48 protein-coding genes and 1 pseudogene (2 of these 49 cut by a window edge) are annotated in these 57,671 nt (G+C 40.8%); 13 read left to right on the forward strand and 36 right to left on the reverse strand.

What is annotated here, in order from left to right:
• The 4 genes in view from BLW31_RS06975 to BLW31_RS06990 are tightly spaced (at most 23 nt apart) and all read right to left on the reverse strand, a layout consistent with a single transcriptional unit that may run on beyond the window.
• Positions 1–694 carry the start of a DUF5003 domain-containing protein gene (locus tag BLW31_RS06975; RefSeq protein ID WP_010537497.1) on the reverse strand. Its footprint begins 887 nt before the window's first position, so only the first 694 of its 1,581 coding nucleotides appear in the window; the start codon lies at positions 692–694; its stop codon lies beyond the left edge, outside the window.
• 23 nt (positions 695–717) lie between these two features.
• Positions 718–1,626, reverse strand: coding sequence for a DUF4984 domain-containing protein (locus BLW31_RS06980; protein WP_022301755.1), 909 nt, complete (start codon positions 1,624–1,626; stop codon positions 718–720).
• A gap of 18 nt (positions 1,627–1,644) precedes the next feature.
• Entirely contained in the window at positions 1,645–3,180 is a 1,536-nt protein-coding gene (locus BLW31_RS06985) for a RagB/SusD family nutrient uptake outer membrane protein (RefSeq protein WP_010537495.1), read from the reverse strand.
• Positions 3,181–3,198: 18 nt separating this feature from the next.
• Positions 3,199–6,141, reverse strand: a complete 2,943-nt coding sequence (locus BLW31_RS06990) for a SusC/RagA family TonB-linked outer membrane protein (protein ID WP_022301756.1) — start codon at positions 6,139–6,141, stop codon at positions 3,199–3,201.
• A 660-nt stretch (positions 6,142–6,801) separates the two neighbouring features.
• Here BLW31_RS06990 and BLW31_RS06995 point away from each other — a divergent pair.
• Positions 6,802–8,727 (forward strand): NAD(+) synthase, encoded by a 1,926-nt coding sequence (locus BLW31_RS06995; RefSeq protein ID WP_010537493.1) that lies wholly within the window; start codon positions 6,802–6,804, stop codon positions 8,725–8,727.
• A gap of 78 nt (positions 8,728–8,805) precedes the next feature.
• Here the strand turns inward: BLW31_RS06995 and BLW31_RS07000 are convergent, their stop codons facing one another.
• The 17 genes from BLW31_RS07000 to BLW31_RS07080 form a co-directional block, all read right to left on the reverse strand.
• Positions 8,806–9,363: a dual specificity protein phosphatase family protein gene (locus tag BLW31_RS07000; RefSeq protein ID WP_010537492.1), complete on the reverse strand. Its 558-nt coding sequence runs from the start codon at positions 9,361–9,363 to the stop codon at positions 8,806–8,808.
• 20 nt (positions 9,364–9,383) lie between these two features.
• Entirely contained in the window at positions 9,384–10,508 is a 1,125-nt protein-coding gene (hisB, locus tag BLW31_RS24010; RefSeq protein WP_010537491.1) for a bifunctional histidinol-phosphatase/imidazoleglycerol-phosphate dehydratase HisB, read from the reverse strand.
• A 3-nt stretch (positions 10,509–10,511) separates the two neighbouring features.
• The gene (hisC, locus tag BLW31_RS24015; protein WP_010537490.1) at positions 10,512–11,552 is read right to left on the reverse strand and encodes a histidinol-phosphate transaminase; all 1,041 of its coding nucleotides are present in this window, start codon (positions 11,550–11,552) and stop codon (positions 10,512–10,514) included.
• Between the two features lie 37 nt (positions 11,553–11,589).
• Positions 11,590–12,873 (reverse strand): histidinol dehydrogenase, encoded by a 1,284-nt coding sequence (hisD, locus tag BLW31_RS07010; RefSeq protein ID WP_010537489.1) that lies wholly within the window; start codon positions 12,871–12,873, stop codon positions 11,590–11,592.
• 31 nt (positions 12,874–12,904) lie between these two features.
• Positions 12,905–13,756 carry an ATP phosphoribosyltransferase gene (hisG, locus tag BLW31_RS07015; RefSeq protein WP_010537488.1) on the reverse strand — a complete coding sequence of 284 codons (852 nt, stop codon included), beginning with the start codon at positions 13,754–13,756 and terminating at the stop codon, positions 12,905–12,907.
• Between the two features lie 253 nt (positions 13,757–14,009).
• Entirely contained in the window at positions 14,010–14,501 is a 492-nt protein-coding gene (locus tag BLW31_RS07020; RefSeq protein WP_010537487.1) for a PaaI family thioesterase, read from the reverse strand.
• Positions 14,502–14,576: 75 nt separating this feature from the next.
• A complete protein-coding gene (locus BLW31_RS07025) occupies positions 14,577–16,481 on the reverse strand; it encodes a fimbrillin family protein (RefSeq protein WP_022301757.1) in 1,905 nt (634 codons plus the stop codon).
• 309 nt (positions 16,482–16,790) lie between these two features.
• Entirely contained in the window at positions 16,791–17,444 is a 654-nt protein-coding gene (locus BLW31_RS07030) for a DUF2490 domain-containing protein (RefSeq protein ID WP_022301758.1), read from the reverse strand.
• A gap of 204 nt (positions 17,445–17,648) precedes the next feature.
• The gene (locus BLW31_RS07040; RefSeq protein ID WP_010537484.1) at positions 17,649–18,995 is read right to left on the reverse strand and encodes an MFS transporter; all 1,347 of its coding nucleotides are present in this window, start codon (positions 18,993–18,995) and stop codon (positions 17,649–17,651) included.
• A gap of 12 nt (positions 18,996–19,007) precedes the next feature.
• Complete coding sequence (locus tag BLW31_RS07045; RefSeq protein WP_010537483.1) at positions 19,008–19,907, reverse strand: glycerophosphodiester phosphodiesterase family protein; 900 nt, start codon at positions 19,905–19,907, stop codon at positions 19,008–19,010.
• Positions 19,908–19,927: 20 nt separating this feature from the next.
• A complete protein-coding gene (locus BLW31_RS07050; protein WP_010537482.1) occupies positions 19,928–20,986 on the reverse strand; it encodes an MBL fold metallo-hydrolase in 1,059 nt (352 codons plus the stop codon).
• A gap of 1 nt (position 20,987) precedes the next feature.
• Positions 20,988–21,869: a sugar phosphate isomerase/epimerase family protein gene (locus BLW31_RS07055; protein WP_010537481.1), complete on the reverse strand. Its 882-nt coding sequence runs from the start codon at positions 21,867–21,869 to the stop codon at positions 20,988–20,990.
• A gap of 6 nt (positions 21,870–21,875) precedes the next feature.
• Positions 21,876–23,843 (reverse strand): outer membrane protein assembly factor BamB family protein, encoded by a 1,968-nt coding sequence (locus tag BLW31_RS07060; RefSeq protein ID WP_010537480.1) that lies wholly within the window; start codon positions 23,841–23,843, stop codon positions 21,876–21,878.
• Between the two features lie 27 nt (positions 23,844–23,870).
• Positions 23,871–25,262: a RagB/SusD family nutrient uptake outer membrane protein gene (locus BLW31_RS07065; RefSeq protein WP_008760507.1), complete on the reverse strand. Its 1,392-nt coding sequence runs from the start codon at positions 25,260–25,262 to the stop codon at positions 23,871–23,873.
• A gap of 24 nt (positions 25,263–25,286) precedes the next feature.
• Positions 25,287–28,727: a TonB-dependent receptor gene (locus BLW31_RS07070; RefSeq protein ID WP_010537479.1), complete on the reverse strand. Its 3,441-nt coding sequence runs from the start codon at positions 28,725–28,727 to the stop codon at positions 25,287–25,289.
• Positions 28,728–28,939: 212 nt separating this feature from the next.
• On the reverse strand, positions 28,940–29,926 hold the full coding sequence (locus tag BLW31_RS07075) for a FecR family protein (protein WP_010537478.1): 987 nt from the start codon (positions 29,924–29,926) through the stop codon (positions 28,940–28,942).
• Positions 29,927–30,010: 84 nt separating this feature from the next.
• The gene (locus BLW31_RS07080; protein ID WP_010537477.1) at positions 30,011–30,613 is read right to left on the reverse strand and encodes an RNA polymerase sigma-70 factor; all 603 of its coding nucleotides are present in this window, start codon (positions 30,611–30,613) and stop codon (positions 30,011–30,013) included.
• 192 nt (positions 30,614–30,805) lie between these two features.
• Between BLW31_RS07080 and BLW31_RS07085 the strand changes: the two genes are divergently transcribed.
• Entirely contained in the window at positions 30,806–31,510 is a 705-nt protein-coding gene (locus BLW31_RS07085; RefSeq protein WP_010537476.1) for a pirin family protein, read from the forward strand.
• 95 nt (positions 31,511–31,605) lie between these two features.
• On the opposite strand, the gene BLW31_RS07090 is transcribed toward BLW31_RS07085, so the two are convergent.
• Both BLW31_RS07090 and BLW31_RS07095 read right to left on the reverse strand, forming a co-directional pair.
• Positions 31,606–33,660, reverse strand: coding sequence for a protein-disulfide reductase DsbD family protein (locus BLW31_RS07090; RefSeq protein ID WP_010537475.1), 2,055 nt, complete (start codon positions 33,658–33,660; stop codon positions 31,606–31,608).
• Between the two features lie 15 nt (positions 33,661–33,675).
• Positions 33,676–33,975 (reverse strand): Dabb family protein, encoded by a 300-nt coding sequence (locus BLW31_RS07095; protein ID WP_008760502.1) that lies wholly within the window; start codon positions 33,973–33,975, stop codon positions 33,676–33,678.
• 101 nt (positions 33,976–34,076) lie between these two features.
• Between BLW31_RS07095 and udk the strand changes: the two genes are divergently transcribed.
• Both udk and BLW31_RS07105 read left to right on the forward strand, forming a co-directional pair.
• The gene (gene udk / locus BLW31_RS07100) at positions 34,077–34,694 is read left to right on the forward strand and encodes a uridine kinase (protein ID WP_008760501.1); all 618 of its coding nucleotides are present in this window, start codon (positions 34,077–34,079) and stop codon (positions 34,692–34,694) included.
• 17 nt (positions 34,695–34,711) lie between these two features.
• Positions 34,712–36,100: an MltF family protein gene (locus tag BLW31_RS07105; RefSeq protein WP_029425473.1), complete on the forward strand. Its 1,389-nt coding sequence runs from the start codon at positions 34,712–34,714 to the stop codon at positions 36,098–36,100.
• Between the two features lie 94 nt (positions 36,101–36,194).
• Here BLW31_RS07105 and BLW31_RS07110 read toward each other — a convergent pair whose 3' ends face one another.
• From BLW31_RS07110 to BLW31_RS07145, 9 genes are all read right to left on the reverse strand, one after another.
• Positions 36,195–37,745: a sodium:solute symporter family protein gene (locus BLW31_RS07110; protein WP_008760499.1), complete on the reverse strand. Its 1,551-nt coding sequence runs from the start codon at positions 37,743–37,745 to the stop codon at positions 36,195–36,197.
• Positions 37,742–37,867 (reverse strand): symporter small accessory protein, encoded by a 126-nt coding sequence (locus BLW31_RS25030; RefSeq protein WP_008766705.1) that lies wholly within the window; start codon positions 37,865–37,867, stop codon positions 37,742–37,744. Before BLW31_RS25030 ends, BLW31_RS07110 begins: the two co-directional genes overlap by 4 nt.
• A gap of 71 nt (positions 37,868–37,938) precedes the next feature.
• The gene (locus tag BLW31_RS07115; protein ID WP_008760498.1) at positions 37,939–38,538 is read right to left on the reverse strand and encodes a nitroreductase family protein; all 600 of its coding nucleotides are present in this window, start codon (positions 38,536–38,538) and stop codon (positions 37,939–37,941) included.
• A 12-nt stretch (positions 38,539–38,550) separates the two neighbouring features.
• On the reverse strand, positions 38,551–41,298 hold the full coding sequence (gene metH / locus BLW31_RS07120) for a methionine synthase (protein WP_010537472.1): 2,748 nt from the start codon (positions 41,296–41,298) through the stop codon (positions 38,551–38,553).
• 89 nt (positions 41,299–41,387) lie between these two features.
• On the reverse strand, positions 41,388–41,840 hold the full coding sequence (gene smpB / locus BLW31_RS07125; protein WP_008760495.1) for an SsrA-binding protein: 453 nt from the start codon (positions 41,838–41,840) through the stop codon (positions 41,388–41,390).
• A gap of 9 nt (positions 41,841–41,849) precedes the next feature.
• Complete coding sequence (locus tag BLW31_RS07130; RefSeq protein ID WP_029425472.1) at positions 41,850–42,395, reverse strand: Yip1 family protein; 546 nt, start codon at positions 42,393–42,395, stop codon at positions 41,850–41,852.
• 26 nt (positions 42,396–42,421) lie between these two features.
• Positions 42,422–43,210, reverse strand: coding sequence for a hypothetical protein (locus BLW31_RS07135; RefSeq protein ID WP_029425471.1), 789 nt, complete (start codon positions 43,208–43,210; stop codon positions 42,422–42,424).
• An 82-nt stretch (positions 43,211–43,292) separates the two neighbouring features.
• Entirely contained in the window at positions 43,293–43,793 is a 501-nt protein-coding gene (locus tag BLW31_RS07140; protein WP_029425470.1) for a DMP19 family protein, read from the reverse strand.
• Between the two features lie 759 nt (positions 43,794–44,552).
• Positions 44,553–44,957, reverse strand: coding sequence for an HsmA family protein (locus tag BLW31_RS07145; protein WP_008760491.1), 405 nt, complete (start codon positions 44,955–44,957; stop codon positions 44,553–44,555).
• 237 nt (positions 44,958–45,194) lie between these two features.
• Here BLW31_RS07145 and BLW31_RS07150 point away from each other — a divergent pair, with 237 nt between their 5' ends.
• The 8 genes and pseudogenes from BLW31_RS07150 (at position 45,195) to BLW31_RS07180 (ending at position 51,439) form a co-directional block, all read left to right on the forward strand.
• A complete protein-coding gene (locus tag BLW31_RS07150; RefSeq protein ID WP_005677723.1) occupies positions 45,195–45,896 on the forward strand; it encodes an iron-sulfur cluster assembly scaffold protein in 702 nt (233 codons plus the stop codon).
• A gap of 19 nt (positions 45,897–45,915) precedes the next feature.
• On the forward strand, positions 45,916–46,926 hold the full coding sequence (locus BLW31_RS07155) for a GGGtGRT protein (RefSeq protein WP_008760490.1): 1,011 nt from the start codon (positions 45,916–45,918) through the stop codon (positions 46,924–46,926).
• A gap of 321 nt (positions 46,927–47,247) precedes the next feature.
• A pseudogene (locus BLW31_RS25130) lies at positions 47,248–47,339 on the forward strand (GGGtGRT protein); the annotation flags it as partial.
• 262 nt (positions 47,340–47,601) lie between these two features.
• Complete coding sequence (locus BLW31_RS24690; RefSeq protein WP_008760489.1) at positions 47,602–47,814, forward strand: hypothetical protein; 213 nt, start codon at positions 47,602–47,604, stop codon at positions 47,812–47,814.
• A 138-nt stretch (positions 47,815–47,952) separates the two neighbouring features.
• Positions 47,953–48,348 (forward strand): hypothetical protein, encoded by a 396-nt coding sequence (locus tag BLW31_RS07165; RefSeq protein ID WP_008760488.1) that lies wholly within the window; start codon positions 47,953–47,955, stop codon positions 48,346–48,348.
• Positions 48,349–48,462: 114 nt separating this feature from the next.
• On the forward strand, positions 48,463–49,746 hold the full coding sequence (locus BLW31_RS07170) for a zinc-dependent metalloproteinase lipoprotein (protein WP_010537468.1): 1,284 nt from the start codon (positions 48,463–48,465) through the stop codon (positions 49,744–49,746).
• A 164-nt stretch (positions 49,747–49,910) separates the two neighbouring features.
• Positions 49,911–50,264 (forward strand): DUF1622 domain-containing protein, encoded by a 354-nt coding sequence (locus BLW31_RS07175; RefSeq protein ID WP_008766711.1) that lies wholly within the window; start codon positions 49,911–49,913, stop codon positions 50,262–50,264.
• Between the two features lie 119 nt (positions 50,265–50,383).
• On the forward strand, positions 50,384–51,439 hold the full coding sequence (locus BLW31_RS07180; RefSeq protein WP_010537467.1) for an endonuclease/exonuclease/phosphatase family protein: 1,056 nt from the start codon (positions 50,384–50,386) through the stop codon (positions 51,437–51,439).
• A gap of 54 nt (positions 51,440–51,493) precedes the next feature.
• Here the strand turns inward: BLW31_RS07180 and BLW31_RS07185 are convergent, their stop codons facing one another.
• The 4 genes from BLW31_RS07185 to bamJ form a co-directional block, all read right to left on the reverse strand.
• Positions 51,494–52,411, reverse strand: coding sequence for a HEPN domain-containing protein (locus BLW31_RS07185; protein ID WP_010537466.1), 918 nt, complete (start codon positions 52,409–52,411; stop codon positions 51,494–51,496).
• Positions 52,412–52,420: 9 nt separating this feature from the next.
• Positions 52,421–53,344: a HEPN domain-containing protein gene (locus tag BLW31_RS07190; RefSeq protein WP_029425469.1), complete on the reverse strand. Its 924-nt coding sequence runs from the start codon at positions 53,342–53,344 to the stop codon at positions 52,421–52,423.
• Positions 53,345–54,531: 1,187 nt separating this feature from the next.
• Positions 54,532–55,089: a TlpA family protein disulfide reductase gene (locus BLW31_RS07195; protein ID WP_010537464.1), complete on the reverse strand. Its 558-nt coding sequence runs from the start codon at positions 55,087–55,089 to the stop codon at positions 54,532–54,534.
• A 15-nt stretch (positions 55,090–55,104) separates the two neighbouring features.
• Positions 55,105–55,506: a BamJ family beta-barrel-assembly machinery protein gene (gene bamJ / locus BLW31_RS07200; protein ID WP_008766716.1), complete on the reverse strand. Its 402-nt coding sequence runs from the start codon at positions 55,504–55,506 to the stop codon at positions 55,105–55,107.
• 96 nt (positions 55,507–55,602) lie between these two features.
• Here bamJ and BLW31_RS07205 point away from each other — a divergent pair, with 96 nt between their 5' ends.
• Positions 55,603–57,671 carry the start of an alpha-2-macroglobulin family protein gene (locus tag BLW31_RS07205; protein WP_010537463.1) on the forward strand. 3,580 nt of this gene lie beyond the right edge of the window, so 2,069 of the gene's 5,649 nt are visible here — the first part of the coding sequence; the start codon lies at positions 55,603–55,605; the stop codon falls past the right edge of the window.

The raw sequence follows: 57,671 nt of genomic DNA on the forward strand, positions 1-57,671 counted from the left end.
CTTTTCCACTTTCATCTGAAAATGTAATTACATTTTGCTCACTAGCCTTAACTGGATACTTTTCTCGGTTCTCATCTTCTATAATTTTTAGACCGCCCTTTATTTCTTGATCAACTGCCCCCACAAGTGCATTTCCTTCCAGATCGACCCATCCCGGTAAATTAGTGGCAGCAAAACGGAAGTTAGCTTTTACTTTAAATGAAGCATAAGTTTGATATCCCACATTAAGTTCTTGAATCTCATTACCTTCCTCATCATATATTTTCAGTTCATATCCCACAGCCGAACGAGTCACTTCTCCAATTACAATTGTCTGAGCCCCCATTGTTAACTCCAATTTGGCCACGCTTATGTTATCCACTTTCTGATTGTCATCAGTAGCTATAATTGTTACCGTTTGTGTTCCGGCAGTTCCAGATACAATATATTCTTCTGTATCATTGGTTTGAAACTTACACCAAATAGCAGAAGATGCCAAACTCCAGTTAGTATTAGCTGTAAAAGTGAATTCTTTTTTCTCACCGGCATTACAGACGATATTCTGCTTTTCAGGGAATACCGGAGCTACCGTATCATCATCGTCATCCGAACATGCCGTCAGGCTAAAAGTCATGAGCAAGCCAATAAAGAAGCAACTCTTGCATAATACCTTCATGCCGGAATCTCCCAGTGGTTTTAAACTAAACTTTTTCATATCTATTTATATTACTTATTTTTTTAATATCCTTGTTCTTTTAATTTTTCTGCTTCCGCTTTGCTTATCCATTCAATAATATTAATGAATGTGCCCACTACACCATATAATGAACCGTCCTTATTGTTCACACTTAGCGTAGCATATTGGAAGACAAAATTCTCGTTAGTACTATAGAAAGAAGTATAAGCAGTAGGCTGACTAATCCGTAGCTTACCATCACCATGAATCGTATTGAAAGCCTCTCCCGTTGTAGCGCAAACTTGATCTTTCTCCATTTCAACCAATGGTTCCAAAACATCATCCCGATTAAAACTGATTTCCGTATCATAACCGTCAAAGTACAGGCCATGTATAGCAATCGTATTTTCTTTGCCTTCTACAATATCAGAAGTAATCAAACGCAAGTCCACTTTCTTCGGATAGTAGTCCGAAGACAAATAAGTAGAAGTGACTTTGCAAAATCCGGTAAAGTTTTTGATATCAAATGGACAAACTTTCTGCATCACCACTTTTGTCTCACTTCCATACATACTCCACTGTTCGGTTTCGGGAATCACAAGCTGCAAAGCAAAACCCAGCGAATCAGTAATGCCTATATTCTTATAAATACCTTGTACTTCTACATTAGTACTCATTTCACCAGCTTTGATGGTAACGGTATTCGATAAAATCTTGTAATGTTTACCTTCAACAGCGTTACTTTCCCGGTCTATTACCTCAACAGCAAAAGTACGGTCGTAGTCAACGGATTTAGTAGCAGAGACAGGAACTTTAAATATCTCATTCGTTTCTTGCACGGCATAAGTATAAAGCGTGTCAGAAAACATAAGATAACTGGACCCGTTGTATAACACCTTGTCCTGATCGCATCCGGAAAGAGCTATCAGAGCAGCAATGGCTGCCATACATCCTATTAATAATTTCTTCATTATCGTATGCTTTTAATCTTATTTATTACTTTCATTGGGTTGGATTTGCGAACCCGGAGCGTCCAATTCGTGCTGCGGTATAGGCCATACAAACAAAGGATCGTCAGCCTCTACTTTCAAGCTACTACCGTTTGCCAATGACTGGTCTTGTGGCTTACGCTCGAATCCCTTATGCCAACGTTTTAAATCGTGAAGACGAAAACCCTCCATATAGAGTTCTTTTACGCGTTCAGCCTCGATGACATCCATCGCATTGGAAGCCGTCAGAGATGTGGAGCCACCATAAGTTGAATACCGTGCCGTACGTAAAGCAGTAATATCTTTTCCGGCACGACCATAATCAGGTTGCGCCTGTTGTACATAAGCTTCAGCACGTATTAAATACTGTTCTGATAGACGAAGCACTTTCGGCATAGAAACATGAAGAATTTTAGTGTCATAGAATGTTTCATTACCAAAATACTTTATCAGCAAAGGCCAGGAAAGACCATGACTATAACCGGTAGTGTATGTCTGAAAGAAAGTGGACACACGTAAGTCATTATTATCATACGAATTAATAACCCAAGCTGCTGGTACATAATCGGGACGGAAAGTGCTGTAGTCATAATTAAAGAAGATCTGCCCTAAAGCACCACCATAAGAATTGACAGTGAAACCAACTTTAAAAATGACTTCAGTAGCAAGATCGTTAGTCCACATATACTTATAATAGCTGACACCACTAGAAATATTTTTTGTACAACTGGACAAAAGAAAATAATCACTGTCTATTACTTTACTAGAGTACTTAATAGCTTCATCCCACTTTCTCATATAGAGAGCTACACGTGCACGCAGAGCGTAAACAGTGTATTCATTGAAATAGATAGCACTATTAAACAATGCACCATCAGTAGACGGATTGTAGTTCTTGTCCAACGCCAACAACTCAGCAGCACGATCAAGATCTTCAAGAATAAACTGATAAGAATCTTTCAATGAAGCACGCCTCATTTCTTCATCTCCCAAATAATGTTTGGTCAAGATAACTCCCAACTGATTGGCTGCGTCCTCATCACTCTCATATGCCTTACAAAAGAGTTTTACCAATTCCGAGTAAGCAAGTGCACGGGCAAAATAAGTTTCACCACAACATTGGTCAATCTGATCCAAGTCGTCATCATCAGTAGTATTTCTTCTGACTCTGTCTACACGATCGAGCAGAAAATTACAACGATTGATAACATTATATAATGCGGCATAAACCGCCTCAATACTTGTATTGGTAGCAAGGATATCTTTCCACCGCCAGATATCTCCGTAAGTATTCGTATTTCCATTTACCCCATACACAAAATCAGTCTGTAGATCAGGCAACAACGTAAGATTTCCAGAGTATAAGGCACTACTTTTGAATGTATCATAGATACCTATCACTGCCAGATTCACATCATCTACCGTCCGGATAGACTCATCAAAAGGAATTGAGTCATCAGGCATTTTATCCAAACAAGAAACGGTGGAAAATGCCACGGCAACCAACAGGATATATAATTTAAATTTCTTAATCATCTTTCTTTAGTATACTATTTAGAATGAAACTTCAACACCTAAAGTAAATTGACGTGAAGCCGGATATTGAGCTCTATAAACATTAGTTGCAACTTCCGGGTCAAGTCCTGTAAAACCAGTCCAAGTCAGCAAATTCTGTCCTTGTAAGTAGACACGTGCTGCTGCGAAAAAATTACTTTTCTTCAGCAACGACTGCGGAAGTGAATAAGCCACTGTCAAATTTTTCAAACGAAGAAATGAAGTGTTTTCAAGAAAACGATCATCAAGTTGTGCTGGTACATCATAGCGAGGAATATCCGTAATATCACCAGGCTTTTTCCAACGATTATACAATAGTCGCTTAGACTGATTGTAAGTACTATATATTCCATTGCTTTCTTCGAAAAAGCGATCATTATTCATCACATAACGCTTAGCCATCCAACTGAACTGTGCCGACAAGGAAATACCCTTCCAAATGAAAGTAGTTCCAAAACCACCAGCCCACGGAGATTCATAAGTCTTGCCAGTCATCACTTTATCATCTTCGCGAAATTCCGTTGTCAGCTCTCCGTCAGCAGTGTACCATAGAGCATCGCCATTAGCCGGATTCACACCAGCATAACGATTCAAGAAATACTCAGTCACAGAATGCCCGACCATATACTTCAAACCTGTCGTTGAGTTTACATACTCTTCTACCCCATTGTAGAGTTCCAGCAATTTATTCTTATTATATGAGAAATTAGCGCTAAGATTCCAAGTAAAATCATTCATACGGATTATATCACCATCTATCGCTACTTCAATACCCCTATTCATCATAGCACCAATATTTTCCCAACGATTGCCTTCACCTGTTACAGCGTATGATTGGGGAACAGACATTAATATATTGGTAGTTTTCTTATGATAAAAATCGATATTTACATTAGCACGATTAAAGAGTCCTAAACTCAGGCCCACATTATTTGCCCAAGTCTGCTCCCAGCCTAAGTCTTCGTTTCCACTCTGCATAGGGTAAATACCAGCTTGATCGTAATAATTGGCATTTCCCGAAACAAGCGCAAGATGATCGTAATCAGGGATAGTTGAGTTACCAGAAGTACCGGTGCTCAATTTTATCTGTGCATTGGTCAACCATTCCACATCTTTCAGAAAAACTTCATTTTTGATATTCCACATAAACCCTAACGACCAAAAAGCACCCCAACGATGGTCTTTACCAAAACGGGAAGAAGCATCCGTACGTGCTGCAACTTCCGCATAATACAAATCCTTATAATTGTATTCTCCACGGAAGAAAAGTGATAAATAAGAATAGGCAGTACTGGCATCTTGCCACGAAGATGCCCGAGTACCAGAAGCTATATTGGTTAATCGGTCAATGGTCTGTCCTCTCGTAACCACCTGAAATCCGGCAGAACGATAATCTACACCTTCTTGTCCCAATAAAAAATTAAAAGAATGATCATCATTCAATGCCCAACGATAATTTGCCGTAAGAGTTTCAGTCAAATTAAGCATATCAGACGTGCTTCGTCCTGCACGACCTGACTTATTATTTATAAGATAGCTTGGATAAGATTGCATGAAAGATGTAGAATGCGCATAATCAACACCAAACTGCGCGTGAATCGTCAAATTTTTCAGAGGAGTAACATCTGCAAAAACAGTTGACAATAACTTGTATTTTTCATGTTTTACAGGATTATTCGCCATCCATTCAATAGGATTCTGCCCTATTCCTTTCCAAGTTCCATTATTTTCAGAAGCTAAAGAACCATCCGCATTATAAGGATTCCAGTAAGGCAACATAAAGCGTGAACCGGAAATAGGAGAAAAAAGCGCCATATCTCCTTCTTCAGCCTGCGACACTTCTTCATAAGCCATCATTGTATTAGTTCCTATCTTCAACCAGTTACTAGCTTTCACCTCCGCATTGGTGCGCATGTTATAACGGTGAAAAGTTGAACTTTGAGCAATACCATCCTGATCGTAAAATCCCCCTGAAACGTAGTAGTTCAGACGATCAGTTGCACGATTTACAGATAATTCATAGCTCTGCAACGGAGCACGATCATTGAATACTTTATCCAACCAATTGACATCAGTACGAGAAAGTAAGTTATAGTCTTTTCCTGCGTCCAAACCTATTTCTTTCTCAAATTGAATACGTTCCGGAGTATTCATCATCATCCAGTTATCATCCGACGCCAATTGTGAAAATCCCCATTGCCCACGCAAGGTCACTTTCGCCTTATCCATTGCCAATCCACGTTTAGAAGTGATAACAACTACACCATTTGCAGCACGGGCACCATAAATAGAAGTTGAAGAAGCATCCTTCAACACCGAAATAGACTCTATATCTCCCGGACTAATTGTATTAAAATCAGCACTGGAAATTGGTACGCCATCCAAAATAAATAACGGAGCCGTACCCGAATTGATAGAGTTAGTGCCTCGAATCTGGAAAACAGCCGCTTTGCTAGGTTCTCCCGAGTTGGAAATTACAGATAAGCCCGGTGTCTGTCCCTGTAATGACTGATCGAAGCCTGCTGCCGGTACATTTTCCATTTTTTCCGCTTTCACGGTAGCTACGGCACCGGCAATCGTTCCTTTTTTGCGAGTTCCATACGCCACTACCACTACTTCATCTATTAATGCGGCGTCCGAAACTAAACGAACATTCAGTGTGCCTGTTCGGGCATTGACTTCATGTTGCTGAGATTGCATACCGATGTAAGAAAACGACAAGGTAGTACTTGCTGTCCCCTTAATCTCAAGAGTGTAATTACCATTAATATCGGTAATCACACCATTTGTAGTACCCTTCTGCAATATAGACACACCAATCATCGGCTCGTTATCTTCCGCCGAAACGACATGTCCTGTTACCTTATATCCACCTTGTGCAAATAGCATAAGAGGAATATTCAGTAGAGCAAAGAGTACAAACAAGAGAATTGATTTTCTCATCTTTGATACTTGAATTTAAATTAATGAAATTGATTTATTTTTATAGAATGATCTACAAACAAGAATTCGGTACATTATCTTCACGCATGAAGTAATAATACACCCGTCCCTCGAGATGATTTGAAGGCATACCTTTTCCACCACCTCAGAATAGGCTATTTTATTAATCTCTAATAAATTAGGATAGGATAAGTTAACTCGGCTGGTTCTTAATATTACGCCAAATGTCTAAATAGATTTTTTGTGTTGTTGCTGCGTCAATGCTAAATAAGTGTCTATCCATCTCTCTTATGTTATAAAATATTAGTGCTTATCGTTTGTTTAGGTGTTATTAACCTATAAAATTGCTTTATATCGGTTACAAATATAATTATAAAAGTTAAATGAAAGAAACTAAAAGTCGCATTTTTTATACTAAATTTCCTCTATATATCCTTTTATCGTTTATTTAACCAAATATTATCGAAAATTCACGTGTAACAAAGAATATATATCAAAATAGGCATAAAATAGATTTCAAATTGTCAGATCAATTAATTGTCTAAACAACAGTTAGCAAAACTATCTATAAAAGTGATTTTTAAGGATTCACTACTGAAAAGACAAAATTCCAATTATATTTCCTATTTTTGCACCCACTATATATAAATAAGGTACAAGATGAATTACGGATTCGTAAAAGTAGCTGCGGCTGTGCCACACGTTAAAGTGGCTGACTGCAAATTCAATGTAGAGAAAATAGAGAGTCTGATTGCAATAGCCGAAGGCAAAGGAGTGCAAGTCATTGTATTTCCGGAAATGAGCATTACCGGATATACCTGTGGAGACCTGTTCGGACAGCAAATTTTGCTTGAAGAAGCAGAAATGGGATTAATGCAGATTTTAAACAACACCCGTCAATTAGATATTATTTCTATCGTCGGTATGCCTGTTATCGCAAACTCAACAGTGATAAATGCTGCTGTCGTAATTCAAAGAGGAAAAGTGTTAGGTGTTGCAGCTAAAACTTATCTGCCTAATTACAAAGAGTTTTACGAACAACGATGGTTTACTTCCGCACTTCAGTTGACAGAAAATACCGTACGTCTATGCGGACAAATAATTCCAATAGGAGCCAATTTAATTTTCGAGACTTCAGATACAACTTTTGGAGTTGAAATCTGTGAAGACCTGTGGGCGACCATTCCCCCCAGTTCCTCACTAGCCCTGCAAGGAGCTGAAATTATCTTTAACATGTCTGCTGACAATGAAGGTATTGGAAAGAATCATTATCTCTGTTCACTGATCAGCCAGCAATCTGCCCGCTGCATAGCAGGTTATGTTTTTTCATCCTGTGGATTCGGGGAGTCTACTACAGACGTCGTTTTTGCAGGAAACGGATTAATCTATGAGAATGGTACACTCTTGGCACGTAGCGAACGTTTCAGCATGCAGGAGCAGTTGATTATCAGTGAGATCGATGTGGAACGTATACGAGCTGAGCGTAGAATTAATACGACCTTTGCTGCTAATCAGGGAAATCTTGGAGATAAAAAGAAAATTTCTATTGCAACAGAATTTGTTAATAGCAAAGAGCTGGTTTTAACGCGTAAATTCAATCCACATCCTTTTGTACCACAAGGGAAAGAGCTAAATGAACGTTGTGAAGAGGTATTCTCTATTCAGATAGCCGGTCTGGCACAACGCCTGGTACACACCGGAGCAAAAACAGCTGTAGTCGGAATTTCCGGAGGACTAGACTCTACGCTGGCATTATTAGTTTGCGTCAAGACCTTTGATAAACTAGGATTATCCCGAAAAGATATTTTAGGAATTACCATGCCTGGCTTCGGCACTACCGACCGTACCTATAATAATGCATTGGACTTAATGAAATCTTTAGGTATCTCCATTCGTGAAATCAGTATTAAAGAAGCATGTATCCAGCATTTCAAGGACATTAACCATGATATAAATGTACACGATGTCACCTACGAAAATTCTCAGGCACGCGAACGTACACAAATACTGATGGATATTGCCAACCAGACATGGGGTATGGTCGTAGGCACCGGCGATTTATCGGAACTGGCATTGGGATGGGCTACATACAATGGTGACCATATGTCAATGTATGGCGTCAATGCAAGCATTCCTAAAACATTAGTGAAATACCTCGTACAATGGGTGGCAGAAAATGGAGTGGATGATACTTCCAAAGCGACTTTACTGGACATTGTGGATACGCCAATCAGTCCGGAACTGATTCCTGCGGATGAAAACGGCGAGATCAAGCAAAAGACTGAAGACTTGGTAGGCCCCTATGAATTGCATGATTTTTTCCTTTATTATTTTATGCGGTTTGGATTCCGTCCTTCGAAAATTTTCTATTTAGCTAATGTTGCTTTCAAAGGAGTATATGATGAAGAAACGATCAAGAAATGGTTGTCCACTTTCTTCCGACGCTTCTTCAATCAGCAGTTCAAGCGTTCTTGTCTGCCCGACGGTCCCAAAGTGGGTAGTATTTCTATAAGTCCGAGAGGCGACTGGCGGATGCCAAGTGACGCAAGTTCAGCGATTTGGCTCAAAGAAATTGAGAATTTATAATCACTCATATTCTTTCTTCTGTGACATTTTTGTATTTATTCTAAGTATTATACGGGGAAAATCAAAAATGTCACAAGATTATAATACTTCTCTTTTGATACGTTCTATATCAGCCTTCTCAATGGTACGAATGATATTCTTATAAATGCGATGAAAACCGAAGCCTCCTTCGGTCATTTCCTGAATAGCCTTTTGCTTGGATACTCCTTGAAATACGATACGATACATAGCGCACACCGCCCCTGTCCTATCGGAACCGTGATGACAATGAAAAACGATCGGGCCTTTGCGGTTCCTGATAATGCGCAACGCTTTTATCAGTTGTTCTTCATTGACTGAATGCGCTTTCATTTTTAGCCGATGAAGTTTTATCTTTGTTTCTGCCGCCTCATCATCGTCACTATGCCGGTTGCGGAGATTCAGCACTTCACGAATACCATATTTCTCCAAAGCCTTAAAGTCTGTATCCGACGGTTGTTCCGAACGATATACGCCCGAGTCTATCTTATATAAATTATCCAGTTTACTACCGGGAACAGCTATCTTTTCAGCAGTCATATTCTGACCAAAAGCCGAAAAAGAAACCACTATCCCGATAAATAAACTAAGCCAGATTCGTTTATTATTGACTATCATACAGCAATCTCATAAGATAGTTATAATACTCCTTTACTCGACGGGAGCTCAAAATGATAAATATCTCTTTTCAATGCCATTTTCAAGGCACGTGCAAGCGCTTTAAAGATTCCTTCTATCTTATGATGCTCATTCTGTCCTTCTGCTTTGATATTCAGATTCATTTTTGCAGCATCACTAAGCGATTTAAAGAAATGAAGAAACATCTCCGTGGGCATCTCCCCTATTTTCTCACGTTTAAATTCCGCATCCCATACCAGCCAAGGGCGACCTCCAAAGTCCAGACATACCTGACACAGACAATCATCCATAGGTAATGCGTAACCATAGCGTTCTATTCCACGCTTACTTCCCAAAGCCTGATAGATACAATCCCCCAAAGCAATAGCAGTATCTTCAATGGTATGATGTTCGTCTACTTCCAAATCTCCTTTTACCTGAATAGTCAGATCCATACCAGAATGCTTGCCTATCTGTTCAAGCATATGATCAAAGAAACCAAGTCCGGTAGCAATGTTGCAATTTCCATTTCCGTCCAGATTCAGAGCCACGTAAATATCTGTTTCTTTAGTAGTACGACGAACTTCCGCTTTCCGTTCTCCCGCAAAGAGGAATTCAGCAATCCGATCCCAGTCCGTAGTAGCAAGTGTGCATACCTCTTCCAATCCTTTTTCTTGCAAACCAGCCACTGAATCTTGCAAATAGATAGCACGACAACCTAAATTTTTCGCTAATTCGACATCGGTAGGGCGGTCACCAATTACAAAACTTCCTGCCAAATCATATTCCGGATTATCGATGTACTTCGTCAACATTCCGGTACGCGGTTTACGAGTCGGTGCATGATCTTCCGGAAAACTGCGGTCGATCAGAATATCATCAAAGGTAATCCCTTCTCCTGCTAATGTTTTCAACATTAAATTGTGAGCAGACCAGAAGGTCTCTTCCGGAAAAGAAGAGGTTCCCAATCCATCCTGATTAGTCACCATCACAAACTCAAAATCCAATTTGCTACGGACAAATCCCAGATTACGAAAAACCTTCGGATAAAACTCTAATTTCTCCAACGAATCGAGTTGATAGTCTACAGGCGGTTCTATGACTAAGGTACCATCTCTATCTATAAATAAGACTTTCTTCTTCATAAGTTATACTTGGTATTTCTTGAGAGTAGCGATAAGATTATAATTCTCGACGCGTGTACCTACCGTTACACGCAGGCAATTACAGCAAAGGGAAATAGAATGGCGATTTCTCACAATAATTCCTTCCCCAACCAAATAATTGTAGATTTTCACAGCATCTGTCACTTTCACCAAAAAGAAATTTGCATCGGAAGGGAACATTTTGACAGTGCAAGGCAACTTTGAAAATTCTTCTTCCAAATAATCACGCTCTTCTTTCAATGTTTTTACCCAACGTTCTATCTCATAATATTTATGCAGCATGGCTATTGCTTGCTGTTGCGTGAGCTGATTGACATTATAAGGATATTTGATCTTACTCAGAATACCGATAATATCTACAGACGCAAATGCCATTCCCAGACGGATAGCAGCACATCCCCAAGCTTTAGAGAAGGTTTGAAATACAATCAGGTTCGGATATTTATCCAACTCTTCCAAGAAAGACGGTGCTTCCGAAAAATCATTATAAGCCTCATCCAAAATAACCAGCCCCTCAAATTCTTTCAGAAGCTTTTCTATTTCAGACCGGAGCAAATCATTGCCTGTCGGATTATTAGGCGAACAAAGGAAAATCATTTTAGTATGATCATCTGCAGCTGCCAATAACTGATCTGCCGAAAACTGAAAGTTATCATCCAATAAGACTTTCCTATATTCCACATTATTCACATCCGCACAAACCTGATACATACCATAAGTAGGATCAATAGCAACGACATTATCTATTCCCGGCTCACAAAAAGCACGAAAAACCAGATCAATGGCTTCATCACTTCCATTGCCTAGAAAGATATGTTCGGGTGCCACTTTCTTTATTTTTGCCAACAGTTTTTTCAGATCCCATTGCATAGGATCAGGGTAACGATTGTGAGGCATATTATATGGATTTTCGTTTGCATCCAGAAAAATAGAGGCTGTCACTCCTTTATATTCATCGCGTGCCGAAGAGTAAGGCTTTAACTTCCAGATATTCGGACGAGTCAGTTCTTGTAATGTTTTCATATATGATTTCTTTTATTACGGTCACTACTTGATCATTTTATTTCAAGGAACTCAGACGAACAGTAACGGCATTCTTATGTGCATCCAACAACTCGTTTGCCGCCATCTCTTCAATAGCCGGTCCAATCGCCTTCATTCCTTCCGGAAGAATCTCCTGGAAAGTGATTTTTCGAATGAAGCTATCCAGACTTACTCCGCTATATGCTTTTGCATAGCCATTTGTCGGCAGAGTATGGTTGGTTCCGGACGCATAATCACCGGCACTTTCAGGAGTCAAGGAACCTAAGAAAACAGAACCGGCATTCGTTACTCTCTCAGCAACTTCCATATAATTTTCGGTCTCTACAATCAAATGTTCGGGAGCATATGCATTTGTCAGCTCCAATGCCTCGTCCATGTCTTTTACAAGAATCAGCTTACTATTTTCCAAAGACTTCGCTGCAATTTCCCGACGGGGCAATTTTGCCAGTTGCCGCTCTACTTCTTCCATCACTTCCATCTGAAGTTTCTCAGAAGTAGTTATCAGCATAGCCTGGCTGTCAATTCCGTGCTCAGCCTGCGAAAGCAAATCTGCAGCGACAAAAACAGGACTGGCAGATGCATCGGCCAGTACTTCAACTTCAGAAGGACCGGCAGGCATATCGATCGCTACATCACGCAAACTTACCAACTGCTTGGCAGCCGTCACATATTGATTTCCCGGACCAAAGATTTTATAGACTTTGGGAACACTTTCCGTTCCATATGCCATTGCAGCAATGGCTTGCACACCTCCTGCTTTGAAGATTTTACTAACTCCCGCCAACTGTGCAGCGAAAAGAATAGCCGGATGGATATTTCCATTCTTATCCGGAGGAGTGCAAAGTACAATTTCCTTGCATCCTGCAATTTTAGCGGGAACAGCTAACATCAGTACTGTTGAAAAGAGCGGTGCTGTTCCTCCCGGAATGTAAAGACCTACCTTTTCAATACCCACTGCTTTTTGCCAGCAGGTCACTCCATTCATTGTTTCTACCTTTTTACCTACAAAACGCTGGGAAGAGTGAAAAGTTTCAATATTTCTTTTAGCCAGAGATATAGCAGCCTTCAGTTCGTCACTCACCAGTTCGTCAGCTTTCTTTATTTCTTCGGTAGTCACTGCGAGAGAAGATAAAGTCACTTTATCAAAAGCAGCTTCATATTCCAGAACAGCCTTATCCCCTTCTGCCCTCACCTTATTTATAATGGCACGAACCGTATCAAACAGATTCTCGGTATTCAATGCCGGACGTTTCAGGAGTTCTGCCCACTGTTCTTTGGATGGATATTTAATTAATTTCATCGGTCAAATTAGAATTCAGAGTTCATAATAATTAAACGATCATTTTTTCAATGGGCAATACCAAAATACCTTCTGCTCCAAGCCCTTTCAATTTTCCTATAATTTCCCAGAAACGTTTCTCGTCCAATACCGTATGAACAGAGCACCAGCCTTCCTGTGCCAACGGCATAACGGTAGGACTCTTCATACCCGGTAATACAGCGATAATCTCTTCCAGTTTGTCTTTCGGTGCATTCATCAATACATATTTCTTATCTTCAGCAGTCTTCACAGCATCCATACGGAACAGAAGTTCTTCTAACACCGCTTTCTTCTCATCAGTCATGTTCTTGTTACCAATCAACAGCGCCTCAGATTTCATCACGACTTCCACCTCTTTCAGACGATTGCTGACCAATGTAGAACCGGAACTTACAATATCAAAAATAGCATCAGCCAGTCCGATGCCCGGAGATACTTCTACCGAACCTGTTATAACATGTATTTCCGCATTTACACCGTTCTTTTTCAGAAAGTTTTTCAGAATAACCGGATAAGACGTTGCTATTTTCTTACCATTGAACCAAGACAATCCCGGATACTCAATGTCTTTGGGCATAGCCAGTGACAAACGACACTTACTGAATCCCAATCGCTTTATGATTGCTGCATCCTCTTCTTTCTCCATAAACTCATTCTCACCGACAATTCCCAAATCAGCTACACCGGTAGCTACTGTTTGCGGGATATCATCGTCACGAAGAAATAAAACTTCGATAGGAAAATTAGAAGACTGCACCAACAAGGTGCGCTTCGTTGTACTGATTTTAATATCCGACTCTCCTAAAAGTGCCATAGTCTCTTCGAAGAGACGTCCTTTGGCTTGTACTGCGATTCTTAACATGATTTTATTTATTATTTTATGATTTACAATTCGAACAATTCAGAAATAAAAAAAGGCTTACCGTATTCGGTAAGCCTTCGTTATCTTTATAGAGTTATACACACTATCAATCACGCCCACCGAGTTATTCGTTAGGAAAATGATGATGATGATGTGCAACTGTATATTTCATATTTCTTTTATTTAATGCGACAAAAGTAAAGCATTCGTTTGATACTTCCAAACATTTATCACAAAAAGTTCAGTTTTTATTTCAAATTAAAGATAATATCTCTTCCGGCTCTACATCACACTTATCAAAGTGCATTTCATCTTTCGACTTTTCGTGCGAAAACGTAAAGTACGTACAAACCGCTTCGGTACATACTTCGCCATCCTTATTATATAACTTAGCTTCAATAATCACAATATTCCGCTTGACTTCCTTAATAGAAGCACGCAACACAATATGGGAATCAGTAGTACTGACCGACTTGCGGTAACGAGTCTCCATTTTTGAAGTTACTCCCGTTGTCTGCAATTTACGAAGTATCACCCAAGCGCAGATTTCATCCATGAGAACAGCCTGAATACCACCATGCAAGGTATTGATCCATCCCTGATACTCAGGACGGGGTTTCCAGATACTTACCACTTCGTCGCCATCTTCATAAAACTCCATCTTTATTCCGGCTTCATTATTAGGGGCGCAACCAAAGCAATTGTACCCTTCCAGCCCTTTCCAGGGATTTATTATTTTCTTCATAATCTATGACTTCTATTTAAGTTTCACTTCCCAAATATAAGCAAAATATAAAAAAGAAGAACAATTTTCCACGATTTACTTTCGGATACAACGGATGGCGTAAGCTTTATCCAACCCGGTGTTTCCCTCTGCTATTTCGTTTTTATCACTTCTCAACAAGAATATTTTCTCATCCGCATCTGTCCCTGCTTCATTCAAAGTCCAATAAGAAAGATATTTTCCTTCATAGGCAGACTGAAACTTGCCGGCATACATTCCTACCGGATATCCATCAAAACCCGTGAGATTGGTAGCAGTTCCTACTATTGCACCGGCACCGGTGCTTATTGCTTTCCATGTCCCGGTTTTCAACAAAGAGGCATCATTGCTCAAATAAGTTTTCAGCATATTCCAATCATTCCAATCAGGCATATTCCACCCCACAGGAAGCAGCTTATTACTGACAATTGTTCCAAAACTATAAAAATAATAACTCTTATCTGTTTGAGACAATAGATAACCTGTCGCTCCGGCATTCATAATCTCCAGTTTCGGAATTTCTTCTCCATCTATATATAATGATGTTTTCAGATTACTTCCCATCCAATACTGCGTACCAATTTTCACTATCGGGTAATTGTGAATACTACTCCCACGCACATCACGCATTATATCTTTCATGGCCAATACGGGCAACATTTCTTCAGGCATAGACAATGCAATTTGTCCGTCAGGCAAAATATACACCTTACTTCGAGCAGCCTGATTTCCAGGAGTATATTTCAATGAATGTTCTTTCAAATCCCACGCTACAGTTCCGCCGTGCACTTTATCTGCATGTCCGACCAATTGTACTACCGTTCCCTTGGATAAGTCAACCGCATGGTTATCTTTCATCGGATAAACGACAATTGCCTGTGAAGAAAAATCAGGGGTCACCAGATATTCTTTACATATTTCTGCTACCTGCTGCCCAGCACTCAACACTTTATACACCTTCGAATCATCAAATACCAATTTTGACACATCCACATAATTATGGAAGACTTCGGACCCGGACTGCCCTGTATTTCCATCTTCCCAACTATTGATTTCTCCTTCGACTTTACTTATCAAAACATCTTCGGTCGGGATGAAGGAAATCGCCAGCTCACTCTGCTTACCACTCTGCAACTGCAATGAAGAGGGCAATGGGCTGGTATATATCTTACCTCCAACATCCAATACGATATATTGATAGCCCAAAGTGGTTTCCTGCGGAATAAGGATTACTTCTTTTCCGCTCAACCGATCTCCCTGTATCTCCCATTTTCCGGCAGGAGTAATGCTTTTCTCATTAGAAAAAGCGGAATAAGTTTCTTTTTGGAAATCATAAATCGCCTTAGTATAAAAACCACAAACAGAAAGTTTTGGGTCAGCATCCAGTATACCCTGCAATTCTTCACCTTCCTTTCCTACCAAAGCGATTTTTAATTTGAAGAATTTGTGATCATAATGCAGGGCGATGGCTCCTTTAGGAGCTGATTGCAGATTTTGAGAAGCAACCAGAAAATCAGAGCAGAAATAGCCGGCAGAAAGATTTTGATCTGTTTCTACCGCCACCGACATCGTACTTTCTCCCATATTCACTCCCTCTTCCTGATAAGGATAATAACTGATCAAACGTAATGTTACCTCATCATCAGGATAATAAATCGGCTCACTGGACTCAAAAACTTTTTCGGAAGTACGAAAGAAACGCAAATTATCCGCATAACGTTCTTCCTTCATGGTGGAGGACCCTACAAGGGCAAATACTCCCACTTCATCATTCTCTTCAAAGCCATTGCCAGCAACACGTGTATATGTCGCTTCATGAATATCAGCAGTAAATTTCAATGGAATATCTCCATTGCTGACTGCAGCTTTCTCTCCCGGAATATGACTTACACATGCTAATACAAAAAAAGAAGAAAAAAGACATACAGCGATTCCTTTTTCCATTCTAAACAAAATATTCATGTCCTCTTTATTTAAATATAAATAATAAGAAATCTTTGATTGGGCAGAAAGAAGGACATAAGAGGAAGTATTCACTTTCAGTTATGAGATTCCACACAACACGTCTGTTGCGACTGGAGAATCATCAACTCCAACATTTCATTCTGAAATGTCAAAAGCAAAAGTATAAATCATAAACCAACCAATACTTCATTTTCTTAAATAATATTTATATTCATTCATAAGTATCAAATTAGTAGCACTTTATGAATCAGGGATATTTCAAAACCAAATAGGCTTACACATTATTATATTAGTAATCTAACATTTTCAAAAAGAATAGCCTATTTCTACCCCGGCAATATGTTTACCTTTTGGAGACTCATACTGATAACAATAAAAAACATCTAACGCCCATCGTTTAGCCAAAGCTATCTCTACTCCAGGCCGATAACGCATACGATCTGCTCTCCAAAAAGGAGCATCATCCAAACTTTGATAAATTTCAATTGAGAAGTAGGGGGAAACGATTCCTTTTTCAGGTGCATAAGCTAATTTTAAGCGGGAACGAAGGCGAGCTTTTGAATCTCCACGGTCAAAAGTTTGCTGAAACCTTTCTCTCAAAGCAATTTTCAACCACTGATATTGAAAACTTGCAGTTGCTCCAAAGTTATAACGGTGTCTGAATTTCCATTCCGAATCTCCCAAATTCCGGAAATGAGTTTCATATCCGGCTTCCAGTTTCAAAAATGAATAAGCCCGATACTCGCCTCCAATGGTCAATCCCAAACGGTCCATTCTACCTACGTCATCCTTTGTCCGAAACTCCAGATTGCTTAAAAGTGAAAATCGGGGATCGATCTTATAGTTCACTTTGAATTTAGTCCATGTAGTGAAATCATCGCTTTGTGCAAATGCAGTGGAAGTCATTCCAGCCAATAGCGCAAACAGCAGTATTTTATTAATTGCAAATATTCTACTCATCGATTACCGGGTTAAAAGTACAAAGATAATAAATCTCCCGCAAAGAAAAATTATGATACTGAAATAATTCTGAAATATCAAGGCTCATTCCTTTAAAAGAAATACCCCGTTAGTTTTAAAGGAACAGGTCGTTGGTTTTAAACCAAGAGCCCGTTCCTTTAAAAGAAAAAGTACCTATTTTATACTCCACTGATAATCAATGCTTTATTTTTGCTTCGCATTCCACACCCATAAAGCGAAAAATACCGACAATATAGCCGATCCGATCCAAAACCAATTGATATAAGTAAAGTCGTAAACCTCTACCCCATTCCGGATCGTTTTATGTCCTTCAATCAAAACTCCGCTCATGACATCTTGCAGCCCGGCTCCGATATAACTGGCAATCCCAACAACTCCCAAAGCAGCTCCCGAAGCATTGCGAGGAGCAATATCAACAGCCATCAGCCCACCTAAGAAACAAATCAGTACTCCGATGCCCAGTCCAAAGAGGATCATTGCCACAGCATCGAGCCAAAAGTGTACCCCTGGCACTAATAAGAACAAACATAATGCTAAAACATTCGTCAGTCCGAAAATCAAAGCCGGAACATTACGCCGGCCACCAAACAATTTATCAGAAATTACACCGGAAAACATGGTGCCGATAATCCCACAAACAGAACTAATGGAAATAATAAAACTGGCATCCAAAGTGGAATATCCTTTCTGTGCTTCCAGATAAAAAACTCCCCAACTGTTTACCGCATATCGGCTGATATACATAAATGCGCTTGATAAAGCAAGTATCCAGATAGCAGGCATTGTCAGAACCTGCCGTTGAGCTTTATTAAAATCTGCCGTTTCAGAAGCACTCATCGTTTTCTTTTCTTTCGAAACATTGACCGGAGGAAAGCCCTTACTTTCGGGACTATCATGAAAAAAACGCCATACGATTAATGCCCCCAGCAATCCTACCATACCTGCCCCAAAGAAACCATAACGCCAGCCACAAACACTAACAATAGATGCTACAATTATAAATGTCAGTGCTTCACCAATATTATGACTGGCGGACCAAAAGCCATAATAAGAGCCACGTTCTTTATCCGTGAACCAACGGGAAAGTCCGACTACACACGAAGCAGCCCCCATAGACTGAAACCAGCCGCTGACTCCCCAAAGAACAGCAAACAAAATAAATGAATGGGTGAAACCGAGACAAAGATTAATCAATGCGGTAACAAGCAGGCCGGTAGTCATAAAACGATTTATATTACTTCGATCTGCCAGAAATCCATTCGTAAATTTACCCACCGCATACGTAAAGAACAGCACCGAACCGATTATTCCGAGTTCCGTTTCAGAAAAGATTCCCTCGTCTACAATCGGTTTCTTTACTACATTCAAGCTCAACCGGCAAACATAATACATACCGTATCCGAAAGTTGCCGAAAGAAAGGTAGACCATTGCAGATATTTCAACCGACGCTTGCCGGATGAAGACATAACGTCTTCGTTACAAGGTCCCAGTGAAGAGACCTTGTAAAAATTTATAAGATGTTTCAACATGAAGGAATATCTTTAGTCGTGCAGTTTCTTTTTACGCAAATATTCGAGTAATAATGCCGGGCGGTCTGTTTGAATCAGCTTAGCCCCCTGATTCAAAATCCATCCCCAGCTATCATCCGGTTGGTGTAGTTCTACCGCGCGATCGTCATCGTGACCTCCACAAAGTTCAGGCCACAAAGAATTAATGAAAAGCTTGGCACCACTATCACGTACTTTCCTGATCAAGCGAAGCATTTCTTCATTATCATCATTAAATACCAGTTCATAAGCAGTTGGTTTCATGTGCAACTGATAATCATTGATTATCTTTTCCGCTCCTTCTTTGTGCAGATTCACAATAGGCATAAAAATAACCTTATCAAGTACATCACCATTTTCTGCTTTCACTCGTTCATAGGGGAGTCCTGCTTTAATTACACAATGGTCAATTGTTCCTGTTTTTTCAAGTACAGCATAAGCTTCCTGAAAATAATCGTAACCTTTATCGATATTCACCATTATCTTCCCTTTGCAAAGTAACATAACTTCTTCGAGAGTAGGAATCTGATGTCTGGTTTTACAGCCTGCTCCATTTTTAAGTCGCATTGCTTTCAGTTCTGCCAGTGTATAATCCTCAGCGTTTCCTTTTCCCGTCATTGTACGGTTAATTGTCTTATCATGCATGACGACCAAGTGACCATCTTTGGTCTTCTTCAAATCTATTTCTACCATATCCACTCCCATATCAATGCAATTCTGTATTCCTTGCAATGAATTTTCGGGAGCATTTCGCCAGTCGGCACGATGAGAAACGACCAACACTCTATCGGAATAATTTCCTAACAGGTTTTCTCTGATTTCCGCAATCCGATTTTGGGCAACAGCCAGTTGCACCAGGCATAAAAGCAATATAAAGTTATAAATTCGTTTCATAAATTCAAATATTAAAATTATTAGTTCAGCTTACCGTTCTTCCAGACCATCTTTTCTCCCCACATAGGCACATAGGTCTGGTCACAGTTAATCTTGGACGCCCGTTCTAGTGCCATGTCCAATGACCATCTGGATGCATCAACACCTGCATGAGCCATTTCCAGAATATGAGATAACAGAACATAATCCGGCTGTACCTGTCCCGCTCCGGTACCTAAAATATTATTCTCAGTCAGCGCATTAGGAGCATAGCGGGGAATCAAGACATTGACATGTGGCGCAATGTTTGTATATTGTTCCGGTTTAAAATTGGAATCACCGACATGCATAAAGACGAAATTTCCAGCATCATCTCCACAGTCTATCTGGAAGATAGTTACGAAATTGGATAATCCGGAATTATTATGATCGGTAATACAAGTACGGATTTTAAATTTACCTATTTCATAATCTTTATCTCCCTTTGCCGTGTAGGGATAAGTGGTGTCCTTCAAATAATTGGATAATACCGGCTTACCCAAATCAAACATCGCCTGAATCAAATCTGTACTATAATGATCAGAATGCTTATGCGTCACACAAAGGAAGTCGATATAGGGTGCAAGTTCCTTCGCCCAGCGATGAGAAATATCAATAGCAAAACATCCGGAAGGAGTCTTAACTATATATCCCATGTTATAAAGCAACCAGATTTCTGCTGTGCCATTCTCTACTTTGGAGTTTTTAATTCCGTCCATCACCCGGTCAAAAGCACTCCGGTAATAGTATAAGATCGGTTCACTCTTCTCCATACTCATACTTGCCTGATCAAAACCATTCAGAAAACTGATAAAATAGTCATCCAGACATTTATCGGCATATCCCTGAATAGTGCTCAAAGCATCGGCACGTTCAGTATTTACAATTGATGGAGAAGTTCCCCATAACTGTTGGGTAGTGGCATCTACCTTTGCTGCCAGTTCCGCAAGAATTCCTTCGTACCCGGTCTTCTTATCATTATTATCATCGTCACTACAACTTGCAAGTCCTATTGCCAGCAGGCAAAACAGGAAATATTGTATTCTTCTTATATTATTCATATTATTTCAGTGTTTTATAGTCATCAATTATTTTATCGAAGGTCTCTGCAATCCGTTCAAGAGCAGGTCTCACATTATTATTTTCGTGATCCTTCGTCGCTTCATACATGAAAACGCCTTTATATCCGGTCTTCTCCAAATCGTACATCAACTTTCCCCATTTTATATTTCCCTGTGTAGGAAGCCAGTGGCATTCGTTCACCAAATCAAAATCTGAAGCATGTATAGTGCCGATACGGCTACCTACTATTGCCACAAAGTGCTCTGTCGTGCCTTTGGTATAGTGATTTGTATCAAAGCACACTTTTACGTCCGGGATATCTCCGACAATCCTCATAAGTTCCTCCGGAGTATTTCCCAAACAGGTTCTGGGCAGATTCTCTATACAAAGTTGAGCGCCAATCCTATCAGCATATTTCTTCAGATAAGCAATAGACTCCGAAGCATTGGCAATCCGTTGCGCCCGAATACTATCGGCTATCGGTTCCGAACTTGGATGCAAAACCAGGCAAGTCGGTTGAAACATGGCACACAATTCTATCATCTCTGCCATAAAATCTACATTTTCCTTCCTTAACCGATCATCCAGAACTGAGATATCCAGCGTTCGGGAGAAAGGAAGATGAATAGACCAGACTTCGATATCCGCACTGTCTATCTTCGCTTTCATTTCCTTTATACGTGGAATCACTTCATCGACAGGAACTCCCCTATAACATTGATTAAAGGCCACCTCGACATACTTCACACCAGTCGCTTTTGCATGAAGGAAGTCGGCAGCAGCAGGTGCTTTCCACACTGCTGTCGTAGTACCTACTTCATATTTCTGCGCATATCCACAAACAGACATCACCATAAATGCGATAAAAATCAATTTTCTCATCACCGTTTATTTTTGTCGGTTTGTACCTTGAATATCTCCACCCCGTATACTCCAGGAATCTGTTTCCAACGTTTTATTAATGTCAAACGCTTTTATAGAACCTATATTGCTCGCTCCAATAGTACCACAATAAAGACGCTTGTCCGGACCAATCGAAACGGACGCCATTACCTGTTGACCCACAGATTCTTCATAAACAGTACTTCCATCTGCCGTATTAAGTCCGAAAATCTTATTATTTGACTGCGTTCCGATATAAAGAACACCATCTGTACTCAACGCAGCACCACTGTAGTTCAGGTTATTATTTACCTTCTTCACCCATACTTTTGAACCGTCAGCGTCTACGGCGTAAACTGTTTGCGAGCCTTTTTCAGTAAAGTAAACAACACCTTTCTTATCTACGATAGGGAAATAAGCATCACCGCCTGTTGTCGGATAGGTCCATTTTTTGGTTCCGTTCGTGATATCAACAGCAACAAGTCCAGCCTTTGACTTCAAAGTTGCGTAAAGCGTGTTGCCATTCAAAGCAAAAGTTCCCTGCTCCGTCACATTGACACCACTGAGTTTCCAAAGTTCTTCCTTATTTGCGCTGAAAGCATAAATAGCTTCACTGGTACCTGCATAGATATTTCCGTTTCTATCAATAGCCACTGCACTGCCTGTTGTCCCATCAAGAGATTGTTGCCATTTAATCGCACCATTCGCAACATCGAGTGCATATAACGTACTTTTATTAGTCAAACAATAGAGTACACCATCAGCAGACAAAGCAGGGAACGCACCTATCGGTCCGTCTAATTGCAATGACCATTTCTGAGTACCATTCGGATTTATGGCATACACATTCTTGATAGAAGCATCTCTCACGCACTGATAGATAGTACCGTCAGACCCCACTAATGCACCGCCGCCATAAGTTATTTTATCAATGGCAAATACCCATTTGAATTCGCCGCTGACTACATCTAAGGCAAACAAATGCCCGGCAGGCGTTGAAGTCGGAATATACATCGTCTTTCCATCTGGGGAGAATACAGGATTGGACGTCTTGACATATCCTGTTAATCCGTTAAAATTCAGATTCAGACTATCCCATTTATATCCGACAACATTAATTTCCACACTTCCTGACTCCGTCGTATTATTCGTATATGTTACTGTAATAGTAACTGTATAAGTTCCAGTAGCAGCAAAAGCATGCGATGGAGTCGCTTCAGCAGAAGCAGTACCATCACCAAAATCCCAACTGACGGATTTAACATTGCCACCAGTAAAATACATATCGTTATAAGCAAAGACAGCAGACTCCCAGACAACCAATTCCGTATTGACTGCTACCGGATAAATAATTCCCGGAGTAGCCACCGCTTCCGCCGAAACAGAATTCCCCATCGGATAAATACAAACAACATCAAACTTATACTCCTGATCATTAGTCAACCCTTCAACCATATATTCTTCCAATGTTGTGTCATCCAATTTGATAACCTGATTGCCGGGACTTACGGTAATCTGATAATTCGTAAACCGTTCGCTGGCAGGCTTCTTCCATCTCAGCCGGACTTTCTTGTCTCCTGCTGACGCAGTCAGACCAGTCACCGGATATCTTGCATTCTTTGGCGTACAAGAAGCAGATCGCTTACTCGCCAGTCCTCCGGTATAGCGAGGTTGTACGGAGAATGTATAAGCAACATCATTGACAAGATCACTGACAGTTGCACCGGAAGCCTCAGCCTCCACAGTCATTTGCCCTCCTTCCGCTTCCGAAGAGCCCGAAGTCCAGCTAATAAGATATTCATCAGGACGGGCGTCCGGATATGCTTCCCAGGAAAGTGCCACATTCATATCTCCGGCCGTTGCCGTAAGCGTCTTTAATTCATATAAATCAAAACTTGCTTTTGGCAGTTCTTCGTCACAAGCTGCACAAACTGCCGTAATGACAAACAACAAGCTATATATTATTTTTTTCATCGTCTGAATTCTTTAAGTTTAACCATATTAATACCCCGGATTCTGCCACAACAACTCAGTATTGTTGATTCTTTCCAATTCCGTTTTAGGAATAGGATACAGAAACTGGAAATCCTGAATTGTATGTCCCTCCGCTTTCATAGCTTCCTTGGCACCTCCCATGCGAACAAGGTCAAACCAACGGTGTCCCTCATAAGGAAATTCCTGTTGGCGTTCCAGCATAATGGCTTTACGGAAACTATCCTGATCTGCCAGTTCCGTAATCTGAACCGGAGATAAGCCGGCACGGGTATGTACCGCATTCAAAGCAACCATTGCATCAGAAGTCTGAGAGTTGCTATAGCTGATTTCGTTCAGTGCTTCGGCATACATTAACAGTACATCGGCATAACGAAGAATAATCTGATCGTTACCGACGGTATTGTATGTCGCACTTTTCAAATCCTTGAATTTATTCATTACGCAGACTTTATCTTCTACTTTCACATAAGTGATCAGGTCTTTGCGTTTATCACCGTCTTTATAGCACTCCTTCAAAGCCTTTGTCTGGTTAGTATCATCTGTCAGGTTGATAATTGAAAACCAATAGCCATGTCCTTCACCCTCAACGTCCTTATTAAAGCGCACTGCGAAAATGATTTCATCGTTCATTTTATTATCGACATCAAATACTTTATCCGGTGTGGGCATCAAAGAATATCTGCCTATCAGTTGCGAAAGTACATTGCGTGCCTCTGTCCACTTATGGAAAGTCAGATAAATCTTTCCCAGCAATGCCATTGCAGCACCGGAGGTCGCACGTCCCGTATCAGTACCCGTATAAGAAGAAGGCAACATATTCTCATTGATAACCTGATTCAAATCGCCGGTAAGAAAATCAAAGACCTGCTGCTCTGAGCTTCTTCCGATTTTAAGAGCTTCAGCCACCGTCACCACTTTATCAGTCATCGGAATTCCACCCCACAAGCGATACATATTAAAATAAGTAAGAGCACGCACGAAAAGCGCTTCCCCTTTATATTGTTTCTTCAACGTAGCATCAAAGTCAGCTGCGTCTATTTTGTCCAATACCAAATTACAGCGATATACTCCGTTATTAAAATTCGCCCAGGCGGATTCCAATATTCCATTAGAGGCTTTATCCGCAAACTGATCTATATCATAACGGTCTTGTGTTCCGGCAGTAGGAGCACTCAACGACAGGTTGTCACTCCGATATTCGCAGCATTCCGTGAAGTAGGAAACCTGTCCCTGCAATTTAGAATAACAGCCGATCACTGCTACATTAAAATCGTCTGCTGTCTTGTATACTTTATCTGTAGGCACACTGCTACTTGGCTCCAAGTCGAAAAAGCTATCTGTACAGGCCACTGATACAAAAGCAGTTGCCAAGAATAGGATTTGTCTATATATTTTCATATACCGTATATTTTTTAAGGATGACTAAAGTGTTATATTTAATCCAAACAAGAAAGTTTTCGCCAGCGGATATGTTCCGTAATCTTCACCCGGCGAAAGTGAATTGCTCGGACGTGCATTTACTTCCGGATTGTATCCACCGTAGTTGGTAGATGTCCAAAGGTTCTGTCCGGAGACATAGACTCTCAACTTCTCCACAAAGAAACGACGTGTCAGATTCTGAGGCAAAGTATATCCTAACGTTACATTCTGCAATCTCAAATAAGAACCATCTTCCAGATGCCAGGTTGAAGTACGGCCATTATAACCTTTCGATTTGCGGTTGGCACGGTTCACCTGACCATTTCCGGGGTTATCCGCACTTTTCCAGCGATTCAGGGCAATCGTGGTACCATTGGTGTTTCCTTCCAGATTATCAATATAGCGACGATTCAGATTCAGAATCTCATTACCGTAAACTCCCTGGAAGTTAAAGTCAAGATCAATGCCTTTATACCATACTTTACCACCAAATCCATAGGTGAAGTCGGGCATATAGTTACCTACTATTGTACGGTCTTTGTCCAAGTCCATCACACCGTCTCCATCCACATCTACAAAACGGAAGTCTCCCGGCTGAGTATTGCTGAAATGAGGATATTTCTTCAATTCTTCTTCGTTGGAAAAGATACCGTCCTGCACCAGCAAATAGTAACATCCGATCGGTTCGCCTACTTTTGTGATATAATAAGCATGATCTACGCTTCCGGTAGAGATAATGGGAGCATTTCCCGGACCAAGAGCTTTTACTTCATTGGTATTCGTAGCATAGTTGGCATTAAAAGAATACCCAAAGTCTTTGGTGAAATTTTTCTGAGATGTCAAGGCTATTTCCCAACCACGGTTATTTACTTTTCCAATATTCATCAGGGCAGTGCTGTATCCGGTCAGATGAGGAACAGGAACATTCAGCAACATATTGGAGGTATTGGTATTATAGTAATCAACTGTTATCCCCAATAATCCTTTGAACATTTGCAGGTCCACACCGACATTGACCATTGCATTCTTTTCCCAGCTTAAATCATCATTCTTAATTGTATTGGGCTTATAACCTTGTACCAGTTGCCCGTTACCCGTACCCAGTATATAATTATCAAGAGCCATCAATGATAGATGATCGTAGTTGCCTATCTGAAAGTTACCTGTAACACCATAACTGGTTCTGATTTTCAAGTCATCTACAAAGGAGAGAAATTTCGCCTTCGTGAAGAAATCCTCCCCGCTAACTCTCCATGCCAATGATGCGGACGGGAAATATCCCCAGCGGTTATTTTTTCCGAAACGGGAAGAACCATCCACACGAATAGCTCCGGAAGCCATATATTTACCTTTATAACTATATTGCACACGAGCCAGATAGGAAGCAATCGACCATTGGGTCTTATCAGACGCCCCCTTTATAACTGTTCCACCGGAGATCGTCTGTATATAATCATTCGGAAAATCGGTAGCCGTCACATTATCTCCTTTATAAGTTTCTTTTTGTGCAGATTGCACCAGAACCGCATTAATCGAATGATCTTCATTAATCACTGTATTATAATTAATCTTATTCTCAATCAGCCAATTAAAATAAAAACCGGAGGAGCTGTATGCAGTAGGGTTCGACTTGATATCATAATATTTCTGGCCCAGTAAGGGTAGTTCTGACGAACGATACTGATCATTATGAGAACCATAATAATCACCACCGAAAGAAATATTATAAGTAAGTCCCTTGAAAAGTTCCAGTTCGGCAAAGACTTTCCCTACAATTGCCATACGGTCTACTACGTCCGATTGCAGATTGGCCATTGCCACAGGGTTTAATACCGCATTGTGCTGATAGTCATTGCCAATTCTCCAATAGCCATTTCCCTGATAGTTATAACTACCGTCGGAATTATATACCGGCCACACAGGAGGCATCATCAAGGCCGACTGAACAATACCATTCGATCCGGAAGCATCCACCCGATTGGAAGTCGAATAAGAAGGAGAGAAATTAAGACCGAATTTCAGTCTTTTATATTTTCCGTCCAGATTCATACGCATGCTATATTTCTTGAAATCAGAATTGATGATAATACCTTCTTTATCATAATAATTGGCAGAAATAAAATAACCAACGGTCTTTCCTCTGCCGGAGATAGAAACATTATGGCTGGTTGTAGCCGCACTACGGAAAATTGCATCCTGCCAGTCTGTGTCCGTTAATCCCTGATCGCCGTTCAGATAAGGAAAAAGTTCTGCAGGAATCCGTTCCCATGAATTCGGACGCATACCATTAGGGTCATTGGGTGAACCACCGGGATTAGCATCCAGATAAGAATTATCATGCCCGTCTTTGGCAAACTCCGCAAACTGATAAGCATTCAACATCGGAAGTTTTTTCGAAACACTCTGGATACCATAATATCCATCATATTGTACTTTCATTTTTTCCGACTGCCCTTGTTTGGTAGTGATAATAATTACCCCATTTGATCCGCGGCTACCATAAATCGCAGCAGACGAAGCATCTTTAAGTACCTCTACCGACTCGACATCATTATTATTCAGATTGGCAAAGCCACGCTCCACAGGTACACCGTCAATGATATAGAGAGGATCACTCCCCGCATTGACTGTACTGATACCACGAACACGGATACTGACACTTCCTTCCGGGTCACCGCTCGGCTGAGTCACTTGCACTCCCGGCATCTTTCCAGCTAATGCCTGACGAAAGTCGGAAGCAGAAACCTCCGCAATCTGCTCGGCTTTCACGGAAGAGATGGAAGTAGACACATCCCGTTTCCGCTGTACACCATATCCTACCACTACTACTTCATCGATCATCTTGCTGTCTTCGGTCAACGTAATCTTAGCCGTATTCTTATCTTTTGCAGAAAGGCTGACGGTCTTATAGCCAATATAGGAAATTGTCAATGTAGCCGATTCCGGTACATTCATCAACGAATATCGTCCGTCCATATCGGTAATCGTACCACTGCCCTCTCCTTTGATCTGGACACTGGCACCAATAACTGGCTCTCCCTTATCATCTACAACCACTCCCTGAACGGTACGTGTACGTTGAGCGCTTTCTTCTTTAAGCGGCTGTTTACTGACAGCAATTGTATTATCGGTCCTATTGAAATAAAGTTTTGACTGAGTAGTTATCACTCCCAGAATTTGTTTAAGCGTAGCGTTTTTTACATCAAAAGAAACATGCGGAGCGTTATTTACCGTTTCCTGATCGTAGATAAATTTAAAGTTGGTCTGTTCACTGATTTTATTGAAAACATTTTCTACCGGCTCGTTTTGTACACGGAGCGTAATGTTGTTCTCTTTCAATGTCTGAGCAGCAGTCGGAGCAACTAAAAGGAAGGTGAATAGTAAAAAAGCTAAAAACGAGCAGCTATTTCTACTTTTTCCTTTACAAATAAGAAGATTATTCATAAATTTGTGCGTTTTAGTAATTGACTAAAGTTATTAAAAACAAGCAACGTGCGATACGTTATTCATTTGGGTCGAAGCGAATGAATATCCGTCCGGGTTGCGGATAGAAGCATTCCTTAGGAGTGCTTCTATCTTTTTAGGGAGTTTCTATGAGGGTGATGCTTTCATTCTGTCCTTATTAACGGGTTAAACATTGATCTATTTTTTAATTCTCATTTTTTATAAAGAAGTATATTCCTGCCTTCTTTCTTATAATTGATATCACTGATAAATTCGATGGATTTAAGTACGGACTCCAGACTCTTATTGTCATGTTCACCGGTAATCAGATTATCAAATTCCTGTCCGGAAGCAAAGGTTATCTGACAATTATAAACACGTTCCAGTTCTTTTGCCACATCCCGGATCGGAGTACTGTTAAAACGCAGGCTTCCCTTGATCCAGACTGCTACCCCACGTTCTTCCTTCTTCTTACTATATTCACTGGAAACGGTATTTATCAGAACTTGTTCTTTTGCAGTCAATCGCATCATTGCTTCCGGCAGATCAACCTGTACTTTGCCACTCTCTACACTTACCGATACGATTTCATCCGTAGAGTAAGATTTTACATCAAACCGAGTTCCCAAAACACGAACATCCAGTCGCTTCGTCTGTACAATAAACGGCATATCTTCATTATGGGCAACCCTGAAATATCCTTCTCCTTCCAGTTCCACTTTCCGGATATCCCCTTGAAAAGAATCAGGATAACGTACTTGTGAACAAGAGTTCAACACTAATATAGTTCCGTCCGGTAATTCCACCCGTTTCTTCTCTCCAAAAGAGGTTGAGATTTCAGCGAAAGTTATCTGCTGCTCACTCATATACCGGAAATAGCTGATACTTCCTGTCACGATGGCTATTACAGCCGCCACACTGGCTGCAATCGTCATTACCCGACGGAACCAGGTACGTTTCTTATGTTCAATATGTTTCAGCAACTGGCGAGCCTCCTTTTTATACTTCTCACGCTCCAAGTCAGTAACAGGCTGCTGGCTGACGGATTCCTCCCAGACTTCGGCAGACAACTCATCCAATATATCTTTATGGTCAGCATCTCTCATACTTTCCAGTAACTGCGATGCTTCCTCCCGGATGTACATATCATCCAGATAGCGACGTAATTTGTTTTTTTCTGTCTTCGTATCTTTCATCATATATTCAAATAAGGGTGCTGATTTCTCCCCTTCGTATTAGTAATACACAAAGGCAGGAAACAGCTAGGGTATGATTAACATTTATTATAAATTCAGACAAAGTAGAATCAGCAATATGTCAGCAGAAGTACCCGAATATTTAGTCAAGTAGGCACGAATCACTTTCAACGAAACAGAAATATGCTCCTGTACGGTATTGACAGAGATTCCCAGCGCTTCGGCAATTTCTTTATGGGACATCTGCAAATCGCGGCTCATATTAAAGACTTCACGCTGACGGGGAGTCAATTGTTCCAGTGCGCGGCTAACGACATCCTTCAAATCATCGAACAATATTTTATTATTCGTTTCATTGGCCGAATCAACCGCATGAGAAAGGATATGCTCTTTCAACTTATCTTCATTCGCCATATCCCGTATCTGATTAAGAATACGATTGCGTACAATCGTATATAAATAGGAGGAGAAAGACGCATCCGGATTGATAAAACGCCTGCTTTGCCATACAACCGTAAACGCGTCCTGAAAAATATCTTCGGCAAACTCACGAGATTTGACGAACTTCATCGCAAAATACAGCAAGCGATTCTTATAGGCGGCATAGAGTTCGCAAAAGGCATCCTCATCGCCGTCTATCAGACGGAGAACTAACTCCCGTTCGTCCATAAGCGTGTCTGTTGCGTACATATTTTCTTTACTTTTGGGCACAAAGGTATTGTTATGATGTTACAAACGTATGTATTTTTTCTGAAATAAAAAAATAACCTTCTTTCTTATTGAGTTTCCGGCCGAGAACTTTGTGTACTCTTTAATTGTTGTCCTATTATAAAAGTGCGAACAAAGCACACAACAAAGTTCTATAAAAAAGAAAGGAAGATTATGAAAAAAGTAATCGACAGAGCTTCATCAAGAGGCTATTTTAATCATGGCTGGCTCAAAACCCACCACACATTCAGTTTTGCCAACTATTACAATCCGGAAAGAATCCATTTCGGAGCCTTGCGAGTGCTGAATGATGACAGTGTAGACCCGTCGATGGGATTTGATACTCATCCACATAAAAATATGGAAGTAATTTCCATTCCGTTGAAAGGGTATCTGAGACATGGCGACAGTGTACAAAATACGAAAACGATTACTCCCGGTGATATCCAAGTGATGAGTACGGGCAGTGGTATCTATCATAGTGAGTATAACGACAGCGATGAGGAACAATTGGAATTCCTGCAAATATGGGTATTCCCCCGAATCGAGAATACGAAACCCGAATATAACAATTTCGATATACGTCCGCTGCTGAAACCGAACGAGTTATCTCTGATCATTTCACCGAACGGCAAGACACCGGCCTCCATCAAACAGGATGCCTGGTTCTCTATGGGAGACTTCGATACGGAAAGAAGCATCGAATATTGTATGCATCAGGAAGGTAACGGAGCTTATCTGTTTGTGATAGAAGGAGAGATCAGCGTGGCCGATGAACATCTGGCCAAACGTGACGGCATCGGAATATGGGATACCAAAAGTTTCTCTATCCGCGCTACCAAAGGAACCAAACTTCTGGTAATGGAAGTACCCATGTAAAAAATATTATTTCTAGTTTTATTCTATTCTATTTAAATGAAGCGGTCCCACTCTACAGAGTGAGACCGTTTCTCATTGATAGTTATATCTTCGGATTATTTTTCCTTCCGATAATTCTCCAGTCCAGTTTGCAGGAATTCAATATATTTGGGAATGTCTTCATCGTAAGCATAAGACTTATTCAAAGGACTTCCCTGATTATCCAGCAATACATAGAAAGGCTGTGCATTAGCACCAAACTTCACACGTTGCAGATAGCTCCACTTATCACCGACTGTACGCAAAGTACGTTCCTTACCGTTCTCTACGATTTTCACAGGTTCGGTCAACGGAGTTTTATTATCCACATACAGAGTAATCAGCACATAATCATTATTAATCAGATCACTCACTTTCGGGTCCGTCCATACAGCGGCTTCCATCTTACGACAGTTCACGCATCCATAGCCTGTAAAGTCAAGCATCACTGGTTTGCCATTCAGACGTGCATACTCCATACCCAGATCGTAGTCATCAAATTTCGCATGTACTTCATTCTTATACAGATTAAAGTCTTGCGTATGCATAGGAGGAGCAAAAGCACTCACGGCTTTTAACGGAGCTCCCCACAAACCGGGAACCATATATACGGCAAACGCCAGAGAAATAAGTGCCATAAAGAAACGAGTCACTCCCACCTTATTGTCATCATCGTCATGCGGAAACTTGATTTTACCAAGCAAATAGAAACCCAGCAATGCAAAGATGACAATCCACAGAGCGAGGAAGGTTTCACGGTCGAGTAACCTCCAGCCATAAGCCAGATCAGCAACCGACAGGAATTTAAGCGCAAATGCCAGTTCCAGAAATCCTAACGTCACTTTGATCACATTCATCCATCCGCCCGACTTCGGCATAGATTTCAGCCATGACGGGAACAGAGCAAAGAGTGTGAACGGCAATGCCAATGCAATGGCAAAACCCAACATACCGATAGCCGGAGCCACCACACTTCCTGTAGTAGAAACCTGTACAAGCAGGAATCCGATAATCGGACCTGTACAAGAGAAAGATACCAGTGAAAGTGTAAATGCCATCAGGAAGATACTCAGCAGACCGGTAGTCGATTCCGCTTTACTATCTACCGCATTGCCCCACTTTGACGGTAATCTAATCTCAAACGCTCCAAAAAATGAAGCGGCAAAGATTACCAGCATCAGGAAGAAAAGGATATTAAAGACAGCATTCGTCGATAAAGCATTGAGCGCACTGGCACCAAATATCAGTGTGATAGCCAGTCCTAATGCCACATAAATAACGACAATGGAAGCACCATAAGTCCACGCATCACGAATACCTTTCTTCTTATCTTTGCTACGTTTCAGAAAGAAACTGACTGTCATCGGGATAATAGGCCATACACAAGGAGTGAACAGAGCCAGTAATCCACCCAGGAAACCTGTCACGAAAATATAAATCCAGGACATATCTCCCTGAGTATGTTCCTCGCCCAGTGCCTGCAATTCACTGATTACCGGACGCCAAAGGTCACCGGAAGCTACAGCAGGTTGAATATCGGCATTTGCATCCGTAGCAGAAGCAGGAACCAGTTCCATCATCGCAGCAGAGTCTTTGGACGCAGCAGAAGCAGTTACCTCTTCCGCCTCTTTTGTCTCCGGCTTATCAGCTTTGGCTACAGGAGCAGCCGTAGTTCCGGCCTTTGCTTCACCCGAAAACTTAAAAGGAACTTCTGTCGGAGGCAGACAACTCTCATCGTCGCAGGCTCCATATTCCAGATAACCTTCTATCGCATAAGCCCCACCAGTCAGCTTCACTTTCTGCACGAATTTGGCAGTATTCTCGAAATAGCGCACTTTCATTTCGAACAGTTTGTCGAAAGTAGCTATTTCCTTGCCGACAGGCTTCAATTTACCTACCAGTTCTACACCGGACTTCTTCTCCACATTAAATGTGGCAGAAATAGGTCCTCCGTCTCCAAGATCGGTAGAATAAACATGCCACCCTTTATCAATGGCAGCCGTAAACACGATCTCCGCTTCTGTATCAGAAAGAGAGTTCAGTTCTGTTTTAAACTTTACCGGATCTTTAATCTGCGCCTGCAATGTATAGGCTACAAAGCTTAAAAGCAGAAAAGAAATTAATTTTCTCATTTTCATTATTGGGGGTTATAATTCATAATCCACGCATGCACGACTGTCCTTTGCTTCAGCTATAATCTTTCCGGCTGCCACATGATCAGGGTGTGTTGCATAGAACTTCACATCCTCCAGCGTGTCAAATTCGCTATAGAGAGCTATATGCCAAGCCTCTCCCGGATTCATATTCAGTCCGACCTCAATCTTACGGATCACTGAAATCTTGGCGGGGAGCGCTTCGATAGCTTCCTTAAATTTATTCATCACTACGAGTTTCTCCGCTTCGGGAACTTCGTCTTTTAACTTAAATAATACAATGTGTTTCACCATTACGTTGTTATTTTAATGAATTGTTTCTATATTTGTCTTGTCAATGCATTACATTACTAATGCAAAATTACTCTATTTGGTTCAAATAACACTATAAAGAGATGTTAATAATAGGAATAGCAGGTGGAACGGGCTCCGGAAAAACCACCGTCGTACGAAAAATAATAGAAAGCCTCCCCGTTGGAGAAGTAGTACTATTACCTCAGGATTCATACTACAAAGACAGTAGTCACGTGCCGGTTGAAGAACGTCAGAATATCAACTTTGACCATCCGGATGCTTTTGAATGGAGCTTGCTTTCCAAACATGTGATGATGCTGAAAGAAGGAAAAAGCATCGAGCAGCCGACCTATTCTTATCTGACTTGTACCCGCCAACCGGAAACCATCCACATCGAGCCTCGTGAAGTCGTCATTATTGAAGGTATCCTTGCCTTGTGCGACAAGAAGCTACGCAATATGATGGACCTAAAGATATTTGTAGATGCCGATCCCGATGAACGCCTGATACGTGTCATCCAAAGGGATGTCATCGAAAGAGGACGGACAGCGGAAGCTGTCATGGAACGCTATACCCGCGTTCTGAAGCCGATGCACCTGCAATTCATCGAACCCTGCAAACGCTATGCGGACCTTATCGTTCCGGAAGGCGGCAGCAATGCCGTAGCTATCGATATATTGACAATGTATATCAAGAAACATTTGAAAAATGAAGAATGAAAGATAAAGAGTTCAGAATGAGTGCCAAGACACTGATCCTCCCCTTGTTTCTTATACTTTTGTGCTGTGTATTCGGATGCCGGAACAAACATCATGGCGAAAAGAATGAAACGGCACGTGATCTTCCGCAGATTAAAGACAGTGGGGAACTGGTAGTGCTGACACTCTATAGTTCTACTTCATATTTCATTTATCGCGGACAGGAAATGGGATTCCAATACGAACTCAGTGAACAGTTCGCTAAAAGTCTGGGACTGAAACTCAGAATCGAGGTAGCCAGAAATGTCCGTGAATTGATTCAGAAATTACAGTCAGGCGAAGGAGATATGATCGCCTACAACCTGCCGATTACCAAAGAATGGAAAGACAGCCTTTTGTATTGCGGAGAAGACATAATCACCCATCAGGTTATCGTCCAGCAAGGAAATGGAAAGCATAAACCATTGAAAGATGTAACGGAACTTATCGGCAAAGATATATATGTCAAACCAGGCAAATATTACGATCGCCTCGTGAATCTGAACAACGAACTGGGAGGTGGTATCCATATTCATAAGATAACGGGAGATAGCGTTACCACGGAAGACTTAATCACCCAGGTAGCACAAGGTAAGATTCCCTATACCGTAGCCGATAATGATTTAGCCAAACTGAATAAAACTTACTATCCCAATCTGAATATCGATCTTTCTATCAGTTTTGACCAGCGTTCTTCATGGGCTGTACGAAAAGACAGTCCCGAACTGGCAGCCGCCGCCACAAACTGGCATAAAGAAAATATGACCTCTCCTGCCTATACGGCAAGTATGAAGCGTTACTTCGAGAATAGTAAAATGATGCCCCACTCTCCTATTCTTTCACTTAAAGAAGGAAAAATATCACATTACGACGATTTATTCAAGAAATACGCCCAAGAGATCGGATGGGACTGGCGAATGCTGGCATCCCTCGCCTATACAGAATCAAACTTTGACACAACAGCCGTATCTTGGGCAGGAGCCAAAGGATTGATGCAATTGATGCCTGCCACTGCACGCGCAATGGGCGTACCCGTAGGTAAAGAACAAAACCCGGAAGAAAGTATAAAAGCAGCCGTTAAATACATTGCCGCCACAGACCGAAGTTTCAATATGATCCCTGACAAACAGGAACGGCTCAACTTCATACTGGCTTCTTACAATGCCGGCCTAGGACATATCTACGACGCCATGGCATTAGCAAAAAAATACGGAAAGAATAACCTCGTATGGAAAGATAATGTCGAAAACTTCATTCTGCTCAAAAGCAATGAGGAATACTTCACCGATCCTGTTTGTAAAAATGGATATTTCCGTGGCATAGAAACGTTCAACTTCGTACGTGATATTCAGTCCCGGTTCGAATCGTACAAAAAAAAGATAAAATAAGTAATAAGTATCAGGTAATAGGTAATAACCGTAGCTTATCAATAGTGTATCCGCACGGCTTATTACCTATTACTTATTACCTATTACTTATTTACTACTTGTTTCTGCCCGTCAAAAGGCTAACCACAACAATAGCCAGTATAGACAATGGTAATGCAAAGAGAATAGGGTCAATTACCGGAAACGGATATGTCTCAATCAATACATCCTTGCCAAACAGGAATTTACATATTCCCATTGCGGCAGCTTCTTTCTGATGAAGGAATATTAATGCAAAAGCACTGCCTAAAGTTCCTACCCAGAGACTTGCCATAACTCCCTGTTTCGTCGCTTTCTTCCAGTACAATGCACAAAAGTAGGCAGGAAGAAATGCAGCAGCACAGATACCCATGAAAATAGAAGTTCCGCGAGCGATAATATCGTGAGGCAGCATATAACAAATAATATAGCTGACCAAAATAGAGAAAAGTACTCCCAAACGAATCACATTTGTCAATTTGCCACGAGAACGGGGCTTATAAGTACCATAAATATCAGAACCAACCGATGCTCCCATTGTGTGGAACTGCGAACTAAGCGTAGACATACTTGCAGAAAGGATACAGAGCATAAACAAAGCGGCAAACCAGTCCGGCATAGCTTTATTGATGAAATAAGGAATGATTTTATCAATATCCTGTATCACTTCCGTGGCAACGGCTCCTTCTGTCTTCAAGAAGAAAAGATTGCTTAATGCACCGGCATGATAGATAGCTCCTACCGTTATAATCAGGAAAAAACAACCGATAAATACGCCACGATTCAACTGTTTGCTACTTTCTACCGTCATAAAACGTACCACCAACTGAGGCTGTGCAAGGCAACCGATTCCTACTCCCAAAATAAGAGAGGTAACCAATGAGTACCACTGCGGAGAACCTGTCACAGGCATTGCGGTCCATCCCTGATGCCCCAATGCCTTGAACTTTTCCGGAACCAGAGGGGCTATATTTGTCAATTCCTTGTTTGCTTCCGTAAAACCCATGCCAAGCACCTGATACAAAGAGAACAACAGGAACAACATACAGCCAAACATGATAACTGCCTGTAAAGCATCCGTATACATCACCCCCTTCATTCCTCCCGCAATCACATACGCAGCAATGACTAACGTAAATATCAGCAGAGATATATTAAAATCAATCTGAAAAATCTGTTCAATAAATACAGCGCCCCCTTTCATTACCACAGCAGCGTACAGCGGCATGCCTATAAATATGACGGCTGCAATGAACACCTGTATATTACGGGAACGAAAATGACGGCCTAATAACTGCGGAAAAGTGCTGACATTCAGTTTTGCTCCCATGCGCCGCGTACGCAAACCGAAGAATATGAAGGCGATAACTACCCCGACAAACATATTGAGGAAACACAGCCACTGAATACCCATACCGAAAGCAGCCGCTACTCCGCCAAAACCAACTATAGCAGACGCAGAGATAAACGTAGCACCATAAGAAAGCGCCATCACTATCGGATTCATCTGACGTCCGCCAACCAGATAATCACTGGTATTCGTAGTCTTCTTATATCCTAAAAAACCGAGGTAGGCCAATGACAGCAGATAAGCTATCACAATCAAGCCAAGAGTAAATGTATTCATCGCGTTTCGTCTTTATCGTCGTCCTTATTCCAATATTTCAGCCCAAACCAGGCAGCAAAAATCACACATATCACTGAGAGGATATATGGCAAGACTATAAAAGGGTCATCTATTCCAAACATTTGCGTATCAGATTTTAATCAATTAAGCCGCAAATGTAAGGAATTTATTGAAAAGACAAAACTTTTGTTTACTAATACTGATTATAATGTATCTTTTTCTCGTCATATTTCTGTTTCGGCTGCTCTTTTGTTGCAGGATAGCCGAAAGGGATGACACAAAGAGGAAGAATATTCTCGGGCAGGTGGGTATATTTGCGAACGACTTCCATACGATCTTCATACGGATAAGCAGCTGTCCATACAGCACCCAGCCCCATACTTTCAGCAGCCAGCAAAATATTCTGTGCTGCAGCAGAACAGTCTAAATACCAATAAAAAGAACGGGCAGAATCACCACAGACAATAATCGCATTACGGGCTTGTGTCAACATTTTGGCATAAGGAAGAGCCGCCGCCATCGAATCCAGTTTCGCACGGTCGGAAACAACCACAAACTCCCAGGGACGAACATCCTTTCCCGATGGAGCAGACATCCCTGCACGAAGCATTAAATCAATTTTCTCTTTCTCTACCCCTTTATTCAAGTAAGTACGCACGCTCTTACGCTCAAAGATATTATCCAAAGCGACATTTCCGGTGCCGGTTGTTCCTTTTTCCTCTTTTGAGGAAGAACACGAGATCATAGCAGTCATTGCCATGAGCATACACAAGAAAGAAAAAATCTTTTTCATTGTGACAAGTCTTTAAAATAGGTTTAACTTATTTTTCTGGGCTTCTTCCAACGATACTGTTTCACGGCGTAATAGTCCGCTCTTCTCACGAAGTGCCTGATATTCTGCATCTAACTCATTAATCAGTTCGGCTTTCATCTGCGAATTCAACAGCCGGGAAGCAACACTGGCATTCTGAGAAGCATCTTTCAGATGTACAACCGGTGCATGATATACAGGTGCGATTTTCAGTGCCGTATGCATCTTTGAAGTAGTGGCTCCGCCAATCAACAGAGGAATATCCAGTCCGGCTTTCTCCAGTTCGGCAGCCACATGAGTCATTTCTTCCAGAGAAGGTGTGATCAAGCCACTCAAACCGATCATATCGACTTTTTCTTCGATGGCACGCTGAACAATGGTTTCTGCCGGAACCATCACTCCCAAGTCAACTATATCATAACCGTTGCACGCCATTACGACGGCAACTATATTTTTTCCGATGTCGTGCACATCCCCTTTTACGGTGGCAAGCAGAACTTTTCCGGCAGAAGATGATCCTTCCACTTTTTCTGATTCAATGATCGGTTGCAGTATAGCTACGGCTTTCTTCATAGTACGGGCAGTCTTCACGACCTGAGGCAGGAACATTTTTCCTGCGCCAAAAAGCTCGCCGACATAATTCATTCCATCCATCAACGGACCTTCAATTACATCTACAGCTTTATCATATAAAGGTAAAGCTTCCGCTAAATCCTGTTCCAGATAATCACCGATTCCTTTCATCAAAGCATATTTCAAACGCTCTTGTACGGATTCTTCTCTCCATGCATCCTGCTTCACAGCTGTCTGACCGGAAGTACCGCCCATCGTTTCTTTCAATGCTTCCGCCAGTTCTATCAGACGCTCGGCAGCATCGGGACGACGATTCAAGACAACGTCCTCTATTTTTTCCAGCGTATCTGCAGGAATATCACTGTAGAGTACGGAAGTTCCCGGATTGACGATTCCCATATCCATCCCTTGCTGGATGGCATGATAAAGGAATACCGCATGCATTGCTTCACGAATATAATTATTGCCACGGAAAGAGAAAGAAAGATTACTTACTCCTCCGCTGACGTGTGCACCGGGAAGATTCTTCCTGATCCATCCGGTAGCTTCTATAAAGTCTACGGCGTAATTGTTATGCTCTTCGATTCCTGTAGCCACCGCAAGCACATTCGGGTCGAAAATAATATCATGAGGATTGAATCCAACTTTATCAACCAGCAGACGATATGCACGTCCGCACACTTCTATCTTGCGGGCAGCAGTATCCGCCTGTCCTTTTTCATCAAAAGCCATCACGACAGTTGCCGCTCCATATTGCTTGATGATCCGGGCATGCTCCAGAAATACTTCCTCCCCTTCCTTCAGAGAGATCGAGTTTACGATTGATTTGCCTTGCAGGCATTTCAATCCGGCTTCGATCACTTCCCATTTGGAAGAGTCGATCATAACAGGTACACGGGCTATTTCCGGTTCGGACATGATGAGATTCAGAAAAGTAGTCATCTCAGTCCGGGCATCCAGCAGACCATCATCCATATTAACGTCAATAACCAAAGCTCCGTCTTCTACTTGCTGACGAGCTATGGAAAGGGCTTCATCATATTTCTTTTCATTAATCAGACGAAGAAACTTGCGTGAGCCTGCTACGTTGCAACGCTCACCTATATTCACAAAGTTGATTTCCGGTTTCACTTCCAGCAGTTCGAGTCCGGAAAGCCACATACAATCCGGTTTGGGTGCCGGAACATGAGGTTTGGCACCTGCTATCAGTGCCTGATATTCTGCAATGTAGGCATCTGTCGTACCACAACAACCACCGATAATATTAACCAATCCTTCCTGAATATACTCCTTCACTTCATGAGCCATATCTGCGGGAGTCTGGTCATATTTCCCCAGACTATTCGGAAGGCCCGCATTAGGATAAGCACTGATATAATAAGGTGCACGCGAAGCCAACTGTTCAAGAAAAGGCTTCAACTGACGGGCACCAAAGGAGCAATTCAATCCGACTGAAAATATATTGGCATGCTGCACAGAAGCAAGGAAAGCTTCCAAAGTCTGTCCGGACAATGTACGTCCGCCGATATCGGATACCGTCACAGACAACATAACAGGAACTTCTATTCCTGTCACCTTCATAGCCTGTCCGGCTGCAAAAATGGCAGCTTTCGCATTCAGCGTATCAAATATGGTTTCGATAAGAATGGCATCCACCCCACCTTCCAGCATGGCTTCCATTTGCTGCTGGTAAGAGGCAGCCAGTTCGTCATAAGACAAGGCACGAAACGCCGGATTGTTCACATCCGGACTCATGGAACAGGTTTTATTAGTAGGTCCAACGGAGCCTGCAACAAAACGCGGTTTATCCGGATTCTTTGCCGTATATTCGTCCGCCAGTTCACGTGCCAGTCTGATAGCGGCAAGATTGATTTCGCGCACATATTCCTCTACATGATAATCCGCCATTGAGACAGTTGTAGAACTGAATGTATTGGTCTCGATAATATCCGCACCTGCTTCCAGATATTTACGATGGATATCTTGAATGACATCGGGGCGGGTCAGGCACAACAAATCATTATTCCCCTTCAACTGACCGGGAATATGCGCAAAACGTTCACCACGAAAGTCTTCTTCTTTAAGATTATATTGTTGGATCATTGTGCCCATTGCGCCATCCAGAATCAGAATACGCTCGGATACAATCTGAGAAATTGTCTTTTTCATTTTTACCTTATTACATTAACACCTAATTGTCACTCTGCCTATCTTAGACCTATCACGATCTTATCTTACTATTACGCTATAAAGCCATCTTATCGCTTAAACATTCGGGCCATGTCTCTGCGGTCATCTTTTTCTTTAATTGATTCCCGTTTATCGTACTGTTTTTTACCTTTCGCCAAAGCAACGACCAGTTTCGCCAAACCTTTTTCGTTGATGAACAAACGCACAGGAACGGTAGTAAAACCGGGGTCTTTCATTCCCCGTTGAATTTTCTCCAATTCTTTCTTATTAAGCAACAACTTTCTGTCTCTACGAGCTGTATGATTATTGTACGAACCATAGAAATACTCGGCGATATGCATATTCTTTACCCATAATTCGCCTTTCGCAAAATAACAAAACGTATCCACCAGACTTGCCTTTCCTAAACGAATGGATTTAATTTCCGTGCCTGTCAATACGATACCTGCCGTGTAGGTATCCATCAACTCATAGTCAAATGTAGCACGTTTATTCTTGATATTTACAGAAGGTTGTTTCATCTTTACACATTAATTAAGTATGGCTATCAACTTACTAAATACAAATTGAATCACCGTCGGACATAGTATTAACAAAACTGATGAGAAAAGGGTGTATTTCAATCGTACTTTTTCCTCCACTTGCATCAATATGGGAGCTCCTTCCCATACTACATAGACAATGTAGAACTGAAATAGCCAGGCAATAATTCTAAAATCAGGTAAAAGTCCGGTCACAATCTGAAGCAAGAAGGGGACAACAAGTGCGTATCCGGCAAACTGTTGTGTCAACGGAGCATTGGCAGGCATACCAAACATTCTTACTCCCATTTCGTTAATTGCATAGGCCGCCAGAAAGTAACCACCAAACAATGCCACAGCTACGGCACAACAATTGGTCATAGCTATTTGAAAACTTTGCGGTCCTCCCCATCCATTCGTCAGCAAAGAGCCGATAAAGACGGACAAACCGCATAAACCAATCATAGGATAGACAAAAGCCATAAAAACTTTTCGCCTATCCTCTTCCATAGAAATTTCCTCCCAGGCCTTGGCCGGAGAGGAAATCAATTTCATTGCTATATTAAATAATTCTTTGTAGTTCAATTTGTTTTAAGTGTTTCACTCCACGTTGAATTTGCGGCACCATCCAAAGAATTCTTTGAGGAGTTGGTCTTTGCATTTACTATAATTTTAGTAGGTTCTGCTCCACCTGCAGCTTTGAAGTCAGAAATAGCCCTATCCAACTTATATGCTTTATAAGTAGAAGTATACTTATTACGCTCTACACCTTCTTCTGAACCATCTTTTATCACATGGTTAAGTGTTAATTCAAGAGTAGTATCTCCCGATTTAACATTTGTAAAGTCATAAGTAAGTATAAAAGAATGCTTATTAAGTTCTTCTTTCTGCTTTTCGTCTGTACTCTCTACTTTTACCCAATACATAATAGGAATCACAAGATATTCATTAAAAAGAATTCCCGGCTGAGTCGATGTATCACTATTGAATGTATACAAAGGGGCATTAGCTTTATTATAATCTTCCCTAAGTTCCTCTGGTCCTTCATTAGATTTTGCACTAATAGAAGTCGGAGTACTTCCTGCATAAAGTGTTACATCAAGAGTCTGAGAATTCCCTGGCTGTTGCGCTGTGTCAAACTGATAGTAAAAGAAATAGATCTCTCCTATATTCAAGTTAGGCATTGACAATTCATTCACAACTAATTTCTGCCCATTAGCCAATTCAAATGTAGCAGGAAAATAGTTTGTACATTTAGCGAACGCAGGTCCGGTATATATCGTATTATCATCCCCATTCATACAAGAAGTAACAGACATCCCCATTAAAACCGTCATTAAAGCTACTAATAAAAATTTCATTTGTTTCATAAACATATTTTTTAGAGTTTGCAAAGATATAAATTCTAATTCACAATTAATAAATGCAGATACTTAAAAAATACTGCATCGTTTACTTTATTATTTTTGCAAAAAGTTCCAGGTGATTATCTACATAGCTGGCAACCAGTGTTGTCACTTGTTCCTCCATATCTAAATATGCCTCTTCCAAATCATCAAAAGCCTCATATTGCTCATACATCGCCATGAATTCATCATCCGTCCGTTCTTTTTCCAAATCCTTCCGGTTGGCATCATATATCTTCTTGGCTTTATATACCAATTTAGAGAACTCTTCCGCCCCCCACAGGCGCATCACTTTTGCAAAAGGATTATCAAAGATATATCCGCCATAACCGTTCTGAATCAACTGACAGAATCCGCCGAACATTATTTCATCACGAAAAATCTGATAAGCCAGCAATGAATGCTGTTCACCTGTCAACAACGGCATTGTGTCAGCAGTCAATTCACCACCGATTACTTCCTTATATTTATCAGTAAATACCTGGATAAATTCATCCATTCCTTCGCCCGCAGCTTTCTGTAAAGCGGACTCCATAACTTCTATCATAGCTTTGTTCAATAAATTATTCAGCAAAGCTACTAATTTTATTCTATATCTATCTAGTAATACCGCTACATTCTCACTAAAACATACCTGTTGGCGGAATTAATTTAATTCAAACCCATGAAAACAGGGTATCTCATTCTGCTTTCCGATATCCGCCAGATAATTGCATACCGATATACTTTCCCTTTCCCGGAAAAGCCTTTAAGCACATTTCGTTTACCGTTCAATAGTATGCAAACAACCCTATAATAACCTGCTTTACAACTATTATTGTCGTATTTTCAAAGGGAGTTCTTCATCGTTCCACCCGGGTGAACAAGCATGTCTACCTAGGTGCGCAGACCTGTTTACAAGGGTGCAACGATCGGTTCACCCGGGTGGAACGATGAAGATGTCGGTAAAATAACACACGAATAAAGGCATCAAATGCCATAGAGATAAGTAACATAATATATAAACAACAAGTAAACAGCAACCAAGATGCGAGATCCATTTGGCAACTACTTACGTAAAAGGCAAAGAAATGGAATGAGAGATACCCCCAAAAAGAGTGAGGGATAGACTGAAATGAAGCGATTCTAGGGAGAAAATAATGAGAGATACCTATTTGAGAAGTATCTCTCATTCTGTAATATACTAATTATATGTAGATTACACAAAAACAGTGAGACCGTGAGACTAAAATATTTTTTTCTTTGCAAGAGTTAGCTGAAAGAAGGAACTCTTTTAAGTCTATCTAATGCAAAAACATATAACTATTTATGCATGTAAATGCATTCCTATAGCCATACCTATTAAATAAGGTATTAACCAAATGCACCAAACGACGATACTAAAACGATTAAAATGCCTTTTCGCCTCGGCAGATCCCTTCACATAAGTCCATATCGCCCATGAAGCATGTACAAACATCAGAAGAATGGCAATCGTCCCCGTTACCGTGTGGATTTCATCATGCAAATGCGTTAATTCGGCAATATGTTCCATCAGGCTGGTCCCGACTGCATCGGACACCAATCCTAAAAGAAAGAAAATAATATGCCATAACTTCAGTTTCTTTTGCAGCCTTTCTCCCCATACACCGATAGTATAAAATACCAATGCAGATGAAATAACGCAGATTGCCGCTATCAAATAATGTATATCAACCTGATTGAGTTCCATAAAATTTATATTTCAGATAACAACAAAGCAACGAATAGATAGTTCGACGCATAGCAATCTTTCACAAATGCAATCCCGACTTAGCAAACGAAGAAAAAACGTAAACGGATTTGTCACTTTTCACAAAAAAGTAAGATATGGCGATTTGCAGAAACAAATAAATCGACTACCTTTGTGGGCGATTTAGAGAATCGTGACTACGTATTTTTAATTATATCACTAAAAAAAGAGCTAATTATGACTTATTCACACGAAGTGGAACACATGTGTGTTGTAAAGAAGGGTCCTAACCACGGACCGGCTCCCATACCCGAAGAAGGCAAATGGGTAAAATCTAAAGAAATCGTTGATATTTCAGGTTTGACACACGGTATCGGTTGGTGTGCTCCTCAGCAGGGTGCTTGTAAACTGACACTGAATGTTAAAGAAGGCGTTATCCAGGAAGCTTTAGTTGAGACTATCGGATGTTCCGGTATGACTCACTCAGCTGCTATGGCTGCTGAAATCCTTCCGGGTAAAACAATCCTCGAAGCACTGAACACTGACCTTGTTTGCGACGCAATCAACACAGCTATGCGCGAACTCTTCCTGCAAATCGTTTACGGACGCACTCAGTCTGCTTTCTCTGAAGGTGGTTTGATTATCGGTGCAGGTCTGGAAGACTTAGGTAAAGGTCTGCGCAGCCAGGTAGGTACCCTTTATGGTACTTTGGCTAAAGGTCCTCGTTACCTTGAAATGGCTGAAGGTTACATCAAAAATATCTTCTTGGATAAGAATGATGAAATCTGTGGATACGAATTCGTTCACATGGGTAAATTCATGGATGAAATCAAGAAGGGAACTGATGCTAACGAAGCATTGAAGAAAGTTACAGGTACTTATGGTCGTGTAACAGCAGAACAGGGAGCAGTTAAACACATTGATCCACGTCACGAATAATATAAGGAGGAAAGAAACTATGATTAGAGAAGTAAAATTCGAAAGCCAAGACCGTCGTATCAAAGGTATCATTGAAGCCTTGAACGCTAACGGCATCAAAGACATCGAAGAAGCTAACGCAATCTGCGAAGCTGCCGGACTTGATCCTTATAAAACGTGTGAAGAAACTCAGCCTATCTGTTTTGAAAACGCAAAATGGGCTTATGTGGTAGGTACTGCAATTGCTCTTAAGAAGAACTGCACAAACGCTGCTGAAGCTGCTGAAGCTATCGGTATCGGTTTGCAGGCATTCTGTATCCCGGGTTCTGTAGCTGACGACCGTAAGGTTGGTATCGGTCATGGTAACCTGGCTGCTATGTTGCTTCGCGAAGAAACTAAATGTTTCGCATTCCTTGCAGGTCACGAATCTTTCGCTGCTGCTGAAGGTGCTATCAAAATCGCTGCAAAAGCAGACAAAGTACGTAAAGAGCCATTGCGTTGCATCCTGAACGGTCTTGGAAAAGACGCTGCTCAGATCATCTCTCGTATCAATGGTTTTACTTATGTTCAGACTCAGTTTGATTATTTCACTGGTGAGCTGAAAGTAGTTCGCGAAATCGCTTACTCTGACGGTCCTCGTGCAAAAGTAAAATGCTACGGTGCTGACGATGTTCGCGAAGGTGTAGCTATCATGTGGAAAGAAGGCGTAGACGTATCTATCACAGGTAACTCTACTAACCCGACTCGTTTCCAACACCCGGTTGCAGGTACTTACAAGAAAGAACGTGTATTGGCTGGTAAGCCATACTTCTCAGTTGCTTCCGGTGGTGGTACAGGCCGTACTCTTCACCCGGACAACATGGCTGCCGGTCCGGCTTCTTATGGCATGACAGACACGATGGGCCGTATGCACTCAGACGCTCAGTTCGCTGGTTCTTCATCAGTTCCTGCTCACGTAGAAATGATGGGATTCCTCGGTATCGGTAACAACCCGATGGTAGGTTGTACAGTAGCTTGTGCTGTTGACGTAGCTCAGGCTTTGGCTAAGTAATTAAAGTTACATTATATAAATAAACTCCTGTAGTCCATGTGATTACAGGAGTTTTTTTATTTGTGGTAATTTGAAGTAGATGGCAGTTTCAGATACCTTATCTCACCTATCATTTAGAATTGTTGAATGATAGATTTATATACAATGAAAGCTACATTTACATAAAATCATAATCAAAAGAAGCAGCAGGAACGCTTGAACCAGCAGAAAGCTATGAGAGAGGGCAAATCGAAGAGTTAATATCTTTTGCCAACTCAAATCATTTATGAATAACTATTATAGCATTGATTAATAACAGATTGCTATAGTTTACAAGAAGCCGAAATGATAGGATTCTTGGGAATTGGTAACCCCCAATGGTAAGTTGCACTGTGGCTTGCGCTGTAGACGTAGCTCAGGCCTTAGCTAAGTAATAAAAGTTACTTATTATTATACAGGAGAGTATTTTTTATAAGGCACTCTCCTATTTTTATAAAAAAGATGATGATTGTTACAAATAATCTACACTATCGTTGTTTAGTTCTCTACAACAAATTCTTACCATGAACCAGCTTATAACATATCTTTGCAATGAGATAATAATATCCATAAATTATTAAAAAGAGAAGAGGATATAAAGAGAGAATTTTAGAAAATAAAGAATTACATAAAATAAACTCTCGAAAATAATCCAGTATGACACACATCGGACAAATTATTGAAAAAGAGCTCCATCGCCAAGAACGCTCGGTCACATGGTTCGCAAGACGACTCTATTGCGATCGAACTAATGTATATAATATATTTAGAAGACAGAGCTTAGATACAGAACTGTTGTTACGTATATCCATTATATTAGAATACAATTTCTTCCAAATATATTCTGATATATATAACAACAGAACATAGAAATATCTTCTACAACCTTGTATATAAAACAGCAACAATTAAAAGGATATTTATGTTTAAAGAGCATGTATCTTTGCAAAGTTTTTTAAGACAACCAAAGTATATGACTAAAAAGATTACACATTAAAAACAAAAAAGATGAAACAATTTAGAATTTTAAGTATGTTGATGATTGTGCTTATATCAAGCCTGTCATTTGTATCATGTGGAGATGATGATGATGAAACGTCTGGTGATTTCAGTGCCAGCATAGCAGGAGTTTATACAGGTAAACTCAAAGTTGGAACTAATGTTACAGCTGATGCATATGTAGTCACTGTTACCAAAGTATCTTCTTCTGTAGTAAAAGTTACCGCTGACTTCTACACAGATAACGGTAGTGAAAATTACAATGTTACTAAAGAAGGCAATCAATACATTCTTTCAAGCGAAAGCTCATCTGGTATCAACATAACTGTTACAGGTAAAGCAATGACTATAAGTTTCCTTAATAATGCAGGAAGTATGACCACTTTTACCGGAACTCGTGATTAAAGCCCACCAATCTTTACAGTAAAAGTAGAAATTCAGTAAAGGTTACAAATATCCCAAAGCCGTAATTTCCCTTTTCTTGAAAATGAGAAATTACGGCTTTTATAAATAAAAGCTATGAAAATTGTATATAACACTATTCTCTTTACATTACTATTTCTAGCCACAAGCTGTGATCATTCGGAGAAAATCGATGATATAAAACTTGAAATTTCACAAAACATCTTCCGTAACATCGACAATAACGGAGGGAAAATAACTGTTGCTATCACATCTAATTCTGAATGGATCATCGCAAATTCAGCTGATTGGTGCATACCAGACAAATATCAAGGAGAAGGAAACGATATACTTACTATAAAAATTCTAGCTAACACCAAACATGCAAACAGACAAACTAATCTAATCATATCCGCCCAAGGGATAAACCAAACAATCAAGATTTCACAACAAAAAGGAGAAGTTAATCCAGATTTAGATAAAATACACTATCAATTACCCGTTATTTTCCATGTTCTTTATCAAAACGAAAATGACATAAATCAATATATAAAAGAAGACCATTTAAAAGATGTATTAGTGCGAACTAACCATTTCTATCAATCTGAAAAGTGTGGAATTGATATAAATCTCGAATTTGTATTAGCAACCAAAGATAAGAATGGAACCACATTACCAGAACCTGGAGTAGAAAGAGTGCCATTTAATGAGCTTCCTATTGATTGCGAAAAGTTTATGAGAGATAATACAGGAAAATATACATCTTTACTATGGGAACCCAATGAATACATTAACATAATGGTATATCCTTTTACGGATTCGCAGATTTTAGGCATATCTACATTTCCATATAGTTTAAAGGACTTTTTTTTAGAAGGGACTCAACAGGTATCAGCTTCGTGGATCACTTTAGAGAATTTGAGTTTCCCATATTGTATATCGATCAATAGTTCATATATTTATGAGCAAAGTACAGATGAAAGAATTAATCAAAACGATGCTGCAATAACATTAGCACACGAACTCGGACACTATTTAGGATTACGTCATGTATTCTCAGAAGGAGGGACCACTTCAATGTGTACCGATACTGATTATTGCAAAGATACTCCCAGTTATAACCGTAGTGAGTATGAACAATGGCTTAACAATTTGGATAAGCAGAAAAAATATCAATTAAAAGATTTAGCTAAACGATATAGCTGTGAAAAAGGAGAATATGAAGCACACAACATTATGGACTATGCATATTGCTTTTATAATGAAATAACTTTAGAACAACGAAAAAGAATACGCCATATCTTAAACTATAGCCCACTTATTCCAGGTCCCAAAGAAAGCAGAATAGATACCAGAGGCGTACAAGGCAGATTGAATTTGCCAATATGTATAATGAAATAACATAATCAGGTAAAACGGGGCAGCAAGTATTTCATCGACTGTTCCTCCATAGTAGTCAAATGTCAGGAATTTGACAATAACTAATTATCCGTTTTCTACATCACAATACAAAACTTTTATACAGGATAACTTGTTATTACAATATAACCAAACATCATGAAACGATGCTACTGACATTTTTAAACATACTGGCCACCATCATTGGCGTAATCAGCTTATTGATTGTAACCTATGGAGTATTCGTAGGATTCATCGCTTTTCTCCGTAACGAATTCAAACGGATCAACGGAACCTATACCATCAATAATGTCCGGCAGCTGAGAGCTGATTTCGGCAGTTACCTCTTATTGGGATTAGAATTTCTAATTGCATCAGACATACTAAAGACCGTAGTAGACCCGACTCTAGACGAACTGGCTATTTTAGGAGGTGTAGTTATAGTAAGAACTGTATTGTCAGTCTTTCTGAATAAAGAAATAAAAGAACTGGCCGAAGAAGAAAATTCAAAAAGCACATAAATAGATTGGAATAAATAAAAAATGTATTACTTTTGCATGAATTCTTAATGACCTATGGTATGGAATATATCAATGAATTTCACAATGACTGAAATTCCAAAGAATATAAAAGACACGATATGAAAAAGAACTTACTATTATTACTTTGCTTGTTTTGTCTGGTCAATGTTTGCCATGCAAAAGCGAAAGACACTTTTACCGTTTTCCAATTAAACCTGTGGCATGGATGTACTAAAGTACCCAACGGAGATCAAGGCATTATTGATGTACTGGATCAGATGGATGCGGATGTCGTTTTTCTGTGCGAAATCAGAGACGGAAAACAGTTTATCCCTCATGTGATCGAAGAGCTGGAGAAGAGAGGAAAACATTACTATGGTGAAACGTTTGATCTGGCAATCGGTGTTTTGAGTAAATTCAAGCCGGACAGTTGGACCAAATGCTGCATCGTACCTGGTGACGAAGGTCGTGCTATGGTGAAAATGGTTGCAACAATCGAAGGCCAACCCGTATCTTTCTATTCTTGTCATTTGGACTACCGGCATTATCAATGCTATATGCCACGTGGATATAATGGTACTACCTGGAAGAAAATGGATAAGCCGATAACAGATGAAGAAGAAGTCTTGAAAGCAAACAGACAGTCTTTCCGGGATGAAACCATCCGTGCTTTTATTCAGGAAGTACAATCTGACATTCAACAAGGCCGCCCGATAATCATGGGAGGAGATTTTAATGAGCCCTCTCATTTAGACTGGCAGGCAGATACAAAGGATTTGTGGGATCATAATGGGGCTGTCATTCATTGGGACTGCTCAATGATGTTGAGCAAAGCAGGATTCAAAGATGCTTATCGTGAAAAATATCCCAATACAGTTCGATATCCCGGTTTTACATTCCCTGCCGGAAACAAACTCGCAGAAGAGGCTAAACTGGAAAAGTTGGCTTGGGCGCCTGAGGCAGACGAACGTGACCGGATTGATTTCATTTATTATCATCCATTGGAGTCGATGCTTTCCATGAAGGATAGCAAGTTGGTAGGTCCCTCCGAAACAGTTGTCCGGGGAAAAATAACAGAAAACGATTCTAAGGATAAGATTCTGACGCCTTCTTGTATTTGGCCCAGCGACCATAAAGGTAATCTCGCAATCTTTAAGATTCGGAAAAAACGGTAATAGTATATTGAGTAGGGTGACTTTCATCGTGCGTCACCCTAAAATTCCAAAGCTTCAAATCAGAGAATTCTCTTCCTTCTCTATCATCTTATCATAATACGCAATGCGTGCGGCACACTCCCGAATAGTCACCTCGCGCAATGCTTCCGTTCGTGCCAGCATATATTCGTATTGTTCTTCACTGACAGTGAATAGTCGGTTGTACCGAGCTTCGATATACGCCCGACATAATTTATCGAACGCTTCTCTATCTTCGGGAGTATTAACTGGAAAGACATTAGCGAAACCTCGTGAACGGCTTTTAGCCATCGGGCCCAACACTTCCAATTTATGAGACTTAGGGCGAGTGCCGCCATAGACAAGCATATAGGCTTTGTAGTAACGTTCGCAAGCTTGATGCAATTCGAACGAACCGTATTTTAAATCATTGCTTTTGTTGGCAGTCTGTCCAGATCTTAAAAAACTTTCTGCCATGTCGAAGCATCCTGCATATTCTTCCTCCGCATATTGCTTAATTTCCCGATACGGCAACTTCTCAGGTTTGCCAATCTGAAACGTGCCGTCGTCATATAATAGAATGCCATCTTTTATGATCTCATAAAAAAAATAATGTTTTCTTCTTATAGCCCGATTAACGGTCGTCGTGCTTTCAACAATGATTTGCGGTGGTGCCGGGTGCCGCTTCCCTTCCATTCGTTTATCATACTTAGGAACGACAAAGGCGTTCGCATGATTCTCTGCTTTAACAGCATCGCCCGTATCACATATCACCAGAATATCAAGGTCACTTTGGTAGTAAGTAAGTCCACCTCGTTCGTCGTATGTTTCATCCCAAATGACATATTCTCCACGTGCATAACTCCCATAAAGGATAATCATACGTACATTCACAAGGTACTGCAATATCAGTTCTTGCAGCACTGCCAACTCTTCCTGTGTGCGTTTGGGTAAACGTTTTATTGATCTTTTCATAATGACAATCTATCTATTTGTTGCATAACGCTCTTCCTTCTCTATCATCTTATCATAATACGCAATGCGTGCGGCACACTCCCGAATAGTCACCTCGCGCAATGCTTCCGTTCGTGCCAGCATGTATTCGTATTGTTCTTCACTGACAGTGAATAGTCGGTTGTACCGAGCTTCGATATACGCCCGACATAATTTATCAAACGCTTCTCTATCTTCGGGAGTATTAACTGGAAATACATTCGCGAAACCTCGTGAACGGCTTTTAGCCATCGGGCCCAACACTTCCAATTTATGGGATTTAGGGCGAGTGCCACTATGGACAAGCATATACGTCTTGTAGTAACGTTCGCAAGCTTGATGTAAAAAGAATGAACCTAATTTATATTCTTTTTCCACTTGAGCCAATTTTCCATGTCTTAATAATCCCTCTGCCATGTCGAAACATCCTGCATATTCTTCCTCCGCATATTGCTTTATTTCCCGATACGGCAACTTCTCCGGTTTGCCAATCTGAAACGTGCCGTCGTCATATAATAGAATGCCATCTCTTAAGGCCTCATAAAAAAAATAATGTTTTCTTCTTATAGCCCGATTAACGGTCGTCGTGCTTTCAACAATGATCTGAGGTGGTGCAGGATGTCTCCTTCCTTCCATTCGTTTATCATACTTAGGAACAACAAAGGCGTTCGCATGATTCTCCGCTTTAATAGCATCGCCCGTATCACATATCACCAGAATATCAAGGTCGCTTTGGTAGTAAGTAAGTCCACCTCGTTCGTCGTATGTTTCATCCCAAATGACATATTCTCCACGTGCATAACTCCCATAGAGGATAATCATACGTACATTCACAAGGTACTGCAATATCAGTTCTTGCAGTACTGCCAACTCTTCCTGTGTGCGTTTGGGCAAACGCTTTATTGATCTTTTCATAATGACAATCATCTATTCTTAACCGCAAAGATAACTTAAATCAGTGTATTAATGATTGTCTTGAAACGCTTTTTTCAAGACTTTGATAGTGTGTTATACTAAGAAATGGCATGTCTGCTATTTTTCATTCCATTGATTCTAGTACTTACTCCCATCAACTCTTGTACTTCATCTTGCAGTTTCTCGTACTTCATACTTCCAACTCAAGTACTTCAAACTCTCAACTCCAGTACTTTACTTCTTACATTCTTGTACATCATTTTCCCTCTTCAAGTACTTCAATCGTTACACTCCTCTGCCTCATTTCCTTTCACTTTTCGTTCTTTTCTCTTTGTATTTCTGTTCTTTCGCACTCACATATGTATACTATTTGCACCATTAAAAAGTCCTTTATTCCCTACTGACACTGACAACTGCCACTTTAGCGTTTCTTTAGTAATAACATTTCTTTTTCCGTTTGCATACATTACTAATTATCAACACATTATAAACATCTAAAATATTAATTTCATGCACACTCTGTCAGTATGGAACATTTAGTGGCAGTACTTTTCCATTCATTCATTTGTAAATATATACACTACAACAAATATGAATAACCGGACGAAGGTAGGAATACAAATTCAACAGCGTTGAATAGGCTTCTTTCTTCCAGTGATGACAAAGTTATTAGTAAACTATGATTAATTCAAGTTTCGCAAGTTACTTTTGCGTTATCCAAACTATCTTAATTCCCCTCCCTCCTGGGAGGAGACTTAAGATACTACCGACTTTTTAGTCACTCCCAATTGAGATACTACTGTTTGTCAATAATATAAAGAATTTGCGGAACTTCAGTGATTAAGAGTTATTTAAAGGCATTTTAATTTACATACTCATCCATTCCTCTTGGATGTATTCTCTGTAAAGAGGCCTTAAGGTGTCAGTTGTCAGTAGTGTCAGTAGATTTACTTTTCTGTAGGGATAGCACAACAATTAAAGTCCTGATAATCAATTAACAGATCATCTTTTTTATTTTTCCAGTCTTCTGCCGTTCCACCCTGCATTTACTGACATAAAAATTGTTAATCCCCCGGGGAATATCGTAAATATATAATACAAATAAGTTTTTTTTACCAGTCTATAAGAATGAAAACAAATAATAGAAAAAGCCAGATTAAACCATCTGTTGATTTGCAACAAATGAGCTATCGTTCATTCCCGGACAACTTATCGATTAAGACAGCATCGATATCTTTTGCCAATTCTTGATAGGTCGCCAAAGGATCATCTGTATATACAGCACGAATAATCCCCTCCTTGTCTGTTATCAATATACGGGGAATGGTATGGGAAGCAAAAAGCGAAAAGACAGCATCATCATTCTGAGCGGAAAAAGGCAAGGTAAACGAATGTTTTTCCCAATAGGCTTGTACTTCAGAGCCCGATTCTGAACGGCTGATACAAGACAATAATACATCCGGATTCTCTTTATATGTATCATAAACTTTCTGAATAACCGGAAGTTCTTTCTGACAATCCGGACAATCCGTATGAAAAAAGACAATCACTCCAACCTTCCCGCTAAATGACTGCGTATTCAACATTCCCCCATCACTCATCTCTACCGAAAACTGAGGAAGGGCGTCACCGGCAACAAGAGCAAAGTCTCCCCTATCATCATCATCGTCCGTGATACAGGAAGAAAAAACTGCCAGAACGATACATAGCAATATCACCACTTTGCTTCTTATTTCCACTTTCATATCTTTCTTCGTTAGTTATGCAACTCCCAAAAGCTCTACCTCAAATACCAATGTCGAAAAAGCCGGAATCGGACCGGATGCACGGGTTCCGTATCCCATCGTGTAAGGTATATAGATGATCCATTTATCTCCCGCACGCATCCGTTGGAGCGCCAGTTGCCAACCATCTATTACATCGCAGAGGCGGAAAGCTTCCGGACAATTACGTTCATAAGAATTATCGAACACCCGACCGTTAATCAGACTCCCTTTATAATGAACGGTAACAATACTCCGCACATTAGGAAAAACAGTCCCCGTACCGGTCTCCAAAACCTTATAATAGATGCCGCAAGGCAAGGCATAAACACCTTCCTGCGATGACAATTCTTTCAAGAACTCCAAATTCGTCTCTTTATATTCTTGCTTTCTTCCCATAAATACATGATTTGAATGTACAAAAGTAAGCAGATTTAAGAGAAATCTTCCATAAAAACTGTATATTTGTTTGTTGAATCATAAAAACTCATCGCTATGGGACAAATTAAAACCAGATGCAGCGCTGCTGCCGGACTATTCTTGATTCTTTTGACAGTAATTGCGGGATTTTCGTCCTGTAAAAGTAATCAGAAAGACATTATTCCTTCTGCCGAATACGCTCCATACGTCAATGCTTATACGGGAGGAGTGATTTCGCAAAACTCAACGATACGCATAGAGCTGACACAGGACCAGCCGATGGTAGACCTGAATCAGGAACTGAAAGACAATCCGTTCAGTTTCTCTCCTTCATTGAAAGGAAAAACGTATTGGGTCAGCAACAATACCATTGAATTTGTCCCCGAAGAAGGGGCACTGAAACCAGGCGCCTTTTACGAAGGAACCTTCCACCTGGGAGATTTCGTCGATGTAGACAAAAAGCTGGAAGAATTCAACTTCTCCTTCCGCGTGCAGGAACGAAACTTTAGTATTCATACCGATCCGATAACCGTCACAGCCACCCAGCCCGACCAAGTGACCGTAACGGGTGAAATACGTTTCAGCGATGTAGTGAAAAAAGAGGAAGTAGAGAAAATGCTCACAGCCGGAAGCGAAAAGAACAAAAGCTATCCGATTGAAATCACCCAGACAGATCACCCGACCCGATACGCATTCAGCATCAGTCAGATAACCAAAGAAGCGGAAGATTACCAACTGGAAATTACCGCCAAAGGCAATCCGGCAGGCATCGACCGTACCCAAAACGAAAGTATTCTGATCCCGGCAAAGAACAGTTTCCGCTTCCTGTCCGCCGTACGCATCGACCAACCGGAAAACGGAATTGAAATCATATTCTCCGACCCTGTATCCAACACACAGGATTTGAAAGGACTCATCGACGTTCCGGAAGTTTCTTCCTCTATTTTCCAGATCAAAGAAAATAAAGTATTCGTTTACTTCGAAACCGGCAAACTGAACAAACTGACGCTGAATATCCATGAAGGAATAAGAAACAGCCAGGACAAACCGCTGGGCACTTCCCACTCCATCTCATTCAGTGAACTGAACCTGAAACCGCAGGTAGAAATGGCTACTTCCGCCGCTATCCTGCCCGATTCGAAAAGTCTGATCATCCCCTTCCGTGCCGTCAATCTATATGCGGTGGATTTGAGCGTGATCCGTATTTTCGAAAACAACGTATTGATGTTCATGCAGAACAACTCGCTCTCCTCAGCCAATGAATTGCGACGTTCGGGACGACTGGTTTATAAGAAGACATTGTGGCTGGCGAAAGATTCTTCCAAAGATGTGCACCGCTGGGAAGACTATTCGATAGACCTTGCCGGATTGATTCATCAGGAGCCGGGAGCCATTTACCGTGTCATCCTCTCGTTCCGCCAGGAATACTCCGCTTATCCTTGCGGGGGAAGTGAAAACAAGGAAATGCAGTTCGCGGACAACAAGTCTTCCGACAACCTGACCAAAGTCAGCGGAGAGACATTGTCGGAAGACGATGAAGCGGTATGGGACACTCCGGAAACATACTATTATTATAACGGCAGCGTGCCGATGGACTGGAGCCAGTACCGATGGACAGAACGGGATAATCCCTGCCATCCGTCCTACTATATGAATTCCGACCGGATAGCTGCCTGCAATATCTTTGCCTCCAATCTGGGAATGATTGTGAAACGTAATTCACTGAATAAGTTGTGGATTGCGGTAAATAACATTCTGGATACGAAGCCGGTAGCGAAAGCACAGGTAACAATTTACAACTTCCAGCTCCAGCCGATTGGAAAGGGAGAGACGAACGGTGAAGGGCTGGTAGAAATCACTCCGAAGGGAGTTCCTTTCATAGCGGTAGCCGAAGCGGACAAGCAAAAGGCATATGTACGCGTGGTCGATGGCGAAGAGCAGTCGGTCAGCCGGTTCGATGTGGGAGGAAAAGACATTCAGAAAGGTCTGAAAGGATTTATCTATGGCGAGAGAGGCGTATGGCGTCCGGGAGATACACTGCATATTTCCTTCATGCTGGAAGACCGTGAGAAACGCATTCCGGACAAACATCCGGTAGCATTGGAGATTTACAATCCAAGAGGACAGTTCTATACCAAAATGAT

The sequence above is a fragment of the Bacteroides faecis MAJ27 genome (genome assembly GCF_900106755.1).
Taxonomy (GTDB): domain Bacteria; phylum Bacteroidota; class Bacteroidia; order Bacteroidales; family Bacteroidaceae; genus Bacteroides; species Bacteroides faecis.

What these genes read in the sequence shown, in the direction of transcription:
- hisD (WP_010537489.1), bottom strand. Translation starts at nt 12,873, where the DNA reads ATGAAATTAATTAAATATCCATCCAAAGAACAGTGGGCAGAACTCCTG.
- BLW31_RS25030 (WP_008766705.1), bottom strand. Translation starts at nt 37,867, where the DNA reads ATGTTTGGAATAGATGACCCTTTTATAGTCTTGCCATATATCCTCTCA.
- BLW31_RS07065 (WP_008760507.1), bottom strand. Translation starts at nt 25,262, where the DNA reads ATGAAAATATATAGACAAATCCTATTCTTGGCAACTGCTTTTGTATCA.
- BLW31_RS24690 (WP_008760489.1), top strand. Translation starts at nt 47,602, where the DNA reads ATGACACACATCGGACAAATTATTGAAAAAGAGCTCCATCGCCAAGAA.
- BLW31_RS07020 (WP_010537487.1), bottom strand. Translation starts at nt 14,501, where the DNA reads ATGAAGAAAATAATAAATCCCTGGAAAGGGCTGGAAGGGTACAATTGC.
- hisG (WP_010537488.1), bottom strand. Translation starts at nt 13,756, where the DNA reads ATGTTAAGAATCGCAGTACAAGCCAAAGGACGTCTCTTCGAAGAGACT.
- BLW31_RS07110 (WP_008760499.1), bottom strand. Translation starts at nt 37,745, where the DNA reads ATGAATACATTTACTCTTGGCTTGATTGTGATAGCTTATCTGCTGTCA.
- BLW31_RS07145 (WP_008760491.1), bottom strand. Translation starts at nt 44,957, where the DNA reads ATGGAACTCAATCAGGTTGATATACATTATTTGATAGCGGCAATCTGC.
- BLW31_RS07055 (WP_010537481.1), bottom strand. Translation starts at nt 21,869, where the DNA reads ATGAGAAAATTGATTTTTATCGCATTTATGGTGATGTCTGTTTGTGGA.
- BLW31_RS07050 (WP_010537482.1), bottom strand. Translation starts at nt 20,986, where the DNA reads ATGAATAATATAAGAAGAATACAATATTTCCTGTTTTGCCTGCTGGCA.
- BLW31_RS07085 (WP_010537476.1), top strand. Translation starts at nt 30,806, where the DNA reads ATGAAAAAAGTAATCGACAGAGCTTCATCAAGAGGCTATTTTAATCAT.
- BLW31_RS06990 (WP_022301756.1), bottom strand. Translation starts at nt 6,141, where the DNA reads ATGAGAAAATCAATTCTCTTGTTTGTACTCTTTGCTCTACTGAATATT.
- BLW31_RS07095 (WP_008760502.1), bottom strand. Translation starts at nt 33,975, where the DNA reads ATGGTGAAACACATTGTATTATTTAAGTTAAAAGACGAAGTTCCCGAA.
- BLW31_RS07105 (WP_029425473.1), top strand. Translation starts at nt 34,712, where the DNA reads ATGAGTGCCAAGACACTGATCCTCCCCTTGTTTCTTATACTTTTGTGC.
- BLW31_RS07140 (WP_029425470.1), bottom strand. Translation starts at nt 43,793, where the DNA reads ATGATAGAAGTTATGGAGTCCGCTTTACAGAAAGCTGCGGGCGAAGGA.
- BLW31_RS06995 (WP_010537493.1), top strand. Translation starts at nt 6,802, where the DNA reads ATGAATTACGGATTCGTAAAAGTAGCTGCGGCTGTGCCACACGTTAAA.
- BLW31_RS07040 (WP_010537484.1), bottom strand. Translation starts at nt 18,995, where the DNA reads ATGTTGAAACATCTTATAAATTTTTACAAGGTCTCTTCACTGGGACCT.
- BLW31_RS07165 (WP_008760488.1), top strand. Translation starts at nt 47,953, where the DNA reads ATGAAACAATTTAGAATTTTAAGTATGTTGATGATTGTGCTTATATCA.
- BLW31_RS07045 (WP_010537483.1), bottom strand. Translation starts at nt 19,907, where the DNA reads ATGAAACGAATTTATAACTTTATATTGCTTTTATGCCTGGTGCAACTG.
- BLW31_RS07075 (WP_010537478.1), bottom strand. Translation starts at nt 29,926, where the DNA reads ATGATGAAAGATACGAAGACAGAAAAAAACAAATTACGTCGCTATCTG.
- hisC (WP_010537490.1), bottom strand. Translation starts at nt 11,552, where the DNA reads ATGAAAACATTACAAGAACTGACTCGTCCGAATATCTGGAAGTTAAAG.
- BLW31_RS07195 (WP_010537464.1), bottom strand. Translation starts at nt 55,089, where the DNA reads ATGAAAGTGGAAATAAGAAGCAAAGTGGTGATATTGCTATGTATCGTT.
- BLW31_RS07115 (WP_008760498.1), bottom strand. Translation starts at nt 38,538, where the DNA reads ATGAAAAAGATTTTTTCTTTCTTGTGTATGCTCATGGCAATGACTGCT.
- BLW31_RS06985 (WP_010537495.1), bottom strand. Translation starts at nt 3,180, where the DNA reads ATGATTAAGAAATTTAAATTATATATCCTGTTGGTTGCCGTGGCATTT.
- hisB (WP_010537491.1), bottom strand. Translation starts at nt 10,508, where the DNA reads ATGAAGAAGAAAGTCTTATTTATAGATAGAGATGGTACCTTAGTCATA.
- BLW31_RS07030 (WP_022301758.1), bottom strand. Translation starts at nt 17,444, where the DNA reads ATGAGTAGAATATTTGCAATTAATAAAATACTGCTGTTTGCGCTATTG.
- BLW31_RS07135 (WP_029425471.1), bottom strand. Translation starts at nt 43,210, where the DNA reads ATGAAACAAATGAAATTTTTATTAGTAGCTTTAATGACGGTTTTAATG.
- udk (WP_008760501.1), top strand. Translation starts at nt 34,077, where the DNA reads ATGTTAATAATAGGAATAGCAGGTGGAACGGGCTCCGGAAAAACCACC.
- BLW31_RS07070 (WP_010537479.1), bottom strand. Translation starts at nt 28,727, where the DNA reads ATGAATAATCTTCTTATTTGTAAAGGAAAAAGTAGAAATAGCTGCTCG.
- bamJ (WP_008766716.1), bottom strand. Translation starts at nt 55,506, where the DNA reads ATGGGAAGAAAGCAAGAATATAAAGAGACGAATTTGGAGTTCTTGAAA.
- BLW31_RS07175 (WP_008766711.1), top strand. Translation starts at nt 49,911, where the DNA reads ATGCTACTGACATTTTTAAACATACTGGCCACCATCATTGGCGTAATC.
- BLW31_RS07080 (WP_010537477.1), bottom strand. Translation starts at nt 30,613, where the DNA reads ATGTACGCAACAGACACGCTTATGGACGAACGGGAGTTAGTTCTCCGT.
- BLW31_RS07155 (WP_008760490.1), top strand. Translation starts at nt 45,916, where the DNA reads ATGATTAGAGAAGTAAAATTCGAAAGCCAAGACCGTCGTATCAAAGGT.
- smpB (WP_008760495.1), bottom strand. Translation starts at nt 41,840, where the DNA reads ATGAAACAACCTTCTGTAAATATCAAGAATAAACGTGCTACATTTGAC.
- BLW31_RS07150 (WP_005677723.1), top strand. Translation starts at nt 45,195, where the DNA reads ATGACTTATTCACACGAAGTGGAACACATGTGTGTTGTAAAGAAGGGT.
- BLW31_RS07060 (WP_010537480.1), bottom strand. Translation starts at nt 23,843, where the DNA reads ATGAAAAAAATAATATATAGCTTGTTGTTTGTCATTACGGCAGTTTGT.
- BLW31_RS07185 (WP_010537466.1), bottom strand. Translation starts at nt 52,411, where the DNA reads ATGAAAAGATCAATAAAACGTTTACCCAAACGCACACAGGAAGAGTTG.
- BLW31_RS07000 (WP_010537492.1), bottom strand. Translation starts at nt 9,363, where the DNA reads ATGATAGTCAATAATAAACGAATCTGGCTTAGTTTATTTATCGGGATA.
- BLW31_RS06980 (WP_022301755.1), bottom strand. Translation starts at nt 1,626, where the DNA reads ATGAAGAAATTATTAATAGGATGTATGGCAGCCATTGCTGCTCTGATA.
- BLW31_RS07170 (WP_010537468.1), top strand. Translation starts at nt 48,463, where the DNA reads ATGAAAATTGTATATAACACTATTCTCTTTACATTACTATTTCTAGCC.
- BLW31_RS07180 (WP_010537467.1), top strand. Translation starts at nt 50,384, where the DNA reads ATGAAAAAGAACTTACTATTATTACTTTGCTTGTTTTGTCTGGTCAAT.
- BLW31_RS07130 (WP_029425472.1), bottom strand. Translation starts at nt 42,395, where the DNA reads ATGAAATTGATTTCCTCTCCGGCCAAGGCCTGGGAGGAAATTTCTATG.
- BLW31_RS07025 (WP_022301757.1), bottom strand. Translation starts at nt 16,481, where the DNA reads ATGAATATTTTGTTTAGAATGGAAAAAGGAATCGCTGTATGTCTTTTT.
- BLW31_RS07090 (WP_010537475.1), bottom strand. Translation starts at nt 33,660, where the DNA reads ATGAGAAAATTAATTTCTTTTCTGCTTTTAAGCTTTGTAGCCTATACA.
- metH (WP_010537472.1), bottom strand. Translation starts at nt 41,298, where the DNA reads ATGAAAAAGACAATTTCTCAGATTGTATCCGAGCGTATTCTGATTCTG.
- BLW31_RS07190 (WP_029425469.1), bottom strand. Translation starts at nt 53,344, where the DNA reads ATGAAAAGATCAATAAAGCGTTTGCCCAAACGCACACAGGAAGAGTTG.